This window comes from Lysinibacillus sp. NPDC048646 (genome assembly GCF_050272295.1).
Taxonomy (GTDB): Bacteria; Bacillota; Bacilli; order Bacillales_A; family Planococcaceae; genus Lysinibacillus.
This window is the reverse complement of sequence record NZ_JBNNLZ010000013.1, coordinates 68,271-125,941: the sequence shown is the minus strand read 5'-3', so window position 1 is coordinate 125,941 and position 57,671 is coordinate 68,271. Positions and strand designations below refer to the sequence as shown.

Genomic DNA, 57,671 nt, shown 5'->3' with positions numbered 1-57,671 from the left:
CTCCTCTATGATGAATCAATAGTCACTATTCACTATTATATTCTTTAGTTTTTCCTACAAAACAAAGGTTATTATATCATAAATTTAGATAGACTTATAGAAAGGATTTAATTGAATTTACATAAATAAACTCAATAATTTCTTTTTAATCTAAAACTCTACGAATCATCCATTATTTAGTTGTAATATGTGTATTAGAAATACCTATTTTTAGAAACCATTACGAAACAAGGATGTGGATCTATTGAAAAAAATATTCGTTTCACTATTAGCTACCGGTGCTTTCTTGCTTGTAACAGTCTTATCATCTTCACAAGCAGAAGCAGCTTCACAGAAAATCGGTGTCGTTTTCTCTGAAAGTAGCGAGAAATATGCCAATACGACACACCCTGGTGGTACCTATCTAGGACAAACAGTATCACCAAAGGTCGACTATAGCTCAACATATAACAAAGAGCTAAAAGCCTTTCTTCTCTACCAACAGCAGGGCTTCAATATAGAAAAAATTTATGAAAAAGACTTAAACAACTTAGAAGCTTTAAGCCAGTACGATGCAATCGTCTTTGCCTATACGGTGATGATGAACCATCAACAACGCGAAAATGTCAAAATCTACGTACGGAATGGTGGTGGCGCTCTATTCGCCTTCCAAACAGCTCGTAACGAATCAGCTAAATTCCCAAAAATAGGACAAATAGATTTATCCCCTTTAATCTATGACGTCGATTCCTGGGTAATGGAATGGGATAACCTAACGGAAGTATTCAATGCGCGCTTTATAGACGATATTGTGTTAGGGAACTCTACTGTAAGCAACATCAATACCGTACACCCGATCATTCAAAACGCGACAAAAGAGCTTGGCAAAAGCAAACTTAATCTGACAAAATCAGATCAAGAGTGGGTTGAAATCATCAAGCCTTGGCAAGGCAGCACTGCAACACCTATTTTATATTTCTCAAATTACGATTACACGAGTAAGCCACAGACTATGAAGAAAAATGAATTTGGCGCTGCTCACGCCATTGCATATGGAAAAGGCCGCGTCGTTCAAATAGGTTTCAAAATCTTTGATTATATTAGTATCGATGCAAAAGCAGATTGGCAGGACAATGAAAATGGAGTTGCCTACACGACAACGCGTGGTGATAATGACGCAAAAGTATTTATGAAGCACGCTTTAAACTGGACAGCTGAAGATCACAAAGGCAATACACCTCGCCGCTATAATCTTTCCCTCTATTCTGACGGCGTGCAAAGCTATGTATCACCATCTGGTCAATTTGTCTTCTATTCCACAGTAACCGTGAAGAACAACGGGAATGTACCTGCTCGTGGTACATTAAAAGTGGAGATTTTAGATACAAACGGTCAAGTGGTTGGTCAGGGACATGAACGCTATATCCCAGGTCTAGCGGCCGATGCTACAACGGATAACGCTGACCGAAAAGACGTTAGTACCCATTATGAAAAATATCAGATATTTATGCCTGGAAATTTAGCTGCTGGTACGTATACGATTCGTACATCTTTTATTGAAGGCCGTGATGATCGTAAAAATGTTGATGAAAAATTCGCAACGATTGCAGAAATTAAAACGCTCACACGCTCAAAAGGTTCCACTAAGGCAACAATTGCTGCAGTTCCATTGTTCCAAGATGTAACAACTTCAACTAGTGGCTACTATGATATTAAAAATTTACATGCCCTTGGTATTATTAAAGGAAATAATGGGAAATTCAATCCACAAGGGACATTAACACGCATACAAGCAACTGAAATGGTATTACGTGCCCTAGGCATTACTGCTTCAAGCTCAGCATCAATGAATGCAAGTGACCTGAAACCTAGTGATTACGGCTACGCAGTATTGGCAACAGGCATACGCTACGGGATTATCTCATTAGAAAATGACAAAATAAATGCCCATCAGCCAATGACACGTGCTGATATGGCACATGCTCTTGTCAATGGCTTTAAACTACAAGGCATTTCTAGTAATACATTTGCAGACGTACCTACTAATCATACTTATTACAAAGATATTCAAGCTCTATATGCACTAGGCATTACAACAGGTTACGCAGATAACACATTTAAACCTAGTGGTACTGTTACACGTCAAAACTTTGCACAGTTTGTTAACCGCACATTGTACGCGAATTCTAAATAGTAACATTGCAAGATTAGTTGTCATGCGCTGATAGGATACTATTAATACCTACAATCAAACAAAAAGCTACATAGTTCCTTACGAACTATGTAGCTTTTTGTTATTATTGCTTTGCGTAATATTGCAAAATCCCTTTATAGATGGATTCAGCAAATTGCTCAACATATTGATCATCTGTCATTTTAGCGCGGTCTTCACTATTTGTTAGGAAGCCTAGCTCAACTAAGATGGCTGGAATATTCGTATTAGCACTCACAATGTGTTTTTCTTCTTTGACCTTACGATTTTTCATATTTAAGTTATTTACTATTTGATTGTTTACAAATGTCGCAAGATCAATGTCTTCTTCATACATATCACCCGGTGTTTTAGCGTAATATGTTTCGGTACCTTGTGCAGCAGTATTCGCCGCTGAGTTAACATGGATACTTACGAAGATTTCACCGTAATTAGCATGTGTAAAATCAACACGATCTTGTGGTGTAGGGAATGTATCCCCTGTACGAGGCATCAATACCTTTGCACCTGCAGCCTCCAATTTATTCTTGACAAGAGTACCAACCTTTAATGTAATATTTTTTTCCGAAATAGAACCGAAAGAAGTTCCTGGATCCTTGCCACCATGACCTGGATCAATAATGATAATTCGATCTTTTAACGGATTACCACTTTGATTTAATAGCTTTAAGTAAGATTTATGCACGTAGCCCGTTTGACCTTCAAAAGTAACTTGTGCCCAGTAACCATTAATACTGTTCACTTGAACATATTCACCCTTACTAAGCTTACCTAAAACCGTAGAAGTAGAGTTAGCCTCTTTACGGATATTTAAATTGTCAACTGTCACTCGACCAAGTAAGTCACCTGTAACTGGTGGCGTGATTGGATCTGGAGTTGGAGCTGGCTTTAGGGCTGGAACTGGAGTAGAAGGCTGTTCTACTGTTACATCCTCTGTACTATTCGCTACGATATAGCCTGGTAAATCGTTCACTTCTGTTAAATAGTAGCCATTAACCGTCTCATAAACTGGTAATTTCACTTTACTATTCACAGTCGAAATAATCTTTGAAGAGGAGCTTGCTTTAACGTAAACATTAATATTTTGTGTTGTTGTTACTTGCTTTTGAACATTCCCTAAAGTATTACCATCTGCATCTAAAAACTGAGCATACGTTTTATAAATATAAGTATAGGCATCTTTTGACGAAACTTTTAACCAGTCTCCTTCAGCTGCATAGACTGATAGTTTCTCACCTTTATTCACTGTACCCACAATGTTAGAATTAGATGAAGAATCTTTAGTATTACGAATATTTAATCCGTCAGTCGTTACTTGAACTGACCCAATAATCTGTGATGTATCAGGTACATCCACATCTTTTACAGGTAACTCTAAACGATACTTTTCACTTTTTGCACGCGCTACAAATAATGAAAATTGTGCACGTGTTACTTGGCTATTTGGATTATAATTTTGGCCGCTTCCCTTTGTAATACCATTATAGTAAATCGTATTTACATATTGAACGTAAGGATGTGTAATACCAACATCAACAAATGGGGAATTAATATTTTCGTATTTACTTGCATCAAGTTTAAATGCCTTTGTTAGCACATAGCTCATTTCATCACGAGTTAAAGGCTTGTTTGGTAAAAAATCACCTTTTATATTTGTTGCAAAGAAACCAAGTTGTGCAACACGTTCTACGTAGCCTGAGAGTTCCGTACCTACTGCTACATCTGAAAAGCTTGATTTGTTAACTACTAATGGTTTGTTCCCTGAGGCAACTACAACCATTTTGGCTGCTTGTCCACGTGTTACTTTGTTATATGGTTTATAGTACGTTTTCCCATTTTCCGTATAACCTTTAATAACACCTAAGTTAACTAAATAACTAATCTCTTCATAAGCTTCATGTTTTGGAGAAACATCTTCAAAATCACCACTTGCACTTGCATTTGCACTATGTATAGTAAACATAGAAACCGAAATGAATAAGACGCATAATATAAGGCTCATTTTTTTGAAGTTCAATGCCTTAATTCCTCCCTCCCTGTTCTTGTATTAATTTCAACAAAATTTAACATATAAAACCCCCATACGAACGTAACTATCCTACTAATAATTTAGATAGAGTTCCCACATAAGGATAGTATTTCATAAAAAGGATGGATTACGCAAGTTTAAACTTTCCTCCATTTATACGATATAAGTAAACTCGTCTATAGATTATTTTTTTATTGCTGATAGCTTCTACGGGATCGTTGATAGAATTCTTTTTAATAGTACCAATCAAAAAAAAGCTACATAGTTCACATACGAACCACATAGCTTTTTGTTATTATTGTTTTGCGTAATATTGAGAAATTCCTTTATAAATAGATTCTGCAAATAACTCGACATATTGGTCATCTGTCATTTTACCACGATCTTCACTATTTGTAAGGAAGCCTAGCTCTACTAAAATCGCTGGAATTAACGTGTTGCGAATGACATAGAATTGTTGCTCTTTTACACCACGATTTTTCATATTTAAGTTTGTAACAATTTGATTGTTTACAAAAGTCGCTAAGTCAACATCCTCCTGATACATATCTCCTGTTGTAATAGCATAATATGTTTCAGTACCTTGTGCAGAAGTGCTTGATGCTGAGTTGACATGGATACTAACAAAGATTTCACCGAAGTTGGCATCTGTAAAATCAACGCGATCTTGTAATGATGGATACGTATCACCTGTACGTGTCATCTTTACTTGTGCACCTGCCGCTTCTAGCTTTTGTTTTACAAGTGTAGTGACTTTTAATGTGATGGACTTTTCTGAAGTTGAACCTACAACAGCACCTGGATCCTTGCCACCATGTCCAGGGTCAAGAATGATAATACGGTTTTTCAACGGATTACCTTGATTTAATAGCTTTAAGTAAGATTTGTGCACATAACCTGTTTGGCCTTCAAAAGTAATTTGTGCCCAGTAGCCATTGATACTGTTGACATGCACGTAATCGCCCTTATTTAATTTGCCTGATACCGTAGAAGTAGAGTTTGCTTCTTTACGTACGTTTAAACTACCAACAGTTGCACGCCCTAGTAAGTCACCTGCTACAGGTGGAGTTGGTGGATCTGGATTTGGATTTGGATTTGGATCTGGCTTAGGTTGTTCCACTTCAACGTCCTCTGTACTGTTTGCTACAATATATCCTGGCAGACCATTTACTACAGTTAAATAGTAGCCATTCACCGTCTTATAGACAGGCAATTTCACTTTACTAGTAACGGTTGAAATAATTTTTGATGAAGATGTCGCTTTCACATACACATTCATACCTTGTGTCGTTGTCACTTGTTTTTGGATATTACCTAATGCATTACCATCCGCATCTAAGAACTGTGCGTACGTTTTATAAATATAAGCGTAAGCACCTTTATACGTTACTTTTAACCAGTCTCCTTCAACAGCATAGACTGATAGTTTACCGCCTTTATTGACAGTGCCTACCACATTGGTACTAGAAGTAGAATCTTTTGATTTACGAATATTTAAACCATCTGTCGTTACTTGAACTAAGCCAATAACCTGTTTTGTATCTGGAACAGAATCACCCTTTACAGGTAGCTCTAAACGATATTTTTCACTTTTGGCACGTGCTACAAATAATGCAAATTGCGCACGTGTTACTTGACTATTTGGATTATAATTCTGACCGCTACCTTTTGTAATACCATTATAGTAAATCGTATTAATATATTGAACGTAAGGATGCGTGATACCAACGTCCACAAATGGAGAATCTATATTTTCATAAGCACTAGCATCGAGCTTAAATGCCTTTGTTAGTACATAACTCATTTCATCACGGGTTAAAGGCTTGTTCGGTAAAAATTGCCCTTTTGTGTTTGTTGCAAAGAGACCTAACTGAACGGCACGTTCTACGTAGCCTGAGAGCTCAGTACCAACTGCTACATCTGAAAAGTTTGACTTGCTAACCACTAATGGTTTGTTCCCGGAGGCAACTACCACCATTTTTGCTACTTGTCCACGTGTCACATTATTATTTGGTTTATAGTACGTTTTCCCGTTTTCCGTATAACCTTTAATAACACCTAAACTAACTAAATAATTGATCTCTTCATAAGCTTCATGCTTTGGGGAAATATCATCAAAACCGCCACTTGCATTTGCACTATGTATAGTAAACATAGAAGCTGAAATGAATAAGACGCATAAAATAAGACTGATTTTTTTGAGGTACAATGTCTTATTTCCTCCCTTCCTGTTCTTGGGTTTCATTTTAACAAAAATACACAGCCAAAACTATCATACGAATGTAACTTTTCTACTGTTTTTTACTTATCTCCTCCCTTTTCTATAAAGTGGAATCAATCGTTGCAGTGACTTTCACCACTTACAAACGATGAAAAGTTGCCCCAATCAGATGGGACAACTATTTCATAAAAAGAAGAGAGCCTGCAAGTGCAAACTCTCATCCATTTATACATTATTTAAAAGAACTTCCTTGCAATACTTCAAATTAAACGTAGCCCTTGTTTAAACTGAAGTGGAAATATATTATTTCTTTAATTGTTTTGCGCGTTCAATAAATGTTGCAAGCTGAGAAATTTTTAACATTTCATTATAACCGAAGTTACCGTTATCTTTACCAGCTGTGATTCCGTTTGTTGCAATAATTGAAATATACTCAGTTGCCCAGTAGTTTTCAGGCACATCAGCAAATGTCACAACATCACCTTGAGGTTCAAGACCAAAAGCAAGAACTAATACTTTTGCAATTTGTGCGCGTGTCATTGGTGAAGACGGATTAAACTTACCGTTGTCATCCCCTTCAAAAATACCTAACTTCGCTACAGCAGCAATTGCACCAGCATGTGCATATGTTGGTTTTACGTCTGTGAATTTTGTGTTCTTATCCGATGTATCTAGGTTTAGCGCTTGAGCAAGTTGCACAGCTACTTCAGCACGTGAAGCATACACTGTAAAATCAATTGCAGCTTCCTTTACTTCAGCTGTCGCTACTTTTGTTACTTCTGCTTGTTGCTCAGTATCAAATGTTGCAACGCGTTTTGCACCAATGTAACGAGAAGACCAATAATATGGATCGTCTACACTTGAATAACTAACACCTTTGCCTGTTTGAGAGTGAATCATTTTACCGTCACCTATGTATATAGCTACATGTGAGATACCACTACCACTCGTGTTAAAGAAAAGTAAATCTCCTACTTGAAGATCGCTTTTTGATACCGCAGTCCCTTGCTGATATTGTGAGCCTGACGTACGGTTAAGATTTATGCCTAAATCTGCAAAGACTTTAGAAGTAAAGCCTGAACAATCTAGTCCGCTTGTAGTTGTACCTCCATATGCATATGGAATACCTAAATATTTAGTCGCTGTATTCGTGACTTCTGATGCAGTCGCCGCTTCAGCGTTATCTATTGGAGTTGCTGAAAATAACATAAAAGATGCAAAAATCGGTAATAACCATTTCTTATTCATACTTTTGTTATACCCCTCTCGAAGAACTTTTTTGCCTATACATAGACTATCACAAATTTTAGTATTTTAATTTTTCAATTGTGTAACGGTTTTAGAAACAGAAAAAAATGCTGATATACCAACGTTTCGAGGTTTATCAGCAGTAAATAATGGGTATTAAATTATGGGTATTACGGTCTTTTGTAACATTCCTGTAATATTAGAGATAGTTTGTTACAGAAAATAATGCTTCTATGCCATTCGATGCAGATAGCATATTGACTAACAGCATCAAGTTATAAACTTATTGACTAGAAAACAATTGCACCCAATAGTAACTTCCTTTGCTATCTTCTGCAATGGCTACGCCCGTGTTTGTGTAATGTTCGCGTAATATATTTTCACGATGTGTTGGAGAAGCCATCCATGCTTTTACGGCCGCTTGCGGTGTCGGAATATTTCTGCCGAGATTTTCTCCTAAACTTGTATATGGATAATCGAATAATGTCGCTAAATCCCATGGTGCACCATAGTAAGGAGATTCATGCTCGAAATAATGACGATTCACCATATCCTGTGCCTTGATAACAGCGACTTGCGTTAAAGCTGCATCATAACTAAGTGATTGTAGTTTTAGCTTCTGTCTTTCTATGTTAATTAAACGAATAACTTCATTAGACATTGTCGATGAAAAATTAACAGTCGGGATATACGTCTTTGATAAATAATCATAGGCAACTTCAAAATTTTCCACCTTATTTGTAAAAGTAAGGCTACGCTCAATCAAAGTAGCAAATTGCGCTCGTGTAATCATGAGGTTTGGTGCAAAATGCTGTGCGTTTACCCCTTGAATAACGCCAACATCAGCTAATGATTCAATATAGTCCTTGGCCCAATGTGCTTCGTTAACATCACTAAATTTGCTTTTGTTGGTTGAATCAACCTCGATATTATAGGCAAGTGTTAACATTTTAGCAACATGCATGCGCTTTAAGGGAGATTCAGGATTGAAGCAATCGCCATTTTGTAAAATACCCAATTCAACTAATGCACAAATCTCCTTGTAATACTGGTGATTGGCAGGTAAATCTTCAAAATTAGGTGAAAAAGAACTATCCAATTTTAGCTGCATAGACCGCGCAATCGTAGCTGCAGCCTCCGCCCTTGTAATCGCCTGATCTGGCTTAAAAGATCCATCCTGATAGGTTGTCATATATTGCTTACCTAACACATGTTGAATCGAGTTACTTGCCCAATGTGTTGCTGGGACATCCTTAGCGGCCTCCGCCGCCAACGCTACCTCTGTTGTACTCATCAGTGATTCTGCGTATGGTGTAGCCAGCAAAATAAGTGAACATACGACAATACTAGATACTTTTTTTAACATTGCTACCCCCCCTTATGTAATGAAATGTTTTTACTGTTTATTTGAAAGATGAATAGAGATTCATAGCTTGACCGAAAGTCTATTCATATGCTCAAAACATCAAATATCCCAAATATTAGTGATGGTACATACCCTTCAAGAACATATACAAACATACCATTATTGTCGTTTTTTTCCTATAACGATTTTAAAAAACACTCTAAAGGTAAGTTTTTACCAAAGAGTGTTTTTTATCTTACTATTCTACACTAATAATATATAGATCATTGTCGTTTTTTTGTAAGGTGCGATAAAGGAATAAAGCCATTTGTCCCCGTCGAATATCCATGTATGGTGAAAACGTTGTCGAACTGGTTCCTTCTGTAATACCATAATTTAATAACGTTTGCATGTATCGATTGGTTTCAACATCTTCTGTAAAATCTGTAAATGGTGCCGATAAAGTTGTTGCCTGCTGTAAATTAAAACCCAGTGTTAAAATCTTCGCCATTTGGCTGCGCTTCATAGAATGATTCGGACTATAATTAGTACCTTTTTGGATAATGCCATTTGCCGCAAGTGCTGCGATATGTCCATAATACTTATGAGAAGTTGGTACATCATTAAATCCAGGATTTTCTACATTCGTCGTATCAAATTTTAGCGCTTCTGCTAAGAAGTAAGCTGCTTCTCCACGTGTTAAATTTTCATAAGGGCTAAACGTAGTAGAAGTCGTACCAAATACAATTCCCTCGCTATACAATTCACGAACTGCCTTGTAAAGTTCGCCTTCGCTACCGCTGTTTTTAATGTCTGTAAATGGCATTGTAGCTGCTTCTGTAGGTATCACTGCAACACAAGGTGCCACTATTGCGGTAGCTGAGAGTGTCCAAGCTAGACGTGAGCGCTTTTTGTTCATTGTCCTTGCCCCTTTCCTGTTTACTTTGTCAACGGCATACTAAACTCCGTCGAAAACTCTGCAGATTGCTAGACAAAATGAAAAGAGGGACTTCCCCCCTCTTCACAAATTAGTTTAATCCCAATGCATTTATGTGATCTTGCAAAATACGGTAATTATATACTAAATCCTGTTGTTCAAGCGTAAGTGCGCTATACAGTTTCTGTGCAGCAATTACTTTCTTTTCAAATGTTTTTGTGTCCGGGTCTAATTCAGCAATGGCATTGACAACTTTTAAAACAGCGGCGATATCTTTTTCTGCTTTCTTCAAGGCGTCATAGTTTAGAACTTGTCCCCTGACTTTCGAATCCAATGCCTTATACGCAGCAACCGCATTGGCTACATCTTGTATATATGTGCTTGATGTTGGAGATAGGCCCGCTATTAACTCCACAACTTTTTTTACTTCACTCATGCTTTGCTCTGCCTCTAGCAAGATAGAATAATTAGACACCCTCTGCTTATCTGTTGTACTTAAGCTATCGTAGTCTCTACGCACTGACTCAACCATTCCAAAATACATTTTGTCACTTGGCTTTAGTGCAGCAATGCTCTTATAAACCTTAATGACATTATCTAATGATAGGAGTAGTTGCTCATTATAGACATATCTACGTTGAGTTGCAGAAAGCTTATCATAAGCATTTAAAATCTTCTGATATTGACTGTCCATATTTTTAGATGTCATAAGCTTGTCAATCTCTTGCACAACGCTAATAACAGGCTTAATAATTTTTTCTTGCTCTTGTAACGTTTTATAATTTTCGACAGCCGATTGCTGGTCTTTTGGTAGTGCATTATAGGCCGCACGAATTTCTTCAATACGTTTAACATATTGATGCGCTTCAATTGAAGGTAGTTCATCAATCATTTGTTGCACATTGCCTGCACCTAAAATACTTGTTTCAGCAGCCTGTAATAAATGATAGTTCGAGACATACTGTTGCATGTCCTTGCTTAATGCATCATAGAGTGCGCGGGCTTGTGTTGTATCTGTATGGAAGGTTTTGCTAGACGATTTTAACTTACCAATCAACTCAATGACCTTGGCAGTTGGTTCATAGCTTTGTAACGTAGCGATATTATGAACGTAACTCTTCTGGTCCTTTGTTAACTTATCGTACGCTTTGCGTGCAGTATTTACCTTACTGACGAAATTACTTAAACCTGGTTCTAAACCATCAATTTGCACCATGACAGTTAAAATTGGCTTCACTTGTTTTTCTCGGTCCGTCAATGTCTTTATATTCGTTACAAGCTTCTTTTGCCCCGATGTTAGTTTATCGTAAGCAACTCGGGCGTTCATCAGCTTTGTTAAATAACCCTCATCCTCAGGCAATGCCGCATCGATCAATGTGATAACCGTATGGGCAGATACGAGTTCAGTTTCAGCTGTAACAAGCTTTTCATAATTAATGACAGCATTCTGCTTCTCTGGTGGCAACGCATCATAATTTGTGCGCGCTGATTTTAAATCATTTAAGAATGTCTTACTTGTAGGTTTCAATGTTTCAATTAAACCAATTAAAGTGGCAACATCTTCGACTGTTGTTAACTGTGCATAATTGGTCACTCGTTTTTGAGATTCTACATCTAATGCGTTGTAAGCTTTACGTGCTGCTAAAACCTTTTTTGTATAGTCTTTATTCGTTGGATTCAATGCTGCAATTAAATTAATCACTTTCACAACATTGGCATTGTTTTTCTCGTATGTCGATAATGTTTTGTATTGCGTCACTAACTTTTTCGGATTTTTGTCCATCGTTTTATATTCAGCAGTGAGTGCCGCTACCTTCGCTACAAATGTAGTGTCTGGCTCATTTGTTAATGCAAGTACACGATCATCAAACCCTTTTGCTATGGCAATATAGCCTTTTGCTGTTTCAAGATCCTGATAATTCGTTACAAGTTTTTTTGCTTCATCAGATAACTTATCAAAACTCAGTATCAAGGTTGCGACTGTTTCATTATACGTTTTTTGTGAAGTGTTTAAGGCCATAATTTGTGAAACGACATTCATCGCATCCACTTGGTCTTTCAAGCTTTTATAGTTTTTCACATATGCCTGCTTTGTCACATCGAGCTTTAAGTAAGCTGTGTTAGCAGCCTTTGCTTTTTTGGTATAATCCTTAGCTGCTGGATCTAGCTTCTCGACAAGGGTAATTACGTTTAATACTGCTTTATGTGCTTTTTCTAAGTCCGTCAGTATTTTAATGTTTGTAACACGTTTCTTAGCTGTTGCTGTAAGGCCATCATATAACTTGCGTACTTCTTGCATATCTTGAACTTGATTTTGTGAATTGCTTAATGCACCAATTTTACTAATCACATCTGCTAACGCTGTTTCTTCGTTCGCTAGTGTGGCTAATTTCTCAATTAACTTATCCTTTATAGCATTAAGTGCAGCTTCATCCGCATTTCCAGTTGCATCTAATGCCGTTACCGCTGTTTGTAATGTTAAGACTTGGGTGCTATAGTCTGGCATTGTTGTCTTTAATGCATTTACTTTATTCAATAAATTTGCATATTTAAAATACAGGGTCAGTTTGTCCTTATCCTGTACAAGCCCCTTTTCTGTATCAGCTAGTTTATCAAATGCTGCCTGTGCCGTTAGTGTTTTACTCTCAAACGTAGTGGCCTTAGGATCAATCGCCGCTATTAGTTTATCGACATCGATAGAGACGCTATATTTTTTCTCCCAATCAGTTAGCGTCGATAAATTATTAACGATTTTTTTGACATTCGTCATGTTCACAGTAGTGGACGGATTATTGTACGCTGCACGCGCAGCAGTAATTTTTGCAAATTGCTCTGCTTGTGTTGCATTAGCGATTTCCTTAATAAGCGTTTCAATCGCTTGTGCCGCTTGAATCTCCTCTTGAGCAGCAATTAAATCAGCTGCATTTTTCACGAATAGTTTCTTATCCAAAGTATCGTAGTTCGTCATGAGATTCGCTACTGTTGTACGATAGGCTTCGCTACTTGAGATGCTAAGTGCAGTAATCTGTTTTGAAAAATCAGCAGCAGCTTGATAAGATGCAAAATCAGGATAATTCGTTACAAAATTTTTAGCATCTGCACTTAATTTGCTATGAGCAGTTTCAATAGCCGTTACCGCACTAATATATGTTGAGGCTTTATCAAAGCTAGCTGGAGTCTTTGCCTGTAGTTGCGAAATACTATCCTCAACTTTTTTAGCAGCATTTATATTAGCTAATGTTTCTGTATAAATTTTATATGGTGCAACCGTTTTGCCCTCAGGGATATAAGCGATGGCAATCTTTTTATTATCTGCTGACAGAGCGTTATAAGCGGTTGTCACATCAGCCGCATTCCCTTTAATGGCTGTATAGTTTGGCGTATTTTCTGCTAATTTAATCATCAAGTCATCTAATTGTTTAATAGTATTTTCTACAGCCTCTACAGCAGTCGACATCGTCGCAAGCTTATCAAGGTCTGCACCATTTGTTTTGAAATAAGCCTTTCTTGCTGCTTCGTCATGGCCATATTGAACGGCTAGTCCCAACATAGACGCAACTGCCGTTGGAGGTGCAGCTTCCACAGCTCCTTTAAATGTCTGTTGAACCTTTGCATATGATTTTTCTATCGTAACGTCCATAAAATCTTCGTATTCTTTATTTGCTGTTTCCACATCTTGTATAAGGGAACTACTTGTATACGTTAACTTAGTTATTTTACTACCTAGTTGGTTGATTTCAGTTAGCAATGTTTTTTGTGCTCGTACATAGGCTACCTTTGCTTTAATGAAAGTTATCTCATTGGCATCAAAACCAGCAGCTCCCAATCCCGTAAAACGACTCTCTGCGATTGTGATATCATCCAATGAAGATTTATCTGTTAAGTTTTTATACATCGTTTGTAGCTGTTCTTTCGTTTCGACTGCCGCTACAGCATTGCTATAGGCAACTTGCGCCGCTTGTGTTGCATGGGATTGCGTAGCAACTTCTTGAGCGTTGGCAAGCGCTGCCGGTGCTAGTAATAGACTTGTTAAAACGCCCACTTTTAATGGTTTTTTCAATATGTCCACCCTTTCTTATTTTCGTTATATATAGGAATATAAATATGTATCATTTATTTGAATGTACTTACTTTAGTATCGGTGCTATTTACTTGATTTCAAGCTATTCTCTTAAACTTACTTACAACCTTTACTAACTTACAGATAATTGCTATTTTTAGATGGAATAGGCTTTTTATAGGAAGTTATCGTTCGGATACTATATAATTGTTTTATGTGCATGTATCCCGATCTTTTGATGTTGAAAACACTCAAGAAAGCAGAATGTGCAAGTAGAGGTAGGAACCTCTTAAGCGCCTCATTAAAGATGCACTTTATCGAGGGATTTACTTTAAAAAGTCAGCAATTATACTATATTATTTTCCAGTAACTAGGTGTATACTACATCTTTAATATGCAATTTACTAGAAAGGGAGCTATATATGTTTTATCACTATAAGTTTTGGCATAGCTTAACGCATCCCGTTAACTTTACACAAGCAGTCGAGGGAGGCGAAATACGAGGATATAAAAAACGATCATTAACCGTTTTTATGCTCTTTATCCTTCTATTTGCCGTAAGAGAATTTTGGGGCATGGGTACAGAAAGCTTAACCACTTTATTTGCCATGAATAATCAGGATGAATATTACACAGCTCGACTTCTATCAATGGTAGGTGCTGTTGCCTGGGGAATCCTGTATTATTGCTTCCAATATTACGGCGTTACATACATGTTATATCTATTAACGGATATCCCTTACAAATGGATTCAAAAAGTACAACTTTATGTAATGGTATTTTTACTTATTGAAAAGGCCATTTTATTTGCTGTGTTCTACGGAGTTGGATACTCTACAACATTCTCCTTCTTTTCACTAGCACCAATTGCACAACAATTCATGGATACAGATGTTGTATTATTTGCCATCAATCAGTTGACAGTCGTAACTGTTCTAACGATTATTGTACAATTCACATTTCTTTCTAAATGGGAAGAAACTTCAGACCGTAAAGCTTTAATAGCGAAAATTATCGTAATACAAGTGTTAATGGCCGTATTCGTCGGAATGATTAGCGTTTTACCACTACAGGAATGGTTTACAAGGGGGTTAGGATGATGCGTTTTATTAAATCCAGACCTTGGACAAGCTTGAGTATCATTGTCATTGCGCTATTAATTGGCGTAAATGCGTATTTTGTTTTCAAGGCTGATAGCAAAGTGGCACGTTCGTACTTTATCGATGAATTTCAAAGAGCCACTACAGGCGACCGTGTAGAAACTGTCAAAAAGGATGCTATAGTAGCGCCAGCAGAAACCTACACAATTGCTGCAGAAGCGAAGAGCCTATCAGCCGTAAACGTAAAACGTGGACAAGAAATACACGCAACAGATGTACTGGCTACCTATAAGACCGAGGAAATCGATGATGAATTGACGAAGCTCGAGGCTGAGCGCTCTGCTTATGAGGCGGAACTAAGCGATTTAGAATCCGCATTAGCTCAAATAGAATCCGAATTCGGTAGAGCTTCTGATCCAAAAAGCTCTATCAATACCGATCAGATTAGTGATAAATTGAATGTCAATGTCAAATTAGAATTGGCCCAGCAAAATTCTCCATCAACAGCTGTCGCAATTTTAAATCGTCATATTGCTGAGGCGACTCGTCAAGTAGCGCTAATGGATGCTCAAATTACCCAAATTCAGGCACGACAAGGTGTGATTAGCCCAGTGGACGGTGTTATCTCCAAAATAACAGAAGAAGCTGGCTCAGTGACTTTTGAAATTTATTCTTCAGAAAAAGCCATGTTAGCCTATTTATCAGAGGACGAATGGCAACAGGTCATGGCTGGACAAACCGTTAAATTTGACTTACAGCATTTTGAAGCCAAACTATCGGGTATCGTACTTGAAAAACAAATGATTGCAACAAACAATGAATCTACATGGGCAAATGAGTTAGCTAAAACAGTTAAGCTACCAAAGCCCTCAAACTATCAAGTCACACTACAGCAGGATGATTTCCTAGAAGACATTCCCTTCTCAACCATCGGCAAAGCTTCCATTGTCGTCAATGAAGCATTCGATGCATATAAGGTGAAATCCACTTGGGTAAAAACTGCAAAAAAAGATGTACACAGTGTTTATATTATCGGGGAAGACGGCAAAATTCGTCTTGAGAACATTGATGTTGCATTCAAGACAGCAAACGCCACTATCTTTACTGGCTACATGGATGAAGGGACACCCATCATAACAAATGAACAACGCAATATATTAGCGCGCTCGTTCCGTTCCATGCCCCTTAAAAAAATTGAATGGCAACATTTCAAAGAAATTGACTGGAAAGACTATGTAAAATATATCGTCTTTTAAAACATGAAAACCTCCCCGCGCTTGGGGAGGTTTTCGATTATTCTAATTATCTCGGATTTTTAGTTGCGATATTTAAGTATGCTATCAGCGATTTTCCACGGTTTACCGGCGATACTCGGTAGTCTATCAGCGATTTTCCACGGTTTACCGGCGATACTCGGTAGTCTATCAGCGATTTTCCACGGTTTACCGGCGATTTTCTCTATTAATTATCTGAATGACCCATTCATTTCCTTCTCTGTAGACAGCTCATAGTACATCGACGTTACGCCACTTAACTCGTAGATCATGCCGTGCATGTATAGCTTTTCCCCTTTTGCTCCAATTAGACGAATAGCAAAAATTGCATCTCCTTTTCCTGCTCTGCTTACGGTTACACCCTCTGGTGACAATGTAACATCAATGATTTTATGATCATGAACCGCACCCGTGTATTGCTCAATTTTAAAATCAGTGACAGCAAAGCCCACTTCACTCGTCGGAATGAATACACTACTTTTCTCTACTGCATGTGATGTATATAAATCATAGCCGTCTGTTTCGGCATGAATGCCTACGCGTACAGATTTGCCAGCATCATCAGAGAATGTAGCAATGTAATCACCAGCCTGCATTAACTTCAGTGCGTAGCTTGCCCCTTTTGGAATACTTTCTTCATCCCAACCATCAAAATTAAATGGCTGATAAGCATAAACTTTTTCACTCACTGCGTGACCGGCTGCAGTTGTTAACTTGATATGCTTTGGATTAAAACCTAAATCTTCTTCAAAAAACAGCGATGTGCTCGGTGCTATCTCATCGGTTTGCTGGCAAGTCATTTGTAACTTCCCATCTACTTCTGTAATCACAATCTTATACTTTTGAGATTCGACTACTTCATAGTTTCCTTCGTCATCGATTGTATAGCCTGTCAGTACAAAGTAACCAGAACCCTCACTTAACGCCTCAAATTTCACACCATCATTCATAGAATAAATACGGAAAAATTCCTGCTCTTCATCTTCCGTCCAATTATTGTAAGAGAACGCTTCGAGATAATCGGCTCCAAAGTCTTGTGTTTTAAATTCTTGGAAGACACGATTAGCTTGCATTGCCTCAATACGCTTTATAAATAAGGCCAGCTGAGAACGTTTCACCGTTTCTTTTAAACCAAATGTCGTATCTGTGACACCATTCGTAATATTATGCTCATATAAAGGACCCACTGCATAGTAAGCCTCTGAAAATTTAACCACATCGGTGAACGGTAATGTCTGTTCGTATCCGTAATTATCTAATTGATAAGCTTTCGTGAGCATGCTTGCCATCTGTTCACGTGTGATAGGACGATTGACACCAAAGCTGCCATCCGCAAAGCCTGACGTTATTCCTTCATTATAAAGGGCTGCAATCGCTCCGTAATATTCATCATTCGGCTTCAAATCGGTGAATTTAGGATCTTCCACTTTTGTTGTATCTAAGTTCAATAAACCTACCAAGATTTTTGCTGCTTGTCCTCGTGTAACATCAGCGAATGGCTTAAATGTGCCATCTGCATAGCCATTGATAATACCACGTTCAGCTAAATCCTTCACTGCAGTACCATATTCCTTTGAAAAATCAACATCACTAAAACCTTCTGCAGCCTGTGCAGTCGGCACTACTACAATGGCACTCGTCGCTAGCGCGGCAATTAATGCACCTTGAAACAGTGTATGTTTCTTCACTTTCTCAACCCCTCAACCCTTTTTATCCATCATACTATAATAATACGCAAACAGTACCAAAAGATTCAGGATTTTCCAGAGAAAACATATTTTTTTGCACTCATACTTGCACAACAAAAAACAGTGGAGAGTTCGATTACATCGAACTTTCCACTGTCTAAATAACTTATAAAATCATGTTTAAATCAGAGATTAAAAGTCAACTTTTGCTGTAACTTTTACAGGTGTTGCACTTTGACCACCGATGTTTACACGAGCATTAAATACATCGTTTGCTTTACCTGTTGCAGTTGTAGCAGTTGTACCATTTGCGCTGAATACAACATCACCAGAAAGTTTAGATAATGTTAATGTTGTAGTAGCTGTTGCAACTCCGTTAAATTTCGCTTGACCTTTAACTTCGCTATTTCCAGCATCATCAGCTTCAGCAACTGTTGCCATTACACCGTATTGGTCAGTAACAACTACATCAGCTAATTGGAAGAATGCATCTAGGTTGTAGTTAGAAGCAACATTGTATGAGCTTGTCGTTACAAAGTTAACTGTTTCGCCTGCAATGTATGCAGCAGCTTTATTGTTTTCAACAACAGCTACTTTTTCTACTGTTGGAGCAACGTTAGAGAATGTTACATCTTTAACGATTTCTTCACCAGTAGCATTGATTGTAATCGTTACTTTTGCAGTTGCAGTTTTTGCATCTTTATCAAAATCAACATTTGCTGCATCAGTTGTAGTAATATCACCATCTGCAACGTTTGAAAGAACTGTAGATTTAACAGTGTAATCAGTACCTGCTGCAAGAGTAACTTCTCCGCCGTTACCTGTTACTGCTTTCACAACGATGTCTTTGCCATAACCAGCAGGGATTGCATAACCAGCTGTATTATCACCAGTTACATAGATAGGTTTGATATCTTCTACTTTATAAGAAGCAAAAGAGCTATCTTTCACAACTGAGAATTGTTTAGAATAAGAGCTTGCTTCTACAGCCGTGCTGTCAGAGATTTTTACAAGTTTGAACGTAACATTAGCAGCTGTTTTTGTTGCTCCAGCTTTGTAAGTTACTGTGATTTTGTTCGTAGCAGCATCTTTGATTTCACCAGTTACAGTAAATGGTGCATCAGCATCTGTGAATGGTTGGATTGTGTAATCAGCAGTTGCAAGTTTCGCAAGAAGTTCATCAGTAGAGATTACTTGACCGAATTGGTCTTCAACTACGATGTCTTTTGCTGTAATGTCAACTTTAGCGCCAGTTAATTCACGGATAGAAGTGCTTACTTTGCTATCTAAGCCAGTGATTACTTTTGGTGCAGTTGCTGCTTTAGGGATAACTGTTTGAGTAGCAACTTTACCAGTTGAAGAAGTAACAACCACTGTTACTGGTGTGTTTTCTACTACGCTACCAGCAGCTACTTTAGCAAAAAGTTCGCCGTCTTTTTCGAATAATGTACCACCTGTAATAGTGATACCTTTAGAACCGTTTAAAGCAACCGTTTCTTTAATCGCATTACCTTGTTTATCTAATACAGATAATGGGAATAAGATATCCGCTCCAGCAGTAACAACTTTTGTTGGTGCTCCTAATGTAACTGAATCAGCGCGTACACCTTCAGCAACTTTTACTGCTGCTTGTGCATTTTTACCTGTAGCTTTAGCGATTACAATTACGTTTGTGTCACCTGCAGCTACAATGCTAGCAACAGGAAGAACGATTACATCTTTACCGTCGATTGTTTGTTTTTCAAACGCACCAAATGTTGTAACAGCTTGGTTTGTGTTTGTCACAAGAACCTCAGCGTTGGCACCATTTAAACGGTTTAAATCAGTAATTTCTTTACCGTATTGGTCTTTCACAGTAACAGGAAGATAGAATTTGTCTTTTGCTAAATCAGCATCTTCAGTTAAAGTTTTGCCATCTTTGTTGTAAAGCGTACCAATAGTTGCTTCAGAAACAACAGTTTTAGCTGAAACAGTTACTGTTTTTGTAGTTGTTGTTGCAGTTGAACCATGGATCACTGTAAGTACAACTTTGTCGTCTTCTTTAAGACCAGCAGCTTTAGTGATTGTGATTGAACCGTCTGCGTTTGCTACTGCTGAATCAGCACCTGCTGCAGAAAGAGTTAACGATGAAGAATTTAATTTCGTGATATCTTCACCGTATTGGTTTGTAACGTGGTAACCAATTGTTGCAGTTGTCGCACCAGTTGAAGGAGCTACTTCCCCAAGAATTTCAATACCAGCTACTTTTTCGTCTTCTGTTTTCACAGAACCAGTTACTGCTTCATCTGAAAGACCAGTAACACTCACTGTAAATTCACCTTTAGTGATTTTGCTTGTTAATTCGATTGTTGCAACTGTTTTATCTTCGTTCCAAGTAACTGAAGAGAAGTTTGATTTAAAGCCATCTTTTTTAAGTTCAAATTTAGCTTTTTCAGTGTCAACAGCTTTATTGAATGTTACGGCTAAAGTTTTTGCATTAACTGCATCAACAGATTTTACTTTTAACTCAGCTACCTCATATGTAACCACAGCTGAATAAGGATTACCATCGATAACGAAGTCTACTTTAGTTTCTTTGTTTTCTGGAAGAGCAGTTTCTAATGTTACCGTATGTTTTGTATCATCAGATAAAGTTACTTCTAATGTTGTTGCATCTACAACTGTTACTGCTTTCACAGATAAAGTTTCTTCAGCAAGGTTTGTAATTGTACGGTGTAAGAATGATGCGAATTGACCACGTGTTAAAGAATTTTTAGGATTGAACTCTTTTACGTTTGTAAGTCCTGCATACTCTAACGCGATGATTGCTTCACGGTTTTCTTCAGCTGTAGCATTCCCTAAATCAGTGATTGTAGATTTGAAATCTGATTCTTTGTAATCTGCTACTAAATCTACGTTGTAAACAGTTTTAATGGCACGTACTAAAACAACTGCCATTTGTTCACGAGACATGTTATTTGTATGCATTAATTTGTTGTTAGAGCCTTTGAAAACGCCTGCATCTTTCACAAGTGCTGCATATTGTAATAACTCTTTGTCTGGTGCTGTTGTTGGTAAGTCAGTGAAACGAGCTTCTGTTGCATAGTCTGCAGGAATTTCGTAGTCTTCAGATACTAACCATTTTCCTAAGAATTTCGTTACATTGCCGCGAGTAACAACTGCGTTAGGTTTGAACGTACCGTCTGGGTATCCACCTACGATTCCAGCTTCTGCTAATGCTAAAATTGCATCCTTATGGTCATTGTTTTCAATATCAGAAAAGCTTGCTGCGCTTGCTACTGGTACGATTGCTGATGCTACTAGGGCCGCTGATGCTGCGCCGACAACCCATTTACTATATTTTTGTTTCATGTGCAAATACCTCCTAGATAAATTAGCCACTTCTGTGACTACGACTCTATTATAAGAGTAGAAGAACGCACATTTCAAAGTGCAATATATGGAATGAAAGATGTGGTAAATATAGATTTTTAAAGGGTTTGTACCCTCATTTTGGATTTATAATATGTGCATATGCACAATGCATTCTTGTTATTTTTCCAACAAACAATACATATTTCACATATATTACAATGAAATATCCTCCTATATGACCAATAAAGTTTTTTTAGTCTCTTCGAAAAAAAATTCACTGGACAATCAATTAGTGAACAAATAGTGAATTTACGTTACAATAAGATAGGTAATTTATTCATGAATTACCTTTAGATATTAGCTTAGTATTCCGGAAATTGGCAATCTAGCTAGTAGAAATCATGTGCTATTAACAATTTTCAGGGTTCAATCAGCGATTATCGGGATTCTACCGGCGATTATCCGGAGTCTACTGGCGATTTTGTTGATGTTATCGGCGATTATCAGGGTTCTACCGGCGATTTTGTTGATGTTATCGGCGATTATCGGGGTTCTACCGGCGATTATCCGGAGTCTATCAGCTATATTGGGAATTCTATCAGCGATTGTCGTGGTTTTATCGGCGATTTTCATAATCCTACCAGCGATTACAACGGTTCTAAGCATACTTACTATCAGCAATAACAACAATTTGTTTTTTAATTTAATAGGGATGGGGATTTGAAGGAATGGTTTTTAGTAGCCTTATTTTTTTATATGTCTTTTTGCCATTAGTGCTCATTGTGTACTTCATCTCTCCAAAGATGCTACGTAACACGATTTTATTGTTAGCCAGCTTGTTCTTTTATGCATGGGGCGAACCAAAATATGTACTGTTAATGATGCTTTCAATTTTGCTCAACTATGTACTCGGGATTGTCATAGAAAATACAGTCTCTCAATCCAAACGAAAAACGTTACTTTGGTTAGTCATTGTTAGTAATTTAGCAATCTTAGGCTATTACAAATATGCTGGCTTTTTTATCGACATCCTCAATAATTACTTGGAGCAGCCAATTGAATGGCAAGCCGTACCGCTACCAATCGGTATTTCATTTTACACATTCCAGGCACTGAGCTATGTTATCGATGTCTATCGTAAGGATGTAAAAGCACAACGCAATTTTTTAGACTTATCACTTTTTATTACACTATTTCCACAGCTTGTGGCTGGGCCCATCGTTCGTTATCAAACGGTAGCCGAACAGATTAAAAAGCGTCTTTCCACAGCAGAGGATTGGATGATTGGTGCACGCCGTTTCGTGCAAGGTTTAGCGAAAAAAGTGCTGATCGCCAATCCAATGGGCGAAGTAGCCGACCATGTCTTTAGCATATCGGGCGGTGACTTAACAACAGGAACTGCTTGGATAGGGATTTTAGCGTACTCCCTGCAAATTTATTTTGACTTCTCAGGCTATAGTGATATGGCCATTGGTTTAGCACGTATTTTTGGCTTTAAGTTTGAAGAAAACTTCAACTATCCATACATTGCGCAATCTGTAACAGACTTTTGGCGTCGCTGGCATATTTCACTCAGCAGCTGGTTTAGAGATTACGTCTACTTCCCACTCGGTGGCAGTCGCGTTAGTCATGAATGGAAGCTCTATCGAAACTTGCTTATCGTCTGGACGTTAACAGGCTTTTGGCACGGAGCAAGCTGGACCTTTATGGCATGGGGCTTTTATTACGGCATATTAATCTGCCTTGAAAAATGGGTGCTGTTAAAATGGTTGGAACGAATTCCACGCTTATTGCGACATCTATACATACTCATTATCGTTATGATTGGTTGGGTATTCTTTAGAGCGAATGACTTTACATATGCTTTCACATTTATCAAAACGATGTTTGGGCTATCGGATGTACCGCTTTATAATTATGAAACCATTTTACTGGCAAAAGATTATGCTATTTACTTTATTGTGGCCATTATTTTTGCGATGCCAATTTACCGACTTTATCAACATTGGAGTGAACAAAAGGCTGCCACTTCCCTTTCTTTCGACTGGGGATTACGCCTTACGCAAACGATTTACTATGGCGCGCTGTTACTATTTATCACAATGTTTTTAGTGAACGCAACCCATAATCCATTCATTTACTTTAGATTCTAGGTGGGACATCATGCGAAAAATTCAAACGTACCTTTTACCAATAACCTTTTTCTGCATCATTTTCGGTGGCTTTGTCGTGCATGTGTTAACGGTGGATCGCCCGCAATCAGAAATGGAGAACCGTCCGTTAGAATCAGCAAATATTTCTCCAAGCCCTCAGGAAATCTTTTCAGGGAAATGGTCAAAACAGGTAGAATCCTATATTTCCGATCAATTCCCTGCACGTGATACATGGATGCGCGACTACGTCTTCTTCCAACGTGCCATGGGCAAAACATATTTAAACGATAAGTATGCAGTTGATGATGAAAGTGGTTGGATTATTTCTAAGCCAGCCGCATTAAAACCTGAAGAGGAGCTTGCCTCCTTTGCGACAGATTTACAGAAATTAAGCGAAGGGTTAGCTGCAAAAAACATACCTTTCACGTTTTATTCACTACCTGCTAAGGCGACCTACTCACGCGAACCAAGTCCAAGCTATATGCCCGACGATGCAGGTATTGCCAACAATACAAAACTACATGAACTTGTTACAGCTGCCGGCGTAGACAATGTACGTCTCTATGATGAAATGAAGGAAGAATTTTCTGCAGCACGAAACTTCTTTAAAACGGATCATCACTGGACAATGCGCGGTGCCTACTCAGGTTATGAGGCACTGTTAAAAACAGTAAGCGAGCGACTTGGTGAAACAATCACGCCTATTCCATTCGATGAAGCCAATACATTTTGCTTACCAAATCAGTTCGCCGGCTCTTGGAATAAAATCCTGTATATGACTGTCGATAACAATGAACAGATTTGCTACAACGAGCCCGCATCGTTTGCGACACAGTTCACCATTTACGACGGGACAATGGCAGAAGGCATCACTGCTCCGTACGAGGCAGTGTACGGTCGTGCCAAGCAAATGAGCCCAGACGCGTTAGTGAATTATGCAGACGCCTATAGTCGGGACTTTGCCGAACTCACGATTGTAAACGAAAACTATGATAGTAACAAACATCTTGTAGTCATCAAGGATTCTTACTTTAACACCATTCAATTTCATGTAGCGAGTCACTTTAAAACAGTGACGATTTTAGACTTACGTTATCTAGAAAAAGATGTGATTTCTTATTTACAAAGCATGCAGTCAGACTATGTCGTGCTTGCCTACAATGATCGAAATCTAAAGTTGATGCCAGAGTGATTGTACTGTAAGTGGAAGTCGCACTTCTATTAACGATAGTAATGGTTTTATCCGCGATAACGCTCTTCTAGTGGCGATTCAGACTGTTTTACCGGCGTTAACTGCCCTTCTTGCGGCGATTCAGACTGTTTTACCGGCGTTAACTGCCCTTCTTGCGGCGATTCAGACTGTTTTACCGGCGTTAACTGCTCTTCTTGCGGCGATTCAGACTGTTTTACCGGCGTTAACTGCTCTTCTTGCGGCGATTCAGACTGTTTTACCGGCGTTAACTGCCCTTCTTGCGGCGATTTTCATCTACACACAAAAAAGCAGTGATTTCTATCAACTGAGAAATCACTGCTTTTTCATTTTATGAGACACGCTTCCTTATTTTCCCGACAATCCATTGACTGAATGGTAACAATGAAATCAACTTCGTCAACAAGATGCAAACGACTAACGTCCACAGCATTAACAATGGCACGCGGACAAGTGTACTATCAAAATGCGCTACAAACCATCCTGTCGATAGGCGCAGAACCTCCCAATGCATGAGATAAATCATAAATGCATATTGACTAATGATGCGAACGACTTTCGTATGCGGCAACGACTGCCCCCAAGCAATCACAAACAGCACAATACTCACTACTAATGGCACCAAATCGAGTCGTCTCGAATGCACCTCCGTGTATCCAAGTAGTAAACGCATGTACAAAAATGCAGCAGCTAACAGTAGCAACACGATCGTCGCACCACGATACTTCTTTGCCAACTCCGCAATTTGCGAATAATACATTCCTATTGCATAGGCCACTGCAAAATAACCAAGCCAACCTGTAAACAATAATCGAAGCACCATGGCATTGTCTTCAAAAATTGGGTATGGCAATAAAATAACCGTATGATGGATAAGCGTAATCAGTACACATAATGGTAAAAACCATGCTAACGACCACTTAAATCGCTTCATCAGCGCAAACACCACATACAGCTGCATAATCACAACCACAAACCAGCCAACAAACTCCCCATAAACCACATTGTTCACATACTTTTCCCACAACAAGCCCTTACGATAAATCGACTCCACAAGGGACGCATCTATAAACGCCCACACTAAAAAAGGCACAAAAATATACTGAATTCTACTCGACCAAAAGTTAGTCGGTATTTGCTCACGATAACGGTTCGCCAATATTAAAATCGACAACACAATAAACGTTGGCGTTGCATAGCACAGCGCAATGCGCAAAAACAAATAAAACGTCTGCTCCGGCTCTACACCAACTTCCATAATAACCCACGAAGACGTGTGCAATAGTAAAATGGATAAACACGCCACCACACGTAGGTAATCCCACTCTTTAATCACGACAACATTCTCCTAGTACTTTTTTCTCTCTAGTAAGCATGTCATATTTTGTCGATGAATGCAATGGCGATACTTGTAAGCTAGTTTTCTATGCTATAATGAAAGTGATTAAAATTTAAGAGAAATATTTTAATAATAGATACCCTAAGGAGAAGGGAGTATTGAAATTAATGGAGAAGGTTTTAAATGAACTTAAGCAAATTAATCAACGTCTTGATTCAATCGAAAATCGTCTTGAATCACTAGAAATAGAACAGCAACAAATCAAACAAGCTGTTTTAGAAACAAATGAAAAAGTAAATCGACTAGAAGCCATCCAAGAAAGCCAACATCGCATTATCGAATTACTATCAGCTCGCTCTATTCAACATGAAGCAGAATTAAAAAGAATACAATAAGAAAACGCCCTCTTCTATGAGGGCGTTTATTAATTTTGCAAAGTTTATATTAGTATATTAGTACTTACACAAAAACAGCTTGAAGACGCTTCAATTTCTCTCTTGCCTCTTCTTCTGTTTCCCCAACAACTCCAAAATAGAACTTGCATTTTGGCTCTGTACCTGATGGGCGAATAGCAACCCAAGATCCGTCATCTAGTACAAATTTCAATACGTTTTCCTTTGGTAATACAATAGGCTCAGTAGTTCCATCAGCTAAAGTTGAAAGACCTGTTAAATAATCCTCAAAACGTCTTAAAGCTACTCCACCTATCGTTTGAGGCACTTCTTGTCGAAGATTATTTAAAATCTTCTTCATTTCTTCTTGACCATTCTTCCCCTCAAACACTTGAGACACAAGTGCTTCTTTAAAAAAGCCATACTCACGATACAAATTATTCAGGCCATCTAATAAAGTCAGCTCTTTTTTCGCATAGAAAGCAGCCATCTCCGCTACCTTTAACGCAACTTGTACTGCATCTTTGTCACGCACAAATGTTTCGATTAAATAACCGTAGCTTTCTTCATAACCAAATAGATACGAATAAGCCCCTGTTTTTTCATACTCTGCAATTTTTTCTGCAATATATTTAAAGCCTGTTAACGTATTCACAGTTGCTACACCAAACTGTTTGGCAATCATTGCTCCTAATTCAGAGGTTACAATTGTTTTCAACACAACTCCATTATCAGGAAGCGTACCATTCAACTGTTTTGTTGACAATAAATAATGCAGCAATAATGCACCAAGCTGATTCCCTGTTAAGAGTTCATAATCTTCCCCGTTTTTCACTGCCACACCTAAACGGTCTGCATCTGGATCTGTTGCCAGCAAAAGGTCCGCTCCTACTTCCTTCCCCAACTCCATTGCTAACGCAAAGGCAGCGGGCTCCTCTGGGTTAGGGTAAGAAACAGTTGGAAAATCTCCATCCTGTATAGCTTGTTGCTCCACAATATGTACATGTTGAAAACCAAACGCCTGCAAGCCTTCAAGAACAGGCACTAAGCCAGCTCCATGCAATGGTGTATAAACAAGCTCCATACCTAACGCAATATCATCATTATCTTTTAATGTTAAGAGGTTCGTTAAATAAGCAGCATCCTTATCTCTAGTTAGCCATGTTAATATTTCTTGTTGCTCTAATTGTTCAAGCTCTGCCACTTTAATCGAGAAAATATCCACAATTTTCTCCATATGCTCCACGATGTCATTTGCAAATTGTGGTGTTAGTTGGGCACCGTCTTCTCCGTATACTTTAAAACCATTATATTGCTTCGGATTATGGCTAGCCGTAATGACAACACCTGCATAAGCGTTCAACTCACGTACGGTAAAAGATAATTGTGGTGTGGGGCGTGCTTCATTATAGACATATGAATAAATGCCATGTGCTCCCAACACACGAGCCGTCTCACAAGCGAATTCATAAGAAAAATGGCGTGTATCATAAGCAATGACAACACCTCGCTTTTTAGCGTCCTCGCCATTCGATTTTATATAACAAGCAAGGCCTTCTGCGACACGACGAATGGTATAAACGTTCATACGGTTTGTTCCAGCGCCTAAAACACCTCGCATTCCACCAGTGCCAAAGGATACATATTGATAAAAGTGATCTTCAATAGCTTTTGTATCATTCGCAATCATTTCTAATTCATTCGCTAGATGATCTGGTAATTCAACATCTAACCATTGATCATACAATTCTCTTATAACAACCATTATTTTGACACCTTCTCTTCTTTCAATAGCTCTAGCATTTTACGTTTATATGCCTCAACACCTGGCTGATCAAACGGATTGACCTCCAGCAAACACGCACTCATTGCACATGCCTTCATAAAGAAGTAAATTAAATACCCAAGATGATATGCATCAAGCTTTGGTAACTCTAATTGAATAACAGGTACTTTACCCTCTGCATGCGCAAGCGCAGTCCCTTGCTTGGAGATGGCGTTAATTTCATTAAATGTACGATTCGATAAATAATTTAGACCATCCTCATTACGATCATCAAATGGCACCGCTAAATCGCCTTCAACCTCATGAAAGTGTAGTAATGTCTCAAACATCACACGACTACCCTCTTGAATAAACTGTCCAATGGCATGTAAATCCGTTGAGAAATTGACCGTCGAAGGATACAACCCTTTATGTTCTTTTCCTTCACTCTCACCAAATAGTTGCTTCCACCACTCATGGAATTTATTCAAGCCGGGCTCAAAGGAAGCTAATAATTCAATCGTATAGCCCTTTTCGTACATTATATGACGCATCACCGCATACTGATAAGCATCATTATACGCCAAATCCGACTCTGAAAGTTCCGACGCTGCATGTCTAGCACCATCCATTAAAGCTCGAATATCTACACCTGCTGCCGCCACAGGCAATAACCCAACAGGTGTCAGCACCGAATATCGTCCGCCAATATCTCTTGGAATAACAAACTGACGATAACCCGCCTCATCTGCAATACCCTTTAAAATTCCTTTTTCAGCATCCGTCGTTACAAGAATTCGTTCTGTCACTTTCTCTCCGTAACGCTCCTCCATATAAAGGCGCATCACACGAAACGCCAATGCTGGCTCCATTGTGCCCCCTGATTTCGAAATCACATTGACATACACCTGTTTTGTATCTAAATATGCAAGTAACTCCTTAATGTATGCGCCGCTCATATTCAGCCCCACATAAACAACCTCAATACCACCCTTAGCTAAACCAAAATAAGGCATCAATGCCTCTTGAATCGCACGTGCTCCTAAAAAAGAGCCACCAACACCAACAACGACAAGTACATCCGCACAAGCTCGTACCTCACTCGCTACTCTTTCAATAGAAGTAAGCAGTGCTTCTTGGTTTTGTAATGGTGATTCCATCCAACCAGTTAAAGTATACTCTGGTAAAGCCTTATGAATCGCCTCCACGCGTACTTTATATTTTAAAATATCACTATCATCTAGCGAACAATTCAACAATGTCGTTTTTACGATTTCTGTTATCACTATAGAATCCTCACTTCTAAAGGTAAAATATGATAATTTCATTATGGCATAGAAAAAAAAGAAAACCAACTCGAAGCAAAGAAATTGAGGTTGTTTCATTCAATATCAAGAATAATATTATTCTTACCTTTCCATTTATTACCTTTTATGTCTACATGGATTAGCCAGTATTAAAATCAACAACCACACATTAAATATATTCATTGCATAGCACAACGCGATCTAAAAAAACAAATATGCTTTTTTAGAAACAAACGAAAAAGTAAATCGACTAGAAGCTATCCAAGAAAGCCAACATCGCATTATCGAATTACTATCAGCTCGCTCCATTCAACATGAAGCAGAATTAAAAAGAATACAATAAACAGCGAACGCCCACTTCAGTAATTAGCTTGAAGTGGGCGTTTTATTTATAATTGCTTTTGTGTAGTTGGTTAAAACTATTTTAATCGATTTATAGGAGGTTTTTATAAATGTAAAAGATATTTCAAAGGTTATTAAACAAGAAATAAAAATCGAAACTCATGATTTAACAGATATCATTGACAAAATACTATATAACACAAACATTTACAGTCGATAATATATTATTTCATGTCAATTTCGATGATCCTGCCGAAGATACTTACTACAAAAATTAAGTATTCAAAGTCCAAAAGCAACAAAGAAATATTAAATTACTCACAACTCTTATTATTTTAAGAGAATCCTACACAACTAACTTTGAATCAAACATACATACTTTTTTGTTTCAATGCTAGAATCCTTTAAACATAGCAGTCAATGGGCACTAAAGCACCAAAATTTATTCCCACCTGTACAGCAGGGAGGTTCAAAGCATACAAAAAGCCCTGCAGGAGATCTCTCTCCCACAGGACATTTCATAATCTATCTAATATTTTTCAATTGAAATTAGTTAGAAAGAACATTAGAAATAGTTACAGCGTTACCACCAGCATCTTTAAGGTCAACCGCACCTAATTTGATAGCTGTTAAAGCTTTTCCAACTACTGCTGATGCATGATATGCATGTGTTACAGTAATAACCTTTTTATCTGTGCTAACTGTTGCTACTGAACCAACAATTGTTGCTCCGTCAATAGTTAAGTTTAAAGCATCACTAACAGCTAAAGTTTCTACAGCTTCAGAGAACGTTAATGTTAAAGTTCCATCAACAGCAGTAATTGGTGCTACATAACCACCTGTTGTGCTTTCAGAACCAGCAACCACTGTAGTACCTCCTGCTGCTGCAGTTGCTGTTACTACTTTATCAGCAGTAGCTAATGCATCAATCGCGTCTACTACATCAGTTTGTGTTGCTGTTGCTTTAATTGTCACTGTTACTTTATTATCAGTTGAATTATAAGCAGCCTCAGCCTCAGCTGTTGGAGTACCCACTACAAGTTCAACCTCAATTCCATCACCATTACCAGGTGCAGCTGCAGTTGCAGTAAATGTAACACCTGAAACTGTAGCTTTACCTAAATCACCTACAGTACCTACTGCTGGTTTACCTTGTACTGCTGCAGTAGTAACTTTCGCTGTGTTTAATACAGTTGCTGATACTGATGCATTAATAGTATAAGTTGCTTTTGTTTTACCATCTTTTGCAGTTACTTCTACTGTCCAAATAGTACCATCAGCATTTTTTGTTGCTGCTGCTACTTTTGCACCAGAATTATTAGTAGTTACTACTACTTCTTCTGCTTTGATATCAGCTAAAACTGTACCAACTGGGAATACTACATTATAAGTAGTTCCTGATCCAATTGCTGCAACATTTTTCACTTTTATCGAAGATACTGAAGTATCTACTGCTGTAGCTTCAACTGTATTAATTGGAGGTGTACCAGAAACTGATTTAAGATAGAATGTAGTTTCGTCACCTTTAACCTCATAAGTAATTTCAACAGCTGTAGCAGCATCTTTTAATGCTTTTTCGAAGTTTGCAAGTGATACTGGACGGTTATCTGTATCACGATAGATGAATGTTTTACCTGTTACATCAGCATATTTAACTGCATTTTTACCAGCAATAGTGAATGTTTGCTTATCTGTATCGAATGACTCAATGATACCTTTTTCTAAATTACCTACTTCTTTTGTACCTGTGAATGATGCTTTTGTTTCAGAAGTTGTGCTGATTGTAAATGGTTTTAATCCATTTGTAGCTGTATCTTTAACAATTGCATTAGCTGTTACTTTAACTGCTGCTGATTTTTCAGAATTTGCAGGTTTAACTGTAATTACTGGTGAAGCTGAATCAGCAACTGTTACAGTATAATCACGGTTTGGTGATACTGTTTTTGTTTCAGTTTTACCATCTTTAAGAACAGCTGTTACTTCTACATCATTATCACCAGTGTTTGTTACTGTGTATGTTGCAGAAATTAAATCATAATCTGTATCCGTAATTGGCATTTTCTTACCAGATTGGTTTGTTAATTGGAATTTGAATTCAGCACTTTCGTTACCTTTGAATTTCTCTTTGTCTTCGCTAGTAGCTGCATCAACAGATACTAATTTACCAGCTGTTAATTTAGCTGCTTCGAAGTAAGAAATTTTTCCAATTGTAGTTGGTTCACCTTCGTCAAGTTGGCCATCTTTAGCATTTGAACTATTAATATCAATCCATGCTACTGGTGTCGCATAGTCATTTGTATTTCCATTTTCGCTACCAATTACGAATTCTGCTTCACCGTTAGCGTTAGTTTTTACAGTAATTTTGTCTTGTGTATTACCGTTATCTGGTGTTTTATCATAGAATTTAACTTGTTTACCATCAGAATCTAATTTAACAAATTTAGCTTTAGTGTTTGTGCTAATTACACGGTCTAAATCTTCGTTGAATGCGATATTTACGATTTCGTTTTTAGCAACTTTACCGTCTTTATCTTTAACTAATACTTTGTATTTACGACCATTTTTGTCACCAAATGCTGCGTATTCGCCACCATCACGAGTTAACTCAAGTGAGTATTGAGCTTGTAATGCTCCGAATTTAACTTTTGCAGCTGTAACTTGTAATAGGTCAGCTTCATAGTAAGATGCATAATCCTTACCATTTGTAGTATCAGTATTTAATTCGAAGATTACTGGTGTTACTTCAGTGTTTGCACCTGATACTGTGAATGTAGCTTCACCTTTTGAATCAGTTGTAATAACAGCAGTTTTTGGAATTGTATTGTTTGTTAATTGTCTTACATCTAAGCCATTTACTGTAGCGTTTTTAGCTTCATTTGGAGCAACATTGATGTTTTCAACGAATGAAACGTTTAATTCTTTATTTGCCACTGGCTTACCAGTTGTTGGGTGATTGTAAGTAACTTTATAAGTTTTGTTAGAATTGTTGTTGATTGTAGCACCAGTAGTTACTTCTTCAACTTTAAGGATTGAATCAACACCCCAGAATACGTATCCAGTTGAGAATTTAGAACGATCACCAGTAGCGTATACAGTTAATGTGTCAGTTGTTGCAGCATAACGAGTATAAGTGTGAGTTGCTACACCATTTTCGTCAGTAAGTGCTTCAACAGTAACTGGAGCTTTAATACCATCGTTTGAACCTGGTACGAATAATGTTACTGGAATACCTGCTTTAGAAGCACCTTCAGCTACAGTAACTTGTGCTTTAACAGTTACTTGTTGACCAAGTTTACCTTGAACTGATTTTTCTACGATATCAACTTTAGTTGGGATTACAGCTACGATACCTTTGAATGTACCGATTTTGTCTTCGCCAAGAGATACAGTGTACTCTTTGTCAGCTGTTTGAGCAGCAGTTGTTAAAACAACAACTTTTTTGTTTGTTTGTTTTACAGCTGCGTTTTTAACTTCAAGATCAGAGATTAAGAAGTTAAGAGCTTGTACGTTGTCCACTTCTGTATCGAATGTTACTTCAACAGTTGTGTTGTTAATAGCTTTAACAGTTGAAACGCCTGCTTCAGGTTCCATTACATTGTTGATTGTACGGTGTAAGAATGAAGCGAATTGACCGCGAGTAATGCTGTTAGCTGGGTTGAATTTAGATACGTTAGTGATACCAGCGTATTCTAAAGCAACGATTGCATTGCGTTGTTCTGCAGAGAATGCAGCTTCAAGGTCAGAGATTTCTGTTACGAAACCAGCTTTTTTGTAGTCAGCTACTAAATCTACGCCAGAAGTTTCTTTGATAGCACGTACTAAAACAACTGCCATTTGTTGACGTTGCATAGTTTGCGTGTGGTTTAAGTTACCATTTGAACCAGCGAATACGCCTGCATCTTTAGCAAGTGCAGCATATTTAACTAATTCAGCTTCAGCTGTTACCGGTAGATCTGTGAAACGTTGTTTAGTTTCCCAGTCTGCTGGAATTTCTTGGCCTTGAGCTTCTAACCAACGACCTAATAATTTAACCACTTGACCGCGGTTAATAGATTGGTTTGGTTTGAATGTGCCATCAGCATATCCATTGATGATACCTGCTTCAACTAATGCGTTGATTGCTACCTCGTGGTCGTTACCTGCTACATCTGAGAATCCTGCTGCAGAAGCCACTGGTACGATAGCAGAAGCTACTAAAGTAGCTGTTGCAGCCGTAGCTACGAATTTTTTGTATTTCTTTGGTTGGTTAGCCATAGAAAAATTTCCTCCTCTAAGTTCAAAAATTATGTTTATACCACATAGATATGCAGTAAATAAACAACTACACATAAAAGTATAGTTGTATCCCTAAAAGTTGTCAATCATATTTTGGGAAAGTTTCTAATTCATTTCCGGAAAAAATAGGACGTCTAACTCTCTTTTACCATTGTCGGCTATCTAAGGTTATTTTTCAAGTAAAATCACGTAATTTCCCCAACAAAATCTTTCTTTCTATGGATAAATGTTCAAATTTACTATAATCCTGCTGAGATTACCGCATAATTATATTTTCGTAAAACTTTAGTGGTAAGTGACAGTAGAATTTTCCATCTATGATTCGAAATGACTCCTGAGTTTCTATATTTTTAAAATTTAAGAACGAAAAAAGCTCAAGCATATAATATGCTTGAGCTTTTTTCGCTTGGGCTACCAACCGTTGTTTCCTTGCAGGGAATTCTATTATTTCATAGAGGAAATTCCTATACACCTACAGTCTAACACTTTCAATTTAAAACGACAATACCATTTTTTAAAAATTATTGGCGTTTCTGTCTTGCCACTTCCAATAAAAATAATGGCAGTGCAATTTGACGCTTGATACGCTTAGGTTCTTTTAATAATCGATAAAACCATTCAAGACCAAATTTCTGGAAAATTTCTGGTGCACGCTTCACTGTGCCTGCAAGCACATCAAATGAACCACCCACACCTTGATAAATCGTTGGGTGCAATTGATCACGATTGGCATTAATCCAATTTTCTTGTTTGGGACTGCCCATTGCTACAAATAGTAAATCAGGCTGTGCTTCGTTAATGCGGTCGATTACCTTCTGTTCGTCTTTTTCATAGCCGTCCTGTATGCCGACTATTTTAATAGAAGGAAATAATGATTCGAGCTTTGCTTTTGCTGCATCTGCAACACCTGGCTTGCCCCCATAAAGGAAGACGGGCTTACCACGTTTTGCCGCTTCTTCGCAAAGCTTCATCATCATATCGACACCGGTTACGCGTTCACGAATTTGCCCTTTTTGAATTTTTGACGCAAGGATGACACCAATACCATCTGGAATTTGAAATTCCGCATCATTTAACAGTTTCTTTAAAGCAGGGTCTTCTTTAGCTTTGATAATTTTTTCTGGATTGATGGCTACAACGAGCGCCTTTTGTTTCTTTTCAATGCGCTCGAATGCCATATCCATTAATTCATCGTAGCCTTCCGTATTGACGTTTATGCCAAGTACTGTTTCTTTCATCGATTTTTCGCATCCCCAAGTAAATGGAACTCAAAGCCCGCATCTTGCCAATTTTCTCGGTTTAAGCAGTTTTTCGTATCGAAGACGATTTTTGTTTTTGCTGTAATGTCTGCTGCGTTTAGCGCTTTGAATTCATTGTGATCTGTTAGCACAACAATAATGTCCGCATCTTTTGTTGCTTCCACTAAGCTTTGCGTTTGTGTAACATGTTTGTTTTCTTTAATGTGTGGATCATAAGAAATCACATCTAAGCCTAAATTTTGTAGTTCATCAATGACAATCGTTGATGGACTTTCACGCATATCATCCACATTACCTTTGAAGGCTAGTCCAAGAACGGCTACTTTACCACCCGCAATTTTGTTTTGATTTAAGATGGCCTGTGTTTTTTGTGCTGTATAGCTTGGCATACTGTCATTCGTATTACGAGACAGATGAATGATTTGTGCTTGCTCGCCGCCAAGCTCTACAAGGAACCATGGGTCAACTGCGATACAGTGACCGCCTACACCAGGACCAGGGAAATGTACATTTACGCGTGGGTGATAGTTCGCAAATTTGATTGCTTCCCAAATGTTTACGTCCAGTTTTTCCGCCATTTTTGCTAACTCGTTGGCAAAGGCAATATTGACATCACGGTATGTGTTTTCCATAACCTTTACTAACTCAGCTGTTGTGGCATCCGTTAGGTGAATTGTGCCATTCACAAATATTTGGTAAAGCTCTTTTGTCATTTGTGATGATTTCTCATCGATCCCACCAACAATACGATCGTTGTTCACTAATTCTTCAAAAATACGACCAGGAATAACACGTTCTGGTGAATGTGCGACAAACAGGTCAATACCGAATTCAAGGTTTGCTTTAATCAGCTCTGGTAACATCACATGCTCCACTGTTTTCGGTGGGACTGTTGATTCAAGAATTACAAGATTTCCTTTTTTCACAAAAGGTACAATGGAAGCAGTTGCTTGACGTACATATTCTAAATTAGCTGTATTGTCAGGATTTATTGGTGATGGAACAGCGACGATGAATACATCCGCTTCCTGCGGTGTAGTAGACGCTGTTAGGAATCCTTCATCTACGGCTTTGTTTAGACGCTCCTGCAAACCGTTCTCTTCTATATGAAGTTTTTTTTCTTGAATACTTTTTACTGCTGCTGGGTTTACGTCTACCCCATGTACTTTTATGCCGTGGTTGGCGAACATTACAGCCGTTGGTAAACCGATATAGCCAAGTCCAACGACACAAATTGATTTAGTCATTCTCTATTCTTCCTTCCGTTTCAAAAACGAGTAGTCATTAATTTATCTGTTTTGTGTAAATGCAATCGCATTTTTGTTCTGCATTATAGTATACATCTTTCAAGGGAAAGTGTGAATCAATTTGTCATTTTGAAGCGTTTTATGCGCTCTATTTACCTTGGTAGGGCTATCTGTTGGTAATATGTGAGTTTTATCAGCGGTTTTTGCGCGGCTATCGGCGATTTCGTCACTTCTATCAGCGATTTTCGCGCGGCTATCGGCGATTTCGTCACTTCTATCAGCGATTTTCGCGCGGCTATCGGCGATTTCGTCACTTCTATCAGCGATTTCCATTTAGACTCGCCAAGTTGTATTTCGTATGTTTACCGAGGCCACTACGCGTTAATTTTTGCAAGATGCGTTTTGTGACATGAGGGCTTTCAATTTTCAAAAAGTCGCGACATTCTCTGTTCGTCATCGTATTGCCCACAAGCATATAAAAATCCCTAAGCGCTGACACATGTGCCTCTTTACATTGGTGTTCACACTTCTGACAAAACCATGTCGCTTTTAATTTCTGCATGCCAAACTGACCACAATTTTCACAATAAACCCCCTTTTGCAAAACAGATGATTCAATATGATAGTACTGGCAAAGTGGAAACGGATTCGTATGCCGCAGTTGCGACAAAATGATGTGTGCTATATCGTTTGTAGCAAAATACAGTTTCTGTGATTTTAGCTTATGGATATACAGCGGCAGCTCTTTCCCCATTATGATTGGCAATCCTTCACCCTCTCGATGAATATCTACATTATTAAAAGGAAAAACAATTGCTCCGTATATTGGCATAGTAATGTCATGAGCATCCAAGAAATGCTTCGTTGCCTGCATATACTGCTCAAGCTGAATTTCAGGATGTGTAAAAGTATGAACCTCTCCCGTTTCCGTGGAACGGATAAGCTGACGAGGGTCACTTTTGAAATGTACGGTTCCTCGGATATTTTTAATTTCTAAAATAATGATTCCGCTTGGGGTAATAATCAAAATATCGATTTGCATCGGGAGGATAGCGGGAAGCATAACATTGTGGAATATGTGGCAATCGCTGAGTTGTTGTAATTTTTGAAGCTCATTCATGATGTATTGCTCGCCGAAATCACCCGCTTCCTTATTTTTCAGTTCTTTTTGTAATTTTAGATACTGTGAATGTGTTGAGGGCAATCGAGCTACAAGCGCTTGCAGTCCAAGGGTGAGCGGTGACGGCGCAAATGGTTTAACAATCAAAGACATCACTCCTTTTCTACAAACTATAACAAGAAAAAGTGTGAAAAAATATGATTTGCATCAAATTAAAAATTTGCCCCTTTTTCTAAAGGGTAAGTGTGCAAATTTCGAGCGGTTAGCGGCGATGTTTTCTCTTTTACCGGCGATTGTTGTGGGGTTACCGGCTATGTTTCCTCTTTTACCGGCGATTGTTGTAGATCTACCGGCGATGATGACGATTACCAGGTATCTTTCACATAAACAAAAAAAAGGAACCTCCATTAGTATCTGGGATTCCTTAATTTTCCGCTATCTAACAATTTTAAGATTGATTGGGCCTGTTGCATATGAAGCGCCAATACATATTGACTCGCTTGCAATAAAATTTGTGACTTCACCATATTCATCATTTCTTTGGCAATATCTGCATCACGAATGCGCGACTCAGCTGCCGTTAAATTTTCAGCTGTGTTCATGTTCGCATTATATGCATGTTCAAGACGATTTTGATAAGCACCAAGCCTCGAACGCTCAGAGGATACTCGCTTTAAAGATTCGTCCAGCGTAGAAATAGCCTTATCTGCGTCCTCTCGTGTGGCAATTGAGGTTGTATCATCTAGACCAAGCGCTGCTGCCCCCATACCATTGATGTACAATTCAATGCTTTGACCAGCATTTGCACCCGCCTGAATTTTAATGCCATTCGTTTCGTAGTCACCATTTAGTAGTGTCTTTGTATTAAACTCGGTATCTTTAGAGATCCGCTGAATTTCCTTCTTTAATTCCTGAAACTCCAAATCCAGTTGCTGACGATCACTATCCGTCATTGTGTCATTGGCGGCCTGAACTGCTAGCTCACGCATCCGCTGGATCATGGCATGCGTTTCATTTAGTGCGCCCTCTGCTGTTTGAACAAGGGAAATACCATCCTGAATATTCTTCGACGCCATGTTCAATCCGCGTATTTGGGCACGCATCTTTTCAGAAATTGCAAGTCCTGCAGGATCATCAGCTGCACTATTAATTCGATAACCTGAGGAAATCCGCAACATGGATTTGCTCATGGCATTGTAATGCCGATTCATATTGTTGAGTATCGACATCCCCGTAGCTGACCAATTGCCAAGCATTGCTTCACCACCTTCATAAATTGTATTTGTAGTAATATCGGTCTCTGCTAATTTTTGTGAAGCTACCTCATTAAAACACTTTCCGTAAATTGAGAATATTCCGGTATTATTCTTATTCTTCAAATGAAATATAAAAACACCCATTTCTTTTCAATGAAAGTGGGTGCTCATTTCATGTGCCATGTATTCAAGGTTCGAAACCTCCGAGTTGATTGCTTTTTTGTTGTAGTAGGTCAAAAAAGAGATCCTCATTGTGATCTAATAGTGCCCTATCGATTAAATAATCAAAGTTTTTTTGCTCTATTTCGATTATCAGTTGCTCCATCTCACCCACTGTCACAGAAGAAACAAGGGGTATTTGCGGTTTCGGTGTAGCGCTTTCAAGAATAGGCGCTAGATGCTCGTGGACATTCGTAATAAGTAATAATTGATAAAGTGGTAAACGAATGAAACGATTTCCTTTTTGGAAAACGAATACCTCAGATAAGTTTTCGATTTGTTGTGTATGCAAGTTGATAATCATCTCTTTTCCTTCGATGGGTATGAAATGGAAAATCTCATTCTCTTTTAAAATAGAGAAATATTGATAAGCAAATACGAGACGCAATTTATCTCCAGTAATTTTTGTGTAAAATGGCTTCATGTATTGAACTTGCATCATCCTTCATCCCTCCTAAATTATCTGATTATTCAGATTTTAACATAAATAAATCCTCTTGTTAACTATCTTTACTCCAATTTTTTTCTTTATCATCATTCGGCTTATCATGTCCCCATTTTAATCGTATAATGGGAGGACAGTCTTTTTTACCTGATAAACAGTGACATTCAAAAATCATCTAAAATAAAACTTCAACTAGTAACAGTTATAATTGAGAGGAGTGGAGTTATGGCTTTGTCTATTTCGCAACTAGCTAAGGAGCATCAGCATTTTGTACTTGCAACATTAAAAGAGGCTGAGCAAGACTTACATCCTTCATCAACTGAAGATGAGGAACTTGTGCGTCGTGCAGTTTTTTCAGTACGAAATAAATCTATTGCATTTGAACGTTTTAATAGCGCAAGTTCTATATTATATGCAAGTGTACAGGATGTCAGACCCGCTTCCGTAGAAATTGATTTCGCACACGAGACCTTGTCTTGTAATTGCCCTCAGCTAAAATGGTGTCGCCATCAAGTTGGTGCATTGCTTGCGCTTTATCAGTACGTTGATTCCGTACAAAATTGGTCAAGTGCATGGCGAGCACAAAAATCCGTGCAATTAAAAACGCTAGCTGATGAACGTAATCCAGAAAGTTGGCAATTAATGGTAAATGAAGTAATGAAACGTATACTGCCACCTGGTCGTATACTGGAAGGCTATGCTCTATCCGCTATTCGCTCAGATGCACTGGAGCGTCTTCGTAAACATATGCCCTTTGAACGTGAATGGCAGCCGCTCTATAAACTTTTTACGGAGCTGACAATCTTCCAGATAATATGGCGTCATTTAAATGAAACACCTGGGCATTCACTTGATTCACCCTATATGAAATACTTTATTGATCAAAGTATTCAATCTTTTGAAAGTACACTGACGGAACTTAATGGACGCTCACGCCTTTTTGCGACGGATCCTTTTTACGATGCGCTTCAAAAAATTGTACGGGACTTCTTATTAGAGCGTCGTGAACTATTTGCCAGTCGACTACAAATCTACATGCTGCTATGGGCAGTGCTTTTTTATGAGAAGCCTCGACGTGAACAAGAACTAGCACTTCTTAACGAACTTGAAGATCTTTCATCTGAGATTTCATTGCAATCGTTGAAGCTATTGTTTTACGTCCTATTACAAAAAGAACAGCTATTAGAAGAAGGTATTGCACATATAGATATGGAGCATATGAACGACTTATTTGAGCTCGCTACATTTGCAAAGCGTGCAGGAGAGCCAGACGCTCAGGCATCCATCTTACGCGCGATGCTACCATTTGCAGAAGCTTTTTTACAGGAAACTGTGCCAGTCGTACAGCGTGCCCAATATGTACGTCAGTTTCAATTATTATACGAAGACGTAAAACTGACTGACGAAGAAGAGACCTCACTATATAGTGCCTTTGGTGTTTATGGCCTTCAGCCATTCTCGTTTTTCCTTATTAAAAAAGAACGCTATCGTGAATGGGCAGCCTTGCATCAATTAAATCTTTCCTCCCTTTCATATTTAGAAATGTGCGGATTAAAAGATGTGTTACAGGTAGCTCCCGCGACCGTATTGCCTTTGTATCATGTATATGCAATGGCTGAGATAACCCAGAAATCGCGTATGAACTACAAGCAAGCGGTTCGAATATGGAAAAGTATGCGAAGTGCTGCAAAACGAGCCGGCAAAGCTGGTTATTTTGAAACGTACATGCAAACAATACGTGCAGAGTTTAAACGACTACGTGCATTACAGGAAGAGATTGAGAAAGGAAACTTAGTATAATGACTTTAAATGCTACCTCTCCGTTTATGAAAAAAATACAGCTCCGTATTGAGACAGCTCAGGATGGTTATTTTGCGTTACAGGGCTTTACTGCTGGTGGTGTAGCAATGGAAGCAAGTTCACTGGTTTCTGCATTGTTTTTTAATTATGAAACAAATGTCTATGGTGTACTGGCCAATCGTACAGATCTTTCCATCGAGGTTTCTACTGCTGAGCTACTCGATATCTTTTCTTTTCGCTATCAGCATCCATTTATTGAATGGCATGGGATGAATGAAAAGAGTAGTTCATTATTAGAAGAAGTGTCGGCACTGCAAGTGTACTGGCAAGATCCTACACTTTGGAAACATGCCCATATTGCTGATGATTTTTCTTCACTAGCATTCCCAATAGACGGTATTGATACGAATTTACTTGAAACTGCAGTGCAGCAAAAGCTTATGCATGCAGGGTTGGTGTTATCAGATTTACCGAAGCTATTACCATTTTTCATGCGTGGTGGCTGGCCTTTAGAGCAAGATCGTCAGGCAGGCACTGTTATGGTGTCACTACGTTTAAGTGAGCCTGAGGAAGATTCGGACGTATGGTTGTTAGAAACTGTCCTTAGTACGGCTACGACAAAAAATTATTGGACACCCGCTATTCGCAAGCAATCACTACCAATCGTTAATGCCTTACCGACAAAATGGCAGGAATTCGCAAATGACATTGCGCATCAACAAACACAAATCGTGGAACTCCTTACAATTGACGGTATACGAAGCGATATTTTTATCCATGAGACCCTTGAGGATTTAGAGGTTCGTACATTTTTACGTGAAGATTTAGCTAGAATTCAAGCGCTTGGCTTTGATGTTGTGCTACCGGCTTGGTTAAAGGATTTAAAACAATCGAAAATGCGCGTTCGTGTAAGTACTGGTAATGTCTCCACTAAAAAGGTTGCTGGATTAGATGATATATTAACTTTTAAATGGCAGTTTTCAATGAACGGGGAGTCGATTTCACCTGAGCAATTCAAAAAACTCGTTGATGAAAAACGTGAATTTATACGCATTGGTACAGAATGGTTTCGTGTAGATGCAAACTGGATGCAGGAAATGCGCGAATTGATGCAACAAGCAGAAGATGAAAGCTGGACTGTTCGCGAGTTACTATTCCGTGAGTTACCAGAGGATTTATCGCTGCCTCTTGAAGAGGAAGATGCTGATGATGCGTTACGAGATGATCCACTCTTTGCTTTTGAATTGCAGCAATCTCTGAAATCCTATATGGAGCAGCTACACGAGAAAAAAGGACTGCCATCTGTTCCACTACCTATATCACTTCAAGCTGAGTTGCGCCCTTATCAGCAGGAAGGATTTGAATGGCTCATTTTTATGCGAGAACAGGGCTTCGGCGCTTGTCTTGCTGACGATATGGGGCTAGGTAAAACCGTTCAGCTTATTTCATATCTGCTGCATGTTAATGAAACGCTAGACTCACCTAAGCCATCCATTATTATTTGTCCCACGTCGGTACTCGGCAACTGGCAAAAAGAACTAGCTCGTTTTGCTCCGTCCTTAATCGTGCATACACATTATCAAGCAAATCGAGCAAAGGAAGATGATTTCGTTCAACTCATAGAGCGAGAGAAGCCACATGTTATTTTATCTACCTATGGAACTGTGTCACAGGATGCCGAATTTCTACAAGAAATAGACTGGACAACAGTTGTACTGGATGAGGCACAGAATATTAAAAATATGCAGACGTTACAATCTCGTTCCATTCGTAAATTACACGGGAAACATCATATTGCCCTAACAGGTACACCTGTTGAAAATCGCTTATCAGAGCTGTGGGCTATTTTTGATTTTATCCATAAAGGTTATTTAGGTAGCTTCGGTCGCTTTAATGAAGAATTTATTTTACCGGTTGAACGTGATGAGTCAGAGCAACATAAACAAAAGCTTCGTGCGAAAATACAACCATTTTTACTACGCCGAACAAAACGTGATCCTAATTTGCAACTTAATTTACCAGATAAACAGGAATCTCATGCATACTGCCCATTAACTACTGAGCAAGCATCCCTTTATGAAGGCTATATTTTAGAGACGCTTGATCAGTTAGAGCAATTAACAGGCTTTCAGAAAAAAGGTCGTGTCTTAAAGATGCTCAGTAAATTAAAACAATTATGTAATCATCCTGCCCTTTATTTGAAGGAACCTTTCGAGGATGCCACAACGATGCTAACACGTTCTACAAAATTAGAACGTATTGTCCAAATGGCAGCGGAAATCGTGGACAATGGCGAGCAATGCCTCATTTTCACACAGTATATTGGTATGGGACAATTGCTACAGCATTGCTTCAGTGAATTGCATAATGTCGATGCTCCGTTTTTAACAGGCGCTATGCCAAAGCAACAACGTGACCGATTGGTGGAGGCATTTCAGGCAGGAGAATTCCCTATTTTCCTCCTTTCTTTAAAGGCAGGAGGCACAGGGCTAAATTTAACAGCTGCCAATCATGTGTTGCATGCCGATCGCTGGTGGAATCCTGCGGTTGAAAATCAAGCCACAGACCGCGCTTATCGTATTGGGCAAACACAATTTGTACAAGTGCATAAGTTTGTGACAATCGGTACTATCGAGGAAAAAATTGATAAAATGCTGGCGCAGAAATCTGCATTGTCGGAAGAACTCATTCAATCAAGCCAATGGTTAACGGAACTTGAAGATCATGAGCTTCGTGATTTGATGACACTTGATTACAATATTTCAACGTAAATAGTACGCGCCAAGAGCACAATGTTCTTGGCGCTCTTTTAGTTTGCAAATTTCAGTGAACAATGTCTTTACTACTTTCCTACTTACTTCAACTTCGTATTTAGTTGTGTGTGAAATGCTCATTGTTGTGCGGTCTTCAACAATGATTAAGTTATTTTAAGGTATACATCCGTCCTTTCAAATAAATGATTACGGTGCAAGTACTATCATAGGAGAGAATGGCGGATCAGATAATTTTCAAACTTGCCCCGTATGTATAACGTAAGTCGGTTATACTACTGGTAATTGCAGTTCTTCCTCTGGTAGCACAAAATCCTTTAAGCTATTCTGCTCAGTGAATGACTGTGGCGGTCCAATCGCCACAGCACTATCTCGGGGCTTAAGCTTATAAAATCGGACATCTTCTACGACTACTTCTGTAATGTAAATTTTTGAGCTTTCTTCATTCACGAATGACCTTGACTGGATACGGCCATTTGCGCCAATTAAGGAACCTTTTCCACAATTTTTAACGATACGCTCTGCCAGTTTTCCCCATACTGTGCAAAGAATAAAGTCAGCCTCCACTTCCCCACGACTGTTTTTGTAATTGCGGCTAATGGCAAGAGAAAAATGTGTTTGCACTCGATTTCCAGATAATTGTCGTAATATAGGATCCTTTGTTAATCTTCCAACTAGTCCGACCTGATTCATCAATTCACCTCCTTTGCTTTTAATTGCTCTCATCATACAAGAACACTTCTAAAATTGGCAAAAGTCGAGTTTTGTAATTTATGCTGATTTTTAAGCATAAATTGGAAATATTGATATGTTTATTTTTTAATATTAGGATGTTTTCCCAAAATGGACGCTTATGTCCGTAATAAATAGTCCTGTTTTTTAAAATATTAAATTTGGCATATTTATTACTTTACTAATTAAATATGCCAAAGCCAGTGATACACCATGCCTAATTGATTATGTTATACTAAAAGGAATGACCGACTTAGGAGGATACATAATGAAAACATTTAAAATGCTTTCCTTTGATCTTGTTACCAAAGATGGCATACAACCTTTTCCTTTAGTCGATGGCATTATTATTAACCAGGAAAACAGCCATCAATCTTGGATTCTTGAACTGTTTATGGACCGACAATTCCGCTCGATATTTGATGAATTATTAGCGAATGATGCCGTTTTCAATGTCCGCGCAGTTATTTCATCGCCCGATAATGAGCCTGCCCCTTTCCGCGTTGCCGTACATGCCGTACATGAAATTGGCGAACATATCTCCATACTTTTAAAAGGGACATTAAAGATAAAACGTTCAAAATATGCTGAGCAACTGCTTGCAGAACTTCTTGCAGAGGGAGTTTCATCAGAAGAGTTACTGGACCGCTTCGCGCATGGTATGAAAGAACGACCAAAACTGAAAAATGACTGATTTACCTCTAGAACGATGCGTAGTTTTTACGTATCGTTCTTTTTTTATATTGGACAAGCGAGAACAATCATGTAAAATGTGATGTAAAAAATATGGGAGGGAACGCATTTGAAATTTGATGTACGTAAAAAACCATTAAAATTGTTGTGGCTAGAGGCTTTACAGAGGCGATTAAAGGAGGGAGATGCTAACATTAGCTTATTATGCCGAGCAATTTAGAAGATTGGATGCAGGATTTGCTGGTGAAAAAAGAGTAGACCGTGAATGGAATGAAATAATATATCCAAATACTTTTTTTATATTGCATAATTTAATACTAACTAATGCAGCAAACCATCCACATCAACTTGATAGCCTCTTTATATGTAATCATTTTATGTTAATTATCGAAATAAAAAACATTAACGGGCGTCTAGACTTTGATGGAAATACACATCAATGTACGCGGACAAAGCCTGACGGAACAGTTGAGGGCTTTCCCAATGCAATCACTCAAATTCAACGTCATCTTCAATTCCTAAAAGTTTTTTCTCAAAATTATTCCCTTCCCATTGAAGGTGCCATTATCTTGTCTAACCCATCTGCAATTATCGCGACACACCCAAACTCGGTTCCTATTTTTCATGTGTCAGGACTTCAAAGTCATCTTCAGTTACTTTTTAATAAATATCCAAAATCCTTTTTAACGAATGAACAGTTATCCCGTTTTGTCCAGCGATTTCGTGATCATCACCAACCACAAGTATTACCACCCCTTATTGCTTCTTCAAGATTCCACCATGGTGTCCTTTGCCCAAAATGCCAGTATAAATACCAAATGCATTATCACCGCGGCTTTTGGAAATGTTCAAACTGCAACTATGCAAGTACAGAAATTTTTGCCGAAGCCTTGCAAGATTATCGCTTATTAGTAAGACCTACAATTACCAACAGTCAATTGCGTGCATTTTTTGGTATTCAATCGAGTGACTCAGCTAATCGCTTATTGAAAAAATTCCAATTTCCCTATACTGGAACTTTTAAAAATCGAGTCTACCTGCTACCTGACAATTTACAGGAATATATGAAACCATTTTTTGAGTAATTTTTAAAAATTTGTGCTACTTCACAGATTTACTTCCTACTTTGCGGGTATTTCCTTGCTTCCGCAGGTATTTCCTTCTCTTCCACGGGTATTCCTCGCCTCCGCGGGTATTCACTCCACTTTCGCGGGTATTTCCTTCTCTTCCGCGGGTATTCCCGCAGCTTTCGCGGGTATTTCCTTCACTTCCGCCGGTATTCCTCGCCTCCGCGGGTATTCACTCCACTTTCGCGGGTATTTCCCTCGCTTCCGCAGGTATTTCCTTCGATTCCGCGAGTATTCCCCGCCTCCGCGGGTATTCTCGCACCTTTCGCGGGTATTCCTCGCCTCCGCGGATATTCCCAAACCTTCCGCAGGTATTCCTACACCTTTCGCGGATATCCTTCACCTCCGCGGATATTCCCACAACTTTCGCGGGTATTCTCGCACCTTTCGCGGGTATTCCTACACCTTTCGCGGATATCCTTCACCTCGTGGGTATTCCCGCACCTTCCTCACTTCTCCATATAGAAAAAAGTGATTCCGTATAATGGGAATCACTCTTTTTTGTATTATCGGTTATTTAAGTTGTCACGGTCTTTGATGTCTTTATTGTCTTCAATAATATCTTCATTATTGACGCCATTTGTGCCGTTCATATTGTTGTTATTACGATCGACACCGTTTGCATTTGGTACATTATCATAGCCATTTGTGCCATTGATATCGGCATTGGTACCTGGTGCTGTAGCTTCTGGAACTACATTATTATCGTTAACTGTGCCACGATTGACACCGTTAACATCACGATCATAGACATTATTATTCCTGTCTGGATCTACGGCATCTTTGACATCATTGACGCCTTCACGAATGTCGTTCCTTGTATCCTCCATGGGAGTCTCATTAGCTGCATTGTTTCCCCAGTTACAACCTCCAAGGAATACTGTAGCAAGAATCATGGTGAAAAATGACATTTTCCACATAAAAAAACCTCCTTTCTCCGTTAGGTACTATGTCAGCAAATACAAGTTGTGCATTTGTGATCCTACATAGATTGCCCGGGAAAGAAGGTTACTATCCGATTTTAGTAAAAACTATTTTTGTTTTTCTTTTAATAACTGTTCGATATAAGCCGCTTCTGCTTTACAGTTATACGTATAGCTTGTACCTAGTTCTTTTTGCAAAGCCTCGATTGTTTCAACCTGCTTAGCTGTTGGTTCTTCATTTAAAATTTTGGCAATTACCTCATCGATTTTTTGAGCCATTTCTTCATGGAATTCAGTACTCATCAAAACATCTGCTGGGATTTTTTCGATCCAAGCCGCATTTGCCTGAAAATAAGATTGCCAGCTAGCAATAAAGTCTTCCATAGAAAAGCGCTCTTCATCCCAAGCAATACTTGCCAAGTATGATTCGAAAGATGTTGAAATCGAACGCGTAATGCTAATTTTAACACCTGAAGACAATTCCTTATACATCTATATAATCCTCCTACGTTTTAAAAAACCTCAAATTACATGTATTTCAATTCACAATCGCATATTTGCCATCGCGCTCTCAGAACATAAATCATCTAAATCATTTAACAATAAAAAAATATTCAACTACATTATTTTATAGCTTTTAGCCTATAATTGCAAATTAAGCCTGTTTTGGCTGTTCAGGTCCAATTGCAAATAAAATATCTGCCTCACATACAAGCTCACCATCTACAGTAGCAATACCGTGTCCTTTGCCCATTGCACCACGAAGTTTTACGAATTCTACTTCCAATCGAAGCTGATCTCCTGGTACTACTTGACGCTTAAAGCGGCAGTTGTCCACACCTGTTAAAAAAGCTAGACGACCTTTAAATTGCTCTGCATTTAATAATGCTACCCCACCAACTTGTGCTAAGGCTTCTACGATTAATACGCCTGGCATTACTGGGTAACCTGGAAAATGGCCATTAAAGAAATCTTCGTTAATGGAAACATTTTTTAAGCCTACTGCACGCTTACCTTCTTCTAATTCCACAATACGATCGACAAATAAAAAAGGATAACGATGCGGTAAAATTGCTTGAATTTGTTCTGCTGTTAACATTTCTTTTCCCCCTTAGAATATGTATTTATGTAAAACGCAAAGGATGGTAAAGAATATTATTATTCTTTACCATTCATTATGTCAAATATATGTTGCCATGTCTCTGTTTTAAAAACATCCATTGCTTTACCTTCGCCTATTACACTGTAGCCAACCATTGTTCCTAGAATAGCTGCAACTACGATTAAAACGAGAACAAGTACTACACGTAACCAAATCGGAATCAGTCGTATTTGCACCCATCGAACCTCTCGTTGCTCTCCATTTGAGCGTCGTTCCTTCTCTTCTGGTGGCGTTTCGGTTTCTTTTGTCGGCACAGAACGGCGACGTGAATCGTTTGTCATAGATTGTACTCCTTCATTTCTAACTAAACATTTAAAATAGGGTTAACCTATCGAATGCCATTAATAAGTCCTAGCATTTGGTCTGCTAATGTTACGGCCCTTGCATTGAATTGATACGAACGCTGTGTTTGGATTAAGTCAGTCATTTCTTTTGATAAGTTCACATTCGACATTTCAAGCATACCATTTTGCATGCCAATTTGCTGACGATTTACTCCCTGTAATTCTGTCAATACTTCAGCCTGATTATACCCTAGCTCAGCTAAGTTATTTGGTAAACCAATATATGTGCCAGAAATATGTTCCATTAACTGCGGCTTTTGAAGTTCTGTAACGGCTAAATCTGTACGAATAATATTGCCATTCGCATCAGTTGCCTCCAAAACGCCTCCATTGCTTATACCAAAACTTTTTACACTATCCGGTAATGTAATCGCTTGTCCTGATGCATCTGCAAGCGGATAGCCATCCGCATTTACAACCATGGTCGTTCCATTATTTAATGGTGATAAATAAAAGTCACCTTGACGAGTATACACTGTTTTTGATCCATTTTCACCATCTGGCATCAAAATATTAAAATATTGCTTTGATTTTGTAAAAGCAAAATCAAGGTCACGATTTGTTGTTTGTAATGAGCCTTGCTTATGATTCGTTTGAATTTGACCGAGCTTTGCCCCTGCACCATAGCGGATACCAACAGGCGTTTGACGCTCAGCGCGGTCTTGCTTATCATTATTGAATTGTTGATAGAGCAGTTCGTTGAAAGTAGATTCCTGCGTTTTAAAACCATGTGTATTACTGTTAGCAATATTATTACTAATGGTATCTAACTTATTTTGTAATTGCCCCATTGTATTAGTAGCGGTAATCATTGTACGTAACATTTGAGAGCACCTCCTGTTCGCTTCTTATATTTTGCCAATTTCATTTACAGTTTTTTCCATACTACGATCATAAGCTTGTAACACTTTTTGATTCGCTTCAAACGCACGGTATGCTGTCATTAAATCTGTCATCGTGCGACTAGAATCAACGTTCGAACCCTCAAGGGAATTTTGGCTCAGTGTAAAGGACACGCCATTCGCACCATAAGCAGTCGGTAAATTCCCACCATTTTGTGTACGAATTAAGCCGTTATCTTGTTTTTGTAGCATGTTCGGATTCGCTGCAAAAGATACACCTACACGTGCTACCTGTTGATTATCTACATAAATGGCACCGTCTTGGTCTAAGCGGAAATCATCATTTTGTAGCTGGATGCGCTGACCTGCATCAGATAGCACATACAGTCCCTGTGGATTTACTAAGTAGCCTTGCCCATCTAATGTAAAATTCCCGTTACGTGTATATGCTTCTCCGCCTTCAGGATGCGCTAAGCGAAAGAAAATTGCCCCCGTAACACCATCTTCATTTTGCGGTAAGTATCCATCGATTAAGGCCATATCTGTCGGTAAATCTGTACTATAAATTTGGCCTTGTATGTAATTTGGCAATGTTTCCTGCATATAAATCCCTGTGTTCAATGCGCCGACTTGACTCATATATTGCGAACCAGCTTGCTGATTAGCAGGTGCATTCGTTTTACCCACACTTGACATAAGCATGTCCGGAAACGAACGAATAGTTGATTGGTCTGCCTTAAATCCGGGAGTATTAGCATTTGATAAGTTATTCGTTAATAATTCTGTTCGTCTTTGTTGTGTAATCATCCCTGTTGCAACAGTATAAAACCCTTTAAACAAAGGAATCACCTCATTCTATTATTATAAGGAAGCGGGTACTCGATCAATATTTTCAAGCATAATGCCTGTACCAATTGCCACACAATCCATTGGATGTTCTGCGATGAAAACAGGTACCTTTAGCTCTTCTATTAATAACTGGTCCATGCCGTGTAACAAAGCACCGCCACCAGTAATTATAACACCACGATCAATAATATCCGCCGATAATTCTGGTGGTGTTTTTTCTAATACATTTTTCGCCGATTGAACAATCATTGCTACCGATTCATGTAATGCACGTTCAATTTCTTCCGAATAGATAGTAATAGTACGAGGCAAGCCTGTTACCATGTCACGCCCACGAATATCCATTGAATCGTTGCGACCACCTTTAAATACCGTACCAATGGTCATCTTAATCGACTCTGCAGTACGTTCACCGATTAGCAATTTATATTCTTTTTTAATGTACTGCAAAATATCGTTATCAAAAACATCTCCAGCAACCTTGATAGATTCACTCGTTACAATATCTCCCATTGAAAGGACGGCAATATCTGTTGTCCCACCACCAATATCAACGACCATATTACCACTTGGTTGGAAGATATCCATACCAGCACCTATAGCTGCAACTTTTGGTTCTTCTTCTAAATACACTTTTTTACCGCCTGATTTTTCAGCAGCTTCACGAATAGCCTTTTGCTCAACACTAGTAATATTTGTTGGACAGCAGATTAGTATGCGAGGCTTTGTTAAAAAGCCCTTTAAATTTAATTTATTGATGAAATGTCTAAGCATTGCTTCTGTAACATCAAAATCTGCAATGACGCCATCCCGTAATGGACGAATTGCAGTTATATTGCCTGGCGTGCGCCCTACCATTTGGCGAGCTTCTTCCCCTACCGCTAATACCTTATTTGTCTTTCTATCAATCGCAACCACAGACGGTTCGTTCAGGACGATTCCCTTTCCTTTTACGTGTATTAATACGTTCGCAGTTCCTAAATCAATGCCAATATCTTTCGAAAACATTTTTTAATTTCTCCTTCCCGCCAGTTCCAACTACATAACGTTCATTTTTATCTGTTTATCTAGAATATTTTATCATACCCTATTGGTAATTTCACCTAAATTTAGTCAATATGTATGTTTTCCTTCAATTATATAAATTGTCGTTAAACGGTACAAAAAAAAGAACGAATCATTCTTGACTCGCTCTTTCTTTCCACTTGTTTTTCGTTGCCTCTCCTCCACGAATATGACGTACGGCCTTATGGTAGGCGAGAATCTCTTTCACTTGCTCAGCTAATCCTTCATGAATTGTAGGTAATCGCTCTGTTAAATCTTTGTGCACCGTACTTTTTGAATAACCTGTCATTTTCGCGAGGACACGCACAGTTTCACGCGTCTCAATCAATAATTCACCGAGGCGAATGCAGCGCTTCCGAATGTGCTCGTGCACTTTCTTCGTCCTTTCCACACAAATTCATAAAATGGCTTTGGCATCAGATGCACGTCTGCGCATTTCTTCACCTTATGTAAGGACAAAGCTATTCAGAACACGATTTACACTTTCCGTTAATATGCTAACTTTTTATTAATAATTGATTGTTCATGCTGCATACTCGAGGGTTAAGACCAACACGATATGGGACACGAAACAGTTGTCGCATATGTGAGAAAATTCCAAGCTTCCTTCTCCAAGTGCGCGTTTCTTATTGCTCCATAATGTTTATGATCACGCAAAAAAAGCCACAGTTCGTGGCTTTTTAGGTCAGCACTTTTCGTATACGGATGTTTTGTCAGTGCGAAAGTGCTATGACAGAAACGAACTTGCGCGAATGTAGTTTTTAAAATGCTAGTAATTTTTTTGGATTAATATAATTCCCGTTTTCTAGTACTTCAAAATGCATGTGAACGCCTGCTGCTTGATTCCACTCATTGTCAGTCGCTTTTCCTAGTGCCTGACCTTGTGTCACCTCGTCGCCTTCTTTCACTGCAATGTCCTTCACAGAACTATAATGCGTTTGCATACCATTCGCATGCTCTAGTACGATTTTATTGCCAGTGAATGCATCTAGTTTTACCTCTAGTACTTTACCACTCATAGCTGCAACAACTTCGAATTCTTCCCCATTCATAGAAAGTGAAATCCCTGAAGAAGTTGTGAATGTTTGATTGAATACCATTAAGGCATTCTCACGTGACTCTTCATTGGCTTCTAGCTCATAAAATTCCTGTGAAACTTGTACTTTACTAAGATTCGTTTCCTTGAATGGATACTTCATGTTTTCTGTACGTGCATTGGTTTCAACTACTGGACCTGGTTCCACTTGCGCTAAATCTGGTAACGGAGCCTCTTCTACTTTTGATACGAGACTATTGTAACCAAATAACATACCTGCTAGCATTAGAGCGCCACCTGCATACACCGCTGGCCAAAACCAAGGTTTCTTCTGTAACTGTCCTTTTTGAGAAGTTTTACTATTTTTATCCTCTCTCATTTTCATCACCTCTAGTTGCAGTGTGAACAACTAGAAGTTATTTTAAACATGCATCTATCGTTTTTATCTCAATTTGTTGATAATAATAGTGTAAAATTTCTGCAGCGGTTTTTCCTTCACCCGCCATTGCCTCTGCACCATACTGACTCATCCCTACGCCATGGCCATATCCTTGTGCTGTCACATTTACTTTACCCGTACTCTTATCAAACGAAATATTAAAGTCAGTAGATGGCAATTGCAAAAGTGTACGTACTTCGCGCCCTGTCCATACATTATTGCCTAATTGCAATCGTTCAACACGCCCTGAATCGTTTAGGAACAACTGTAAGCGACTAAAATCAGCTGCTTGCCATTTAATTGGCCACAAAGCATTCCATTCAGCTAATGTCCATTCTTCCATTGAAGTAAATTTTGGGGATGATTGATCTGAAATACTTGCAACACTTTGTAAATACGGAATCTCATTGCCGCTGTAACCATAGGCACTCTCAGTTTTACCATTACTTGTTGAATGAAACATTGCAGTAATTAATTCATTATTATAAAGAAGAACTTGTCCTTTCGTTTCTGTAATCGCCTCGACAATTTTCTTTTCATTTCCTGGGAAATTGCTAGTCCAATTGGCTTTTCTTTGATTCTTATCATAGAAAACTTGTCTAGCAACAGTTGGTGCAATTGCTTTTTTGCCGTAATTTGTCGTTTTCAACGCATAAGTTCTTGCCGCAATAGCTTGTGCTTTTAAAGCCTCTTTTTTAAATGAAACTGGCATTTCTGCTGCTACAACTCCTGTTATATACGTTTCTAAAGGGATTTTTTCCTTCTGCCCCTCCACTTCTATAAGTATTTCACAAGCTTGCTCCGTACTTGGCGGAGGACTGTCGTCCACTTTTCTCTCACTAAATGCCACTGGAAGCATATATAATGCACCAATTAAACAAATAATCCCTATACTCATCATCCATTTTTTCATAAGGAATAATATGCTAGATTTCATCTAATTATGTGCGCAAAGAAATGGAAGTGCCTCATGCCTTCCCCTCAACAACAACGAAAAACCCTTTGCTCCACATGTTAGCAAAGGGTTTTTTTGTTCTATTTAATTGGCTGGAATATGAATAGTTGATTTTTCATTCGATACAACTTCCATTGTTGCCACACGCTCAATATCTGCGCCAAGTGAAGCTAGCTTGCCGTGAAAATCTACATAACCACGGTCTAAGTGATGAAGCTTTGTAACACGTGTAACTCCCTCTGAAACAAGGCCAGCTAAAATAAGTGCAGCCGCTGCTCGTAAATCTGTAGCCATTACTTCAGCCCCCTGAAGGTTAACAGGCCCTTCGATAAACACAGAACGCCCTTCAATTTTAGCACCAGCATTCATGCGACGGAACTCTTCTACATGCATGAAACGATTTTCGAATACCGTTTCTGTAATAATACTCGTACCTTCTGCTGTCAACATTAACGCCATCATCTGTGATTGCATGTCTGTAGGGAAGCCCGGATGTGGCATAGTTTTAATATCTACCGCTTTTAAAGCATTCGGTACACGTACGCGTATCCCTTCATCTAGCTCTGTAATTTCTACACCCATTTCACGCATTTTTGCAATTAATGCCGTCATATGCTCTGGTTCAGCGTTTTCAATAGTTACATCACCTTTAGTAATCGCTGCCGCTACCATAAATGTACCTGCTTCAATACGGTCAGGAATAATATGATGTTCTGTTCCATATAATGTGTCAACACCTTCAATACGAATCGTATTCGTACCTGCACCGATGACACGACCACCCATACTATTTATGAAGTTTGCAAGATCTACAATTTCAGGCTCTTTTGCAGCATTTTCGATCACTGTGGTGCCAATTGCTAAAGATGCAGCAGTCATAATATTTTCTGTAGCTCCAACACTAGGGAAGTCCAAATAAACATTTGCTCCCTTTAAACGACCCTCAGTCTTTGCTTCTACATAACCGTGTCCAAATGAGATTTTTGCCCCCATTGCTTCAAAACCTTTTAAATGTAATTCAATTGGACGAGAACCGATTGCACAGCCTCCCGGTAAAGCAACTCGTGCAAAACCATTTCGAGCTAGTAAAGAACCCATGACTAAAATTGAAGCACGCATTTTACTTACATATTCAAACTGAGCTTCGCTAGATAGTTCTTTCGTTGTATCGATATATACAGTGTTTTCTTCAGGTATATATGTAACATCAGCATTTAGGCTTTTTAATACTTCGTTAATTGTATAGACATCTGCTAAGTTAGGGACTTCTTTAATTACATTCTCTCCTTTAGAAGCAAGTAAAGCTGCTGCTAGGATTGGTAACACTGCATTTTTTGCGCCCTCTACACGAACTTTTCCCTGTAGTTTTTGGCCGCCAGTCACTATAATTTTTTCCACCCTACGTCCCTCCGAATTCAATCTCTTAAGCTATCGAATATTTATTTTAAAAAAAGATGTATAATGTCATAATCAGTAAACAAACAACTCTATAGTACAACTTTTCACACGCTAGTTCAAGCATCAAAATCACTATTTTAAGGCATTTGTTGATATTTTACTATTTATTTATTGTACGCATTATTTTTTTTTTTGTGAATGACCTATAACATGGAACAACTGCCTCAATTTCTAATACATACCCATAGTTTTGTGAACAAAAAACAAAATTTGTATAAATTTATTAAAGCACGCAGTACATATTTCAAAGGACCTCATAAAACATCTTATGGAGCCCTTTGAAATATGTACGTATAAAATTACTCCACAAAAATATAGTTGAGCACTTTTACATAATAGAATTAAAATAAGTACGGCAGTTGACCAGACCAGCTTGAAATTTGTAAAAAGAAATTCGATATGGCAGTGCCAATTGCAATACTCAACAATATATAAATTAACTGTATTTGAAATACTTTATTTTTCTTAAACAGCTTATCTAACATGAAGGCCTGCAAAGCGTAAAATGTGATAGCAATAAAAAATAGATGAGATACAATACCCATTAAAGCTTCTTGCCCTACAGCTTCATAAATTTCCACGTTGATTCCTCCATTTAAAAAACGGGCAGAAATTAAATCTGCCCGTTAAAAATTGAATTAGCTATTACCCTCATGAACGTTGATACGATTCAACGCACGTTTTAATGCTAGGTCAGCACGTTTGAAATCAATGTTATCTTGTTTACCTTGAATACGTCCTTCAGCACGTTTAACGGCTTCTTTAGCACGTTGAACATCGATACTTTCAGCCACTTCAGCAGAAGGAGCTAAAATTGAAATCTTTTCTGGACGAACTTCAATGAAACCACCGCTTACAGCTACAAGCTCAGTTGAGCCATTTTCTTTTTTAAGCTTCACTGCACCAATTGCAAGTGGAGCTACCATCGGAATATGGCCAGCAAGTACACCAATTTCACCTGAAGTTGTTTTCGCGATTACCATTGTTACTTCAGAATCGTATACTGGGCCGTCGGGAGTGACAATATTGACTGTAACTGTCTTCATATTTTTTCCTCCTCGTCCCTAGTATTAAACCTCTACGCCCATGCTCTTCGCTTTTTCAACTACTTCATCAATTGAACCAACTAAACGGAAAGCATCTTCTGGTAAGTGATCGTATTTACCTTCAAGGATTTCCTTGAAAGAACGAACAGTTTCTTTAACAGGTACATAAGAACCTTGTTGACCAGTGAATTGTTCCGCAACGTGGAAGTTTTGAGATAAGAAGAATTGAATACGACGAGCACGTTCTACTGTTTGTTTATCATCATCAGATAACTCATCCATACCTAAGATTGCAATGATATCTTGTAATTCACGGTAACGTTGGATTGTACGTTGTACACTAGTAGCCACAGCGTAGTGCTCAGCGCCTACGATTTCAGGTGATAATGCACGTGAAGTCGAAGCTAATGGGTCAACCGCAGGGTAGATACCCATTTCAGATAATTTACGCTCAAGGTTAGTAGTTGCATCTAAGTGGGCGAAAGTTGTAGCTGGAGCCGGGTCAGTATAGTCATCGGCTGGTACATAGATCGCTTGAATAGAAGTTACAGATCCTTTGTTAGTAGATGTGATACGTTCTTGTAGTTTACCCATTTCTGTTGCAAGTGTTGGTTGGTAACCTACCGCAGAAGGCATACGACCTAATAGGGCAG

Annotated in this window: 44 protein-coding genes (1 of these 44 only partly in view); 11 read left to right on the top strand and 33 right to left on the bottom strand. The window is 38.5% G+C overall.

Annotation, left to right across the window (positions count from 1 at the left end):
• Positions 1–244: 244 nt before the first annotated feature.
• Entirely contained in the window at positions 245–2,173 is a 1,929-nt protein-coding gene (locus ACQKII_RS14965) for an S-layer homology domain-containing protein (RefSeq protein ID WP_427460533.1), read from the top strand.
• Positions 2,174–2,276: 103 nt separating this feature from the next.
• Here ACQKII_RS14965 and ACQKII_RS14960 read toward each other — a convergent pair whose 3' ends face one another.
• From ACQKII_RS14960 to ACQKII_RS14935, 6 genes are all read right to left on the bottom strand, one after another.
• Positions 2,277–4,208 carry an N-acetylmuramoyl-L-alanine amidase gene (locus tag ACQKII_RS14960; protein ID WP_427460531.1) on the bottom strand — a complete coding sequence of 644 codons (1,932 nt, stop codon included), beginning with the start codon at positions 4,206–4,208 and terminating at the stop codon, positions 2,277–2,279.
• A 307-nt stretch (positions 4,209–4,515) separates the two neighbouring features.
• Positions 4,516–6,429, bottom strand: coding sequence for an N-acetylmuramoyl-L-alanine amidase (locus ACQKII_RS14955; protein ID WP_427460529.1), 1,914 nt, complete (start codon positions 6,427–6,429; stop codon positions 4,516–4,518).
• 315 nt (positions 6,430–6,744) lie between these two features.
• Positions 6,745–7,689, bottom strand: a complete 945-nt coding sequence (locus tag ACQKII_RS14950) for an NlpC/P60 family protein (RefSeq protein ID WP_427460527.1) — start codon at positions 7,687–7,689, stop codon at positions 6,745–6,747.
• Positions 7,690–7,972: 283 nt separating this feature from the next.
• Entirely contained in the window at positions 7,973–9,055 is a 1,083-nt protein-coding gene (locus tag ACQKII_RS14945; protein ID WP_427460525.1) for an S-layer homology domain-containing protein, read from the bottom strand.
• A 238-nt stretch (positions 9,056–9,293) separates the two neighbouring features.
• Positions 9,294–9,953 carry an S-layer homology domain-containing protein gene (locus tag ACQKII_RS14940; RefSeq protein WP_427460523.1) on the bottom strand — a complete coding sequence of 220 codons (660 nt, stop codon included), beginning with the start codon at positions 9,951–9,953 and terminating at the stop codon, positions 9,294–9,296.
• A 109-nt stretch (positions 9,954–10,062) separates the two neighbouring features.
• The gene (locus ACQKII_RS14935) at positions 10,063–14,040 is read right to left on the bottom strand and encodes a cell wall-binding protein (protein WP_427460521.1); all 3,978 of its coding nucleotides are present in this window, start codon (positions 14,038–14,040) and stop codon (positions 10,063–10,065) included.
• A 413-nt stretch (positions 14,041–14,453) separates the two neighbouring features.
• On the opposite strand from ACQKII_RS14935, the gene ACQKII_RS14930 reads away from it, so the two are divergent.
• Both ACQKII_RS14930 and ACQKII_RS14925 read left to right on the top strand, forming a co-directional pair.
• Positions 14,454–15,131: a hypothetical protein gene (locus ACQKII_RS14930; RefSeq protein ID WP_427460519.1), complete on the top strand. Its 678-nt coding sequence runs from the start codon at positions 14,454–14,456 to the stop codon at positions 15,129–15,131.
• A complete protein-coding gene (locus tag ACQKII_RS14925) occupies positions 15,128–16,387 on the top strand; it encodes an HlyD family secretion protein (RefSeq protein ID WP_427460517.1) in 1,260 nt (419 codons plus the stop codon). The genes ACQKII_RS14930 and ACQKII_RS14925 overlap by 4 nt, the downstream gene beginning before the upstream one ends.
• A 209-nt stretch (positions 16,388–16,596) precedes the next feature.
• On the opposite strand, the gene ACQKII_RS14920 is transcribed toward ACQKII_RS14925, so the two are convergent.
• Positions 16,597–18,093 carry an S-layer homology domain-containing protein gene (locus tag ACQKII_RS14920; RefSeq protein WP_427460516.1) on the bottom strand — a complete coding sequence of 499 codons (1,497 nt, stop codon included), beginning with the start codon at positions 18,091–18,093 and terminating at the stop codon, positions 16,597–16,599.
• Between the two features lie 192 nt (positions 18,094–18,285).
• Positions 18,286–21,444: an S-layer homology domain-containing protein gene (locus ACQKII_RS14915; RefSeq protein ID WP_427460515.1), complete on the bottom strand. Its 3,159-nt coding sequence runs from the start codon at positions 21,442–21,444 to the stop codon at positions 18,286–18,288.
• Positions 21,445–22,175: 731 nt separating this feature from the next.
• On the opposite strand from ACQKII_RS14915, the gene ACQKII_RS14910 reads away from it, so the two are divergent.
• The 3 genes from ACQKII_RS14910 (at position 22,176) to ACQKII_RS14900 (ending at position 25,147) form a co-directional block, all read left to right on the top strand.
• Positions 22,176–23,600 carry an MBOAT family O-acyltransferase gene (locus ACQKII_RS14910; RefSeq protein ID WP_427460514.1) on the top strand — a complete coding sequence of 475 codons (1,425 nt, stop codon included), beginning with the start codon at positions 22,176–22,178 and terminating at the stop codon, positions 23,598–23,600.
• 10 nt (positions 23,601–23,610) lie between these two features.
• The gene (locus ACQKII_RS14905) at positions 23,611–24,792 is read left to right on the top strand and encodes a DHHW family protein (RefSeq protein ID WP_427460513.1); all 1,182 of its coding nucleotides are present in this window, start codon (positions 23,611–23,613) and stop codon (positions 24,790–24,792) included.
• Between the two features lie 70 nt (positions 24,793–24,862).
• Positions 24,863–25,147 carry a hypothetical protein gene (locus ACQKII_RS14900; protein ID WP_427460512.1) on the top strand — a complete coding sequence of 95 codons (285 nt, stop codon included), beginning with the start codon at positions 24,863–24,865 and terminating at the stop codon, positions 25,145–25,147.
• Here the strand turns inward: ACQKII_RS14900 and ACQKII_RS14895 are convergent.
• A complete protein-coding gene (locus ACQKII_RS14895) occupies positions 25,142–26,146 on the bottom strand; it encodes an acyltransferase family protein (RefSeq protein ID WP_427460510.1) in 1,005 nt (334 codons plus the stop codon). The genes ACQKII_RS14900 and ACQKII_RS14895 overlap by 6 nt on opposite strands.
• Before the next feature lie 170 nt (positions 26,147–26,316).
• Here ACQKII_RS14895 and ACQKII_RS14890 point away from each other — a divergent pair, with 170 nt between their 5' ends.
• Positions 26,317–26,544, top strand: coding sequence for a hypothetical protein (locus ACQKII_RS14890; RefSeq protein ID WP_427460508.1), 228 nt, complete (start codon positions 26,317–26,319; stop codon positions 26,542–26,544).
• 64 nt (positions 26,545–26,608) lie between these two features.
• On the opposite strand, the gene ACQKII_RS14885 is transcribed toward ACQKII_RS14890, so the two are convergent.
• The 9 genes from ACQKII_RS14885 to ACQKII_RS14845 all read right to left on the bottom strand — a co-directional run bounded on the left by ACQKII_RS14885 (position 26,609) and on the right by ACQKII_RS14845 (position 39,773).
• Positions 26,609–28,306, bottom strand: a complete 1,698-nt coding sequence (locus tag ACQKII_RS14885) for a phospho-sugar mutase (RefSeq protein WP_427460506.1) — start codon at positions 28,304–28,306, stop codon at positions 26,609–26,611.
• Positions 28,306–29,565 carry a glucose-6-phosphate isomerase gene (locus ACQKII_RS14880; RefSeq protein ID WP_427460547.1) on the bottom strand — a complete coding sequence of 420 codons (1,260 nt, stop codon included), beginning with the start codon at positions 29,563–29,565 and terminating at the stop codon, positions 28,306–28,308. Before ACQKII_RS14880 ends, ACQKII_RS14885 begins: the two co-directional genes overlap by 1 nt.
• A 939-nt stretch (positions 29,566–30,504) precedes the next feature.
• Entirely contained in the window at positions 30,505–34,209 is a 3,705-nt protein-coding gene (locus ACQKII_RS14875; RefSeq protein WP_427460504.1) for an S-layer homology domain-containing protein, read from the bottom strand.
• A gap of 542 nt (positions 34,210–34,751) precedes the next feature.
• On the bottom strand, positions 34,752–35,468 hold the full coding sequence (locus tag ACQKII_RS14870) for a WecB/TagA/CpsF family glycosyltransferase (RefSeq protein WP_427460502.1): 717 nt from the start codon (positions 35,466–35,468) through the stop codon (positions 34,752–34,754).
• Positions 35,465–36,736, bottom strand: a complete 1,272-nt coding sequence (locus ACQKII_RS14865; RefSeq protein WP_427460500.1) for a nucleotide sugar dehydrogenase — start codon at positions 36,734–36,736, stop codon at positions 35,465–35,467. The genes ACQKII_RS14870 and ACQKII_RS14865 overlap by 4 nt, the downstream gene beginning before the upstream one ends.
• A 99-nt stretch (positions 36,737–36,835) precedes the next feature.
• Complete coding sequence (locus tag ACQKII_RS14860; RefSeq protein WP_427460498.1) at positions 36,836–37,069, bottom strand: hypothetical protein; 234 nt, start codon at positions 37,067–37,069, stop codon at positions 36,836–36,838.
• Positions 37,056–38,003 (bottom strand): nuclease-related domain-containing protein, encoded by a 948-nt coding sequence (locus ACQKII_RS14855; protein WP_427460496.1) that lies wholly within the window; start codon positions 38,001–38,003, stop codon positions 37,056–37,058. The genes ACQKII_RS14860 and ACQKII_RS14855 overlap by 14 nt, the downstream gene beginning before the upstream one ends.
• A 260-nt stretch (positions 38,004–38,263) precedes the next feature.
• A complete protein-coding gene (locus tag ACQKII_RS14850) occupies positions 38,264–39,112 on the bottom strand; it encodes a flagellin (protein ID WP_427460545.1) in 849 nt (282 codons plus the stop codon).
• Positions 39,113–39,299: 187 nt separating this feature from the next.
• A complete protein-coding gene (locus ACQKII_RS14845) occupies positions 39,300–39,773 on the bottom strand; it encodes a transcriptional regulator (protein WP_427460494.1) in 474 nt (157 codons plus the stop codon).
• Positions 39,774–40,001: 228 nt separating this feature from the next.
• Between ACQKII_RS14845 and ACQKII_RS14840 the strand changes: the two genes are divergently transcribed.
• Both ACQKII_RS14840 and ACQKII_RS14835 read left to right on the top strand, forming a co-directional pair.
• On the top strand, positions 40,002–41,576 hold the full coding sequence (locus tag ACQKII_RS14840; RefSeq protein WP_427460492.1) for a hypothetical protein: 1,575 nt from the start codon (positions 40,002–40,004) through the stop codon (positions 41,574–41,576).
• Positions 41,576–44,347 (top strand): DEAD/DEAH box helicase, encoded by a 2,772-nt coding sequence (locus tag ACQKII_RS14835; protein WP_427460490.1) that lies wholly within the window; start codon positions 41,576–41,578, stop codon positions 44,345–44,347. The genes ACQKII_RS14840 and ACQKII_RS14835 overlap by 1 nt, the downstream gene beginning before the upstream one ends.
• Positions 44,348–44,617: 270 nt before the next feature.
• On the opposite strand, the gene ACQKII_RS14830 is transcribed toward ACQKII_RS14835, so the two are convergent.
• Positions 44,618–45,040 carry a single-stranded DNA-binding protein gene (locus ACQKII_RS14830; RefSeq protein ID WP_427460488.1) on the bottom strand — a complete coding sequence of 141 codons (423 nt, stop codon included), beginning with the start codon at positions 45,038–45,040 and terminating at the stop codon, positions 44,618–44,620.
• Positions 45,041–45,347: 307 nt separating this feature from the next.
• Here ACQKII_RS14830 and ACQKII_RS14825 point away from each other — a divergent pair, with 307 nt between their 5' ends.
• Together ACQKII_RS14825 and ACQKII_RS14820 are read left to right on the top strand one after the other, a co-directional pair.
• On the top strand, positions 45,348–45,773 hold the full coding sequence (locus ACQKII_RS14825) for a YwpF-like family protein (protein ID WP_219361238.1): 426 nt from the start codon (positions 45,348–45,350) through the stop codon (positions 45,771–45,773).
• 184 nt (positions 45,774–45,957) lie between these two features.
• On the top strand, positions 45,958–46,857 hold the full coding sequence (locus tag ACQKII_RS14820) for a nuclease-related domain-containing protein (protein ID WP_427460486.1): 900 nt from the start codon (positions 45,958–45,960) through the stop codon (positions 46,855–46,857).
• A 548-nt stretch (positions 46,858–47,405) separates the two neighbouring features.
• Here the strand turns inward: ACQKII_RS14820 and ACQKII_RS14815 are convergent.
• From ACQKII_RS14815 to atpD, 14 genes are all read right to left on the bottom strand, one after another.
• Positions 47,406–47,819: a hypothetical protein gene (locus ACQKII_RS14815; protein ID WP_427460484.1), complete on the bottom strand. Its 414-nt coding sequence runs from the start codon at positions 47,817–47,819 to the stop codon at positions 47,406–47,408.
• Positions 47,820–47,930: 111 nt separating this feature from the next.
• Positions 47,931–48,314 carry a hypothetical protein gene (locus tag ACQKII_RS14810; RefSeq protein ID WP_427460482.1) on the bottom strand — a complete coding sequence of 128 codons (384 nt, stop codon included), beginning with the start codon at positions 48,312–48,314 and terminating at the stop codon, positions 47,931–47,933.
• Between the two features lie 163 nt (positions 48,315–48,477).
• Positions 48,478–48,921 carry a 3-hydroxyacyl-ACP dehydratase FabZ gene (fabZ, locus tag ACQKII_RS14805; RefSeq protein WP_107923649.1) on the bottom strand — a complete coding sequence of 148 codons (444 nt, stop codon included), beginning with the start codon at positions 48,919–48,921 and terminating at the stop codon, positions 48,478–48,480.
• Positions 48,922–48,980: 59 nt separating this feature from the next.
• Entirely contained in the window at positions 48,981–49,265 is a 285-nt protein-coding gene (locus ACQKII_RS14800; RefSeq protein WP_427460480.1) for a DNA-directed RNA polymerase subunit beta, read from the bottom strand.
• A gap of 47 nt (positions 49,266–49,312) precedes the next feature.
• Positions 49,313–50,152 carry a flagellar hook-basal body protein gene (locus ACQKII_RS14795; RefSeq protein ID WP_427460478.1) on the bottom strand — a complete coding sequence of 280 codons (840 nt, stop codon included), beginning with the start codon at positions 50,150–50,152 and terminating at the stop codon, positions 49,313–49,315.
• Between the two features lie 24 nt (positions 50,153–50,176).
• Entirely contained in the window at positions 50,177–51,010 is an 834-nt protein-coding gene (locus tag ACQKII_RS14790; protein WP_427460476.1) for a flagellar hook-basal body protein, read from the bottom strand.
• Positions 51,011–51,031: 21 nt separating this feature from the next.
• Positions 51,032–52,027 carry a rod shape-determining protein gene (locus ACQKII_RS14785; RefSeq protein WP_427460474.1) on the bottom strand — a complete coding sequence of 332 codons (996 nt, stop codon included), beginning with the start codon at positions 52,025–52,027 and terminating at the stop codon, positions 51,032–51,034.
• A 169-nt stretch (positions 52,028–52,196) separates the two neighbouring features.
• On the bottom strand, positions 52,197–52,457 hold the full coding sequence (locus ACQKII_RS14780) for a sporulation transcriptional regulator SpoIIID (protein ID WP_010858004.1): 261 nt from the start codon (positions 52,455–52,457) through the stop codon (positions 52,197–52,199).
• 388 nt (positions 52,458–52,845) lie between these two features.
• Entirely contained in the window at positions 52,846–53,499 is a 654-nt protein-coding gene (locus tag ACQKII_RS14775; RefSeq protein WP_143997237.1) for a M23 family metallopeptidase, read from the bottom strand.
• 37 nt (positions 53,500–53,536) lie between these two features.
• Positions 53,537–54,472 carry a stage II sporulation protein D gene (gene spoIID, locus ACQKII_RS14770; protein ID WP_427460472.1) on the bottom strand — a complete coding sequence of 312 codons (936 nt, stop codon included), beginning with the start codon at positions 54,470–54,472 and terminating at the stop codon, positions 53,537–53,539.
• 126 nt (positions 54,473–54,598) lie between these two features.
• A complete protein-coding gene (gene murA / locus ACQKII_RS14765; RefSeq protein WP_427460470.1) occupies positions 54,599–55,912 on the bottom strand; it encodes a UDP-N-acetylglucosamine 1-carboxyvinyltransferase in 1,314 nt (437 codons plus the stop codon).
• A gap of 401 nt (positions 55,913–56,313) precedes the next feature.
• Positions 56,314–56,553 (bottom strand): DUF1146 family protein, encoded by a 240-nt coding sequence (locus ACQKII_RS14760; protein ID WP_427460468.1) that lies wholly within the window; start codon positions 56,551–56,553, stop codon positions 56,314–56,316.
• 57 nt (positions 56,554–56,610) lie between these two features.
• Positions 56,611–57,018 (bottom strand): F0F1 ATP synthase subunit epsilon, encoded by a 408-nt coding sequence (locus tag ACQKII_RS14755; protein ID WP_427460466.1) that lies wholly within the window; start codon positions 57,016–57,018, stop codon positions 56,611–56,613.
• Between the two features lie 24 nt (positions 57,019–57,042).
• A protein-coding gene (gene atpD, locus ACQKII_RS14750) for a F0F1 ATP synthase subunit beta (RefSeq protein ID WP_427460464.1) crosses the window boundary here: on the bottom strand, positions 57,043–57,671 show its end. It continues 787 nt past the right edge of the window; 629 of the gene's 1,416 nt are visible here — the last part of the coding sequence; its start codon lies beyond the right edge, outside the window — the gene reads right to left on this strand; its stop codon occupies positions 57,043–57,045.

Coding starts and splice junctions, on each gene's coding strand:
- ACQKII_RS14830 (WP_427460488.1), bottom strand. CDS start 45,040: ATGAATCAGGTCGGACTAGTTGGAAGATTAACAAAGGATCCTATATTA.
- spoIID (WP_427460472.1), bottom strand. CDS start 54,472: ATGAAAAAATGGATGATGAGTATAGGGATTATTTGTTTAATTGGTGCA.
- ACQKII_RS14910 (WP_427460514.1), top strand. CDS start 22,176: ATGGTTTTTAGTAGCCTTATTTTTTTATATGTCTTTTTGCCATTAGTG.
- ACQKII_RS14810 (WP_427460482.1), bottom strand. CDS start 48,314: ATGTATAAGGAATTGTCTTCAGGTGTTAAAATTAGCATTACGCGTTCG.
- fabZ (WP_107923649.1), bottom strand. CDS start 48,921: ATGTTAACAGCAGAACAAATTCAAGCAATTTTACCGCATCGTTATCCT.
- ACQKII_RS14795 (WP_427460478.1), bottom strand. CDS start 50,152: ATGTTACGTACAATGATTACCGCTACTAATACAATGGGGCAATTACAA.
- ACQKII_RS14850 (WP_427460545.1), bottom strand. CDS start 39,112: ATGCTTGGCAATTGGTCAGCTACGGGGATGTCGATACTCAACAATATG.
- ACQKII_RS14820 (WP_427460486.1), top strand. CDS start 45,958: ATGCTAACATTAGCTTATTATGCCGAGCAATTTAGAAGATTGGATGCA.
- ACQKII_RS14800 (WP_427460480.1), bottom strand. CDS start 49,265: ATGACAAACGATTCACGTCGCCGTTCTGTGCCGACAAAAGAAACCGAA.
- ACQKII_RS14945 (WP_427460525.1), bottom strand. CDS start 9,055: ATGTTAAAAAAAGTATCTAGTATTGTCGTATGTTCACTTATTTTGCTG.
- ACQKII_RS14870 (WP_427460502.1), bottom strand. CDS start 35,468: ATGAAAGAAACAGTACTTGGCATAAACGTCAATACGGAAGGCTACGAT.
- ACQKII_RS14940 (WP_427460523.1), bottom strand. CDS start 9,953: ATGAACAAAAAGCGCTCACGTCTAGCTTGGACACTCTCAGCTACCGCA.
- ACQKII_RS14865 (WP_427460500.1), bottom strand. CDS start 36,736: ATGACTAAATCAATTTGTGTCGTTGGACTTGGCTATATCGGTTTACCA.
- ACQKII_RS14785 (WP_427460474.1), bottom strand. CDS start 52,027: ATGTTTTCGAAAGATATTGGCATTGATTTAGGAACTGCGAACGTATTA.
- ACQKII_RS14835 (WP_427460490.1), top strand. CDS start 41,576: ATGACTTTAAATGCTACCTCTCCGTTTATGAAAAAAATACAGCTCCGT.
- ACQKII_RS14915 (WP_427460515.1), bottom strand. CDS start 21,444: ATGAAACAAAAATATAGTAAATGGGTTGTCGGCGCAGCATCAGCGGCC.
- ACQKII_RS14925 (WP_427460517.1), top strand. CDS start 15,128: ATGATGCGTTTTATTAAATCCAGACCTTGGACAAGCTTGAGTATCATT.
- ACQKII_RS14845 (WP_427460494.1), bottom strand. CDS start 39,773: ATGATGCAAGTTCAATACATGAAGCCATTTTACACAAAAATTACTGGA.
- ACQKII_RS14950 (WP_427460527.1), bottom strand. CDS start 7,689: ATGAATAAGAAATGGTTATTACCGATTTTTGCATCTTTTATGTTATTT.
- ACQKII_RS14825 (WP_219361238.1), top strand. CDS start 45,348: ATGAAAACATTTAAAATGCTTTCCTTTGATCTTGTTACCAAAGATGGC.
- ACQKII_RS14890 (WP_427460508.1), top strand. CDS start 26,317: ATGGAGAAGGTTTTAAATGAACTTAAGCAAATTAATCAACGTCTTGAT.
- ACQKII_RS14815 (WP_427460484.1), bottom strand. CDS start 47,819: ATGTGGAAAATGTCATTTTTCACCATGATTCTTGCTACAGTATTCCTT.
- ACQKII_RS14875 (WP_427460504.1), bottom strand. CDS start 34,209: ATGGCTAACCAACCAAAGAAATACAAAAAATTCGTAGCTACGGCTGCA.
- ACQKII_RS14905 (WP_427460513.1), top strand. CDS start 23,611: ATGCGAAAAATTCAAACGTACCTTTTACCAATAACCTTTTTCTGCATC.
- ACQKII_RS14930 (WP_427460519.1), top strand. CDS start 14,454: ATGTTTTATCACTATAAGTTTTGGCATAGCTTAACGCATCCCGTTAAC.
- ACQKII_RS14755 (WP_427460466.1), bottom strand. CDS start 57,018: ATGAAGACAGTTACAGTCAATATTGTCACTCCCGACGGCCCAGTATAC.
- ACQKII_RS14840 (WP_427460492.1), top strand. CDS start 40,002: ATGGCTTTGTCTATTTCGCAACTAGCTAAGGAGCATCAGCATTTTGTA.
- ACQKII_RS14885 (WP_427460506.1), bottom strand. CDS start 28,306: ATGGTTGTTATAAGAGAATTGTATGATCAATGGTTAGATGTTGAATTA.
- ACQKII_RS14860 (WP_427460498.1), bottom strand. CDS start 37,069: ATGGAAATCGCTGATAGAAGTGACGAAATCGCCGATAGCCGCGCGAAA.
- ACQKII_RS14775 (WP_143997237.1), bottom strand. CDS start 53,499: ATGAGAGAGGATAAAAATAGTAAAACTTCTCAAAAAGGACAGTTACAG.